The sequence below is a fragment of the Jeotgalibaca dankookensis genome (genome assembly GCF_002005405.1).
Classification (GTDB): Bacteria; Bacillota; Bacilli; order Lactobacillales; family Aerococcaceae; genus Jeotgalibaca; species Jeotgalibaca dankookensis.
On the sequence record NZ_CP019728.1, the window covers coordinates 1,153,428 to 1,211,098 of the forward strand.

At 37.3% G+C, this 57,671-nt stretch carries 54 protein-coding genes and 1 pseudogene (2 of these 55 cut by a window edge); 13 read left to right on the top strand and 42 right to left on the bottom strand.

Annotated features, from left to right (window positions below; genetic code table 11):
• The 13 genes from BW727_RS05710 to BW727_RS05770 form a co-directional block, all read right to left on the bottom strand.
• Window positions 1-670, bottom strand: partial view of a response regulator transcription factor gene (locus tag BW727_RS05710; protein ID WP_062468992.1) — the 5' portion only. Its footprint begins 11 nt before the window's first position; 670 of the gene's 681 nt are visible here — the first part of the coding sequence; its start codon is at window positions 668-670; its stop codon lies beyond the left edge, outside the window.
• The gene (locus BW727_RS05715; protein WP_062468989.1) at window positions 667-1,608 is read right to left on the bottom strand and encodes an alpha/beta hydrolase; all 942 of its coding nucleotides are present in this window, start codon (window positions 1,606-1,608) and stop codon (window positions 667-669) included. The genes BW727_RS05710 and BW727_RS05715 overlap by 4 nt, the downstream gene beginning before the upstream one ends.
• A 121-nt stretch (window positions 1,609-1,729) precedes the next feature.
• Window positions 1,730-2,485 carry a MurR/RpiR family transcriptional regulator gene (locus BW727_RS05720; RefSeq protein WP_062468986.1) on the bottom strand — a complete coding sequence of 252 codons (756 nt, stop codon included), beginning with the start codon at window positions 2,483-2,485 and terminating at the stop codon, window positions 1,730-1,732.
• Window positions 2,486-2,541: 56 nt separating this feature from the next.
• The gene (locus tag BW727_RS05725) at window positions 2,542-3,906 is read right to left on the bottom strand and encodes a class II fumarate hydratase (protein WP_062468983.1); all 1,365 of its coding nucleotides are present in this window, start codon (window positions 3,904-3,906) and stop codon (window positions 2,542-2,544) included.
• Window positions 3,906-5,081 carry an NAD(P)-dependent malic enzyme gene (locus BW727_RS05730; RefSeq protein ID WP_062468980.1) on the bottom strand — a complete coding sequence of 392 codons (1,176 nt, stop codon included), beginning with the start codon at window positions 5,079-5,081 and terminating at the stop codon, window positions 3,906-3,908. The genes BW727_RS05725 and BW727_RS05730 overlap by 1 nt, the downstream gene beginning before the upstream one ends.
• Window positions 5,082-5,167: 86 nt before the next feature.
• The gene (locus BW727_RS05735; protein WP_062468977.1) at window positions 5,168-6,538 is read right to left on the bottom strand and encodes a class-II fumarase/aspartase family protein; all 1,371 of its coding nucleotides are present in this window, start codon (window positions 6,536-6,538) and stop codon (window positions 5,168-5,170) included.
• 36 nt (window positions 6,539-6,574) lie between these two features.
• Window positions 6,575-8,131 carry a PTS transporter subunit EIIC gene (locus tag BW727_RS05740; RefSeq protein WP_062468975.1) on the bottom strand — a complete coding sequence of 519 codons (1,557 nt, stop codon included), beginning with the start codon at window positions 8,129-8,131 and terminating at the stop codon, window positions 6,575-6,577.
• A gap of 187 nt (window positions 8,132-8,318) precedes the next feature.
• A complete protein-coding gene (locus BW727_RS05745) occupies window positions 8,319-9,251 on the bottom strand; it encodes a D-ribose ABC transporter substrate-binding protein (protein WP_062468972.1) in 933 nt (310 codons plus the stop codon).
• A gap of 21 nt (window positions 9,252-9,272) precedes the next feature.
• Window positions 9,273-10,229 (bottom strand): ABC transporter permease, encoded by a 957-nt coding sequence (locus BW727_RS05750; RefSeq protein ID WP_062468969.1) that lies wholly within the window; start codon window positions 10,227-10,229, stop codon window positions 9,273-9,275.
• A 1-nt stretch (window position 10,230) separates the two neighbouring features.
• A complete protein-coding gene (locus tag BW727_RS05755; RefSeq protein WP_062468966.1) occupies window positions 10,231-11,712 on the bottom strand; it encodes a sugar ABC transporter ATP-binding protein in 1,482 nt (493 codons plus the stop codon).
• A 12-nt stretch (window positions 11,713-11,724) separates the two neighbouring features.
• On the bottom strand, window positions 11,725-12,123 hold the full coding sequence (gene rbsD, locus BW727_RS05760) for a D-ribose pyranase (protein ID WP_062468962.1): 399 nt from the start codon (window positions 12,121-12,123) through the stop codon (window positions 11,725-11,727).
• The gene (gene rbsK, locus BW727_RS05765; RefSeq protein ID WP_062468958.1) at window positions 12,098-13,003 is read right to left on the bottom strand and encodes a ribokinase; all 906 of its coding nucleotides are present in this window, start codon (window positions 13,001-13,003) and stop codon (window positions 12,098-12,100) included. The genes rbsD and rbsK overlap by 26 nt, the downstream gene beginning before the upstream one ends.
• Entirely contained in the window at window positions 13,000-13,980 is a 981-nt protein-coding gene (locus BW727_RS05770) for a LacI family DNA-binding transcriptional regulator (RefSeq protein ID WP_062468956.1), read from the bottom strand. The genes rbsK and BW727_RS05770 overlap by 4 nt, the downstream gene beginning before the upstream one ends.
• Before the next feature lie 170 nt (window positions 13,981-14,150).
• On the opposite strand from BW727_RS05770, the gene sppA reads away from it, so the two are divergent.
• From sppA to BW727_RS05795, 5 genes are all read left to right on the top strand, one after another.
• Window positions 14,151-15,161 carry a signal peptide peptidase SppA gene (gene sppA / locus BW727_RS05775; RefSeq protein ID WP_062468953.1) on the top strand — a complete coding sequence of 337 codons (1,011 nt, stop codon included), beginning with the start codon at window positions 14,151-14,153 and terminating at the stop codon, window positions 15,159-15,161.
• Window positions 15,162-15,165: 4 nt separating this feature from the next.
• A complete protein-coding gene (locus BW727_RS05780) occupies window positions 15,166-15,600 on the top strand; it encodes an RDD family protein (protein WP_062468949.1) in 435 nt (144 codons plus the stop codon).
• Window positions 15,601-15,722: 122 nt separating this feature from the next.
• Entirely contained in the window at window positions 15,723-15,956 is a 234-nt protein-coding gene (locus BW727_RS05785) for a heavy-metal-associated domain-containing protein (RefSeq protein ID WP_062468947.1), read from the top strand.
• Between the two features lie 23 nt (window positions 15,957-15,979).
• On the top strand, window positions 15,980-16,273 hold the full coding sequence (locus BW727_RS05790) for a hypothetical protein (RefSeq protein ID WP_062468944.1): 294 nt from the start codon (window positions 15,980-15,982) through the stop codon (window positions 16,271-16,273).
• 169 nt (window positions 16,274-16,442) lie between these two features.
• Entirely contained in the window at window positions 16,443-18,305 is a 1,863-nt protein-coding gene (locus tag BW727_RS05795) for a heavy metal translocating P-type ATPase (RefSeq protein ID WP_062468942.1), read from the top strand.
• A gap of 53 nt (window positions 18,306-18,358) precedes the next feature.
• Here BW727_RS05795 and BW727_RS05800 read toward each other — a convergent pair whose 3' ends face one another.
• The 3 genes from BW727_RS05800 to BW727_RS05810 all read right to left on the bottom strand — a co-directional run bounded on the left by BW727_RS05800 (window position 18,359) and on the right by BW727_RS05810 (window position 21,732).
• Complete coding sequence (locus BW727_RS05800; RefSeq protein ID WP_062468939.1) at window positions 18,359-19,063, bottom strand: Crp/Fnr family transcriptional regulator; 705 nt, start codon at window positions 19,061-19,063, stop codon at window positions 18,359-18,361.
• Window positions 19,064-19,179: 116 nt separating this feature from the next.
• The gene (locus tag BW727_RS05805; RefSeq protein ID WP_062468937.1) at window positions 19,180-20,451 is read right to left on the bottom strand and encodes a RidA family protein; all 1,272 of its coding nucleotides are present in this window, start codon (window positions 20,449-20,451) and stop codon (window positions 19,180-19,182) included.
• Window positions 20,452-20,604: 153 nt separating this feature from the next.
• Window positions 20,605-21,732, bottom strand: coding sequence for an Mbeg1-like protein (locus tag BW727_RS05810; RefSeq protein ID WP_062468934.1), 1,128 nt, complete (start codon window positions 21,730-21,732; stop codon window positions 20,605-20,607).
• A gap of 135 nt (window positions 21,733-21,867) precedes the next feature.
• On the opposite strand from BW727_RS05810, the gene BW727_RS05815 reads away from it, so the two are divergent.
• The gene (locus BW727_RS05815; RefSeq protein WP_062468930.1) at window positions 21,868-22,194 is read left to right on the top strand and encodes a hypothetical protein; all 327 of its coding nucleotides are present in this window, start codon (window positions 21,868-21,870) and stop codon (window positions 22,192-22,194) included.
• Between the two features lie 54 nt (window positions 22,195-22,248).
• Here the strand turns inward: BW727_RS05815 and BW727_RS05820 are convergent, their stop codons facing one another.
• The 3 genes and pseudogenes from BW727_RS05820 to BW727_RS05830 form a co-directional block, all read right to left on the bottom strand.
• A complete protein-coding gene (locus BW727_RS05820) occupies window positions 22,249-24,333 on the bottom strand; it encodes an ABC transporter ATP-binding protein/permease (protein ID WP_062468926.1) in 2,085 nt (694 codons plus the stop codon).
• A 142-nt stretch (window positions 24,334-24,475) separates the two neighbouring features.
• A pseudogene (gene fghA, locus BW727_RS05825) lies at window positions 24,476-25,308 on the bottom strand (S-formylglutathione hydrolase).
• Window positions 25,309-25,312: 4 nt separating this feature from the next.
• Window positions 25,313-26,428, bottom strand: a complete 1,116-nt coding sequence (locus BW727_RS05830; RefSeq protein ID WP_062468920.1) for an S-(hydroxymethyl)glutathione dehydrogenase/class III alcohol dehydrogenase — start codon at window positions 26,426-26,428, stop codon at window positions 25,313-25,315.
• Between the two features lie 107 nt (window positions 26,429-26,535).
• Between BW727_RS05830 and BW727_RS05835 the strand changes: the two genes are divergently transcribed.
• On the top strand, window positions 26,536-26,877 hold the full coding sequence (locus BW727_RS05835) for a winged helix-turn-helix transcriptional regulator (RefSeq protein WP_439644572.1): 342 nt from the start codon (window positions 26,536-26,538) through the stop codon (window positions 26,875-26,877).
• A gap of 56 nt (window positions 26,878-26,933) precedes the next feature.
• On the opposite strand, the gene BW727_RS05840 is transcribed toward BW727_RS05835, so the two are convergent.
• Genes BW727_RS05840 through BW727_RS05855 form a run of 4 tightly spaced genes read right to left on the bottom strand, consistent with a single transcriptional unit; the run spans window position 26,934 to window position 31,154 of the window.
• The gene (locus BW727_RS05840; protein WP_062468913.1) at window positions 26,934-27,974 is read right to left on the bottom strand and encodes a MupG family TIM beta-alpha barrel fold protein; all 1,041 of its coding nucleotides are present in this window, start codon (window positions 27,972-27,974) and stop codon (window positions 26,934-26,936) included.
• Entirely contained in the window at window positions 27,967-29,391 is a 1,425-nt protein-coding gene (locus tag BW727_RS05845; RefSeq protein ID WP_062468909.1) for a PTS transporter subunit EIIC, read from the bottom strand. The genes BW727_RS05840 and BW727_RS05845 overlap by 8 nt, the downstream gene beginning before the upstream one ends.
• Window positions 29,392-29,418: 27 nt before the next feature.
• Window positions 29,419-30,309, bottom strand: a complete 891-nt coding sequence (gene murQ / locus BW727_RS05850) for an N-acetylmuramic acid 6-phosphate etherase (RefSeq protein ID WP_062468906.1) — start codon at window positions 30,307-30,309, stop codon at window positions 29,419-29,421.
• Window positions 30,309-31,154 (bottom strand): MurR/RpiR family transcriptional regulator, encoded by an 846-nt coding sequence (locus tag BW727_RS05855; RefSeq protein ID WP_062468901.1) that lies wholly within the window; start codon window positions 31,152-31,154, stop codon window positions 30,309-30,311. The genes murQ and BW727_RS05855 overlap by 1 nt, the downstream gene beginning before the upstream one ends.
• Before the next feature lie 179 nt (window positions 31,155-31,333).
• Between BW727_RS05855 and BW727_RS05860 the strand changes: the two genes are divergently transcribed.
• Together BW727_RS05860 and BW727_RS05865 are read left to right on the top strand one after the other, a co-directional pair.
• Window positions 31,334-32,443, top strand: a complete 1,110-nt coding sequence (locus BW727_RS05860; RefSeq protein ID WP_077795780.1) for a YibE/F family protein — start codon at window positions 31,334-31,336, stop codon at window positions 32,441-32,443.
• A complete protein-coding gene (locus BW727_RS05865) occupies window positions 32,440-33,213 on the top strand; it encodes a YibE/F family protein (protein WP_062468896.1) in 774 nt (257 codons plus the stop codon). The genes BW727_RS05860 and BW727_RS05865 overlap by 4 nt, the downstream gene beginning before the upstream one ends.
• 37 nt (window positions 33,214-33,250) lie before the next feature.
• Here the strand turns inward: BW727_RS05865 and BW727_RS05870 are convergent, their stop codons facing one another.
• Both BW727_RS05870 and BW727_RS05875 read right to left on the bottom strand, forming a co-directional pair.
• Entirely contained in the window at window positions 33,251-33,649 is a 399-nt protein-coding gene (locus tag BW727_RS05870; RefSeq protein ID WP_149025732.1) for a cupin domain-containing protein, read from the bottom strand.
• Between the two features lie 136 nt (window positions 33,650-33,785).
• Complete coding sequence (locus tag BW727_RS05875; protein WP_062468890.1) at window positions 33,786-34,742, bottom strand: 2-hydroxyacid dehydrogenase; 957 nt, start codon at window positions 34,740-34,742, stop codon at window positions 33,786-33,788.
• A gap of 399 nt (window positions 34,743-35,141) precedes the next feature.
• Between BW727_RS05875 and BW727_RS05880 the strand changes: the two genes are divergently transcribed.
• Entirely contained in the window at window positions 35,142-36,857 is a 1,716-nt protein-coding gene (locus BW727_RS05880; RefSeq protein WP_418268835.1) for an IS1182 family transposase, read from the top strand.
• On the opposite strand, the gene BW727_RS05885 is transcribed toward BW727_RS05880, so the two are convergent.
• From BW727_RS05885 to BW727_RS05895, 3 genes are read right to left on the bottom strand one after another with little or no spacing between them, the layout of a single operon-like run.
• Window positions 36,827-37,279: a SprT family protein gene (locus BW727_RS05885; RefSeq protein ID WP_062472359.1), complete on the bottom strand. Its 453-nt coding sequence runs from the start codon at window positions 37,277-37,279 to the stop codon at window positions 36,827-36,829. The two genes, BW727_RS05880 and BW727_RS05885, sit on opposite strands and share 31 nt — an antisense overlap.
• Before the next feature lie 4 nt (window positions 37,280-37,283).
• Window positions 37,284-39,446 carry a Tex family protein gene (locus BW727_RS05890; RefSeq protein WP_062472356.1) on the bottom strand — a complete coding sequence of 721 codons (2,163 nt, stop codon included), beginning with the start codon at window positions 39,444-39,446 and terminating at the stop codon, window positions 37,284-37,286.
• 13 nt (window positions 39,447-39,459) lie between these two features.
• Entirely contained in the window at window positions 39,460-40,200 is a 741-nt protein-coding gene (locus BW727_RS05895) for a metallophosphoesterase family protein (RefSeq protein ID WP_062472342.1), read from the bottom strand.
• A gap of 228 nt (window positions 40,201-40,428) precedes the next feature.
• Here BW727_RS05895 and BW727_RS05900 point away from each other — a divergent pair, with 228 nt between their 5' ends.
• Together BW727_RS05900 and BW727_RS05905 are read left to right on the top strand one after the other, a co-directional pair.
• Complete coding sequence (locus tag BW727_RS05900; RefSeq protein ID WP_062472339.1) at window positions 40,429-41,892, top strand: NCS2 family permease; 1,464 nt, start codon at window positions 40,429-40,431, stop codon at window positions 41,890-41,892.
• A 271-nt stretch (window positions 41,893-42,163) separates the two neighbouring features.
• Entirely contained in the window at window positions 42,164-44,827 is a 2,664-nt protein-coding gene (locus BW727_RS05905; protein ID WP_062472335.1) for a cation-translocating P-type ATPase, read from the top strand.
• A 50-nt stretch (window positions 44,828-44,877) separates the two neighbouring features.
• On the opposite strand, the gene gorA is transcribed toward BW727_RS05905, so the two are convergent.
• The 5 genes from gorA to BW727_RS05930 all read right to left on the bottom strand — a co-directional run bounded on the left by gorA (window position 44,878) and on the right by BW727_RS05930 (window position 48,811).
• On the bottom strand, window positions 44,878-46,227 hold the full coding sequence (gene gorA / locus BW727_RS05910; RefSeq protein ID WP_062472332.1) for a glutathione-disulfide reductase: 1,350 nt from the start codon (window positions 46,225-46,227) through the stop codon (window positions 44,878-44,880).
• Between the two features lie 14 nt (window positions 46,228-46,241).
• A complete protein-coding gene (locus BW727_RS05915) occupies window positions 46,242-46,772 on the bottom strand; it encodes a hypothetical protein (RefSeq protein ID WP_062472328.1) in 531 nt (176 codons plus the stop codon).
• A 10-nt stretch (window positions 46,773-46,782) separates the two neighbouring features.
• Window positions 46,783-47,352 carry a chromate transporter gene (locus BW727_RS05920; protein ID WP_062472325.1) on the bottom strand — a complete coding sequence of 190 codons (570 nt, stop codon included), beginning with the start codon at window positions 47,350-47,352 and terminating at the stop codon, window positions 46,783-46,785.
• Window position 47,353: 1 nt separating this feature from the next.
• Window positions 47,354-47,920: a chromate transporter gene (locus BW727_RS05925; RefSeq protein ID WP_062472322.1), complete on the bottom strand. Its 567-nt coding sequence runs from the start codon at window positions 47,918-47,920 to the stop codon at window positions 47,354-47,356.
• Between the two features lie 108 nt (window positions 47,921-48,028).
• Window positions 48,029-48,811 (bottom strand): sulfite exporter TauE/SafE family protein, encoded by a 783-nt coding sequence (locus BW727_RS05930; RefSeq protein ID WP_062472318.1) that lies wholly within the window; start codon window positions 48,809-48,811, stop codon window positions 48,029-48,031.
• Between the two features lie 206 nt (window positions 48,812-49,017).
• Between BW727_RS05930 and BW727_RS05935 the strand changes: the two genes are divergently transcribed.
• Window positions 49,018-50,322 (top strand): ISL3 family transposase, encoded by a 1,305-nt coding sequence (locus BW727_RS05935; RefSeq protein WP_077795782.1) that lies wholly within the window; start codon window positions 49,018-49,020, stop codon window positions 50,320-50,322.
• 144 nt (window positions 50,323-50,466) lie between these two features.
• On the opposite strand, the gene gloA2 is transcribed toward BW727_RS05935, so the two are convergent.
• From gloA2 to gcvH, 9 genes are all read right to left on the bottom strand, one after another.
• Entirely contained in the window at window positions 50,467-50,844 is a 378-nt protein-coding gene (gene gloA2 / locus BW727_RS05940; RefSeq protein ID WP_062472283.1) for an SMU1112c/YaeR family gloxylase I-like metalloprotein, read from the bottom strand.
• Window positions 50,845-50,859: 15 nt separating this feature from the next.
• Window positions 50,860-52,050, bottom strand: coding sequence for a hypothetical protein (locus BW727_RS05945; protein WP_062472279.1), 1,191 nt, complete (start codon window positions 52,048-52,050; stop codon window positions 50,860-50,862).
• Between the two features lie 12 nt (window positions 52,051-52,062).
• Window positions 52,063-52,887: a hypothetical protein gene (locus tag BW727_RS05950; protein ID WP_062472275.1), complete on the bottom strand. Its 825-nt coding sequence runs from the start codon at window positions 52,885-52,887 to the stop codon at window positions 52,063-52,065.
• The gene (locus tag BW727_RS05955) at window positions 52,884-53,573 is read right to left on the bottom strand and encodes an ATP-binding cassette domain-containing protein (RefSeq protein ID WP_062472272.1); all 690 of its coding nucleotides are present in this window, start codon (window positions 53,571-53,573) and stop codon (window positions 52,884-52,886) included. The genes BW727_RS05950 and BW727_RS05955 overlap by 4 nt, the downstream gene beginning before the upstream one ends.
• On the bottom strand, window positions 53,557-53,937 hold the full coding sequence (locus BW727_RS05960; protein ID WP_062472269.1) for a GntR family transcriptional regulator: 381 nt from the start codon (window positions 53,935-53,937) through the stop codon (window positions 53,557-53,559). Before BW727_RS05960 ends, BW727_RS05955 begins: the two co-directional genes overlap by 17 nt.
• A 133-nt stretch (window positions 53,938-54,070) precedes the next feature.
• Window positions 54,071-54,754: a beta/alpha barrel domain-containing protein gene (locus BW727_RS05965; protein WP_062472265.1), complete on the bottom strand. Its 684-nt coding sequence runs from the start codon at window positions 54,752-54,754 to the stop codon at window positions 54,071-54,073.
• 24 nt (window positions 54,755-54,778) lie between these two features.
• Window positions 54,779-56,224: an aminomethyl-transferring glycine dehydrogenase subunit GcvPB gene (gene gcvPB, locus BW727_RS05970; RefSeq protein WP_062472262.1), complete on the bottom strand. Its 1,446-nt coding sequence runs from the start codon at window positions 56,222-56,224 to the stop codon at window positions 54,779-54,781.
• On the bottom strand, window positions 56,221-57,573 hold the full coding sequence (gene gcvPA, locus BW727_RS05975; protein WP_062472259.1) for an aminomethyl-transferring glycine dehydrogenase subunit GcvPA: 1,353 nt from the start codon (window positions 57,571-57,573) through the stop codon (window positions 56,221-56,223). The genes gcvPB and gcvPA overlap by 4 nt, the downstream gene beginning before the upstream one ends.
• Window positions 57,573-57,671: the 3' end of a glycine cleavage system protein GcvH gene (gene gcvH, locus BW727_RS05980; protein ID WP_062472257.1), read on the bottom strand. 291 nt of this gene lie beyond the right edge of the window; 99 of the gene's 390 nt are visible here — the last part of the coding sequence; the start codon falls outside the window, past its right edge; the stop codon is at window positions 57,573-57,575. Before gcvH ends, gcvPA begins: the two co-directional genes overlap by 1 nt.

The following is a 57,671-nucleotide window of genomic DNA, read 5'->3' on the forward strand; positions in this document are numbered from 1 at the left end:
TTAACAAAACCGCCTTATATCCCAACCCTCTTACCGTTATAATTTCAAAATCATGGTTGTTCTGTAGCTTACTTCTTAACCTCTTGATATGCACATCAACCGTCCGCTCATCGGAATCTGATTGGTATCCCCAGATATCATCCATTAACTGTTGTCTCGTAAATATTTTATTGGGATAGGATAAAAGCTTATAAAGTAATTGGAATTCTTTTTGAGGCATTTCAATGGCTTCCCCATCTTCGTTCATAATTAGTGTTTCTTCATATAAGGTCGTATTGCCTACCGTTAGTTCATTCTCATGAGATATTTTTGCTCGTCGCAACAAAGCATTTATTCTCAAAATCATTTCATTCATATCAATTGGCTTAACCATATAATCGTCAATACCGATTCGAAAACCTTTTTTCTTGTCTTCAAACGTATCTTTTACTGTAATCATAAGTATGGGCGTTTGATCACCTGTTTCCCTCAATAATCGTGAAAATTGATACCCATCTAAGTCAGGCATCATCACATCGGTAATAATCAGATCAATCGTATATTTTTCCATTTTTTTCAAAGCTTGTTTGCCATTCTCAGCTGTTAAAACGTTAAAATTATGCTTCTGCAAAAACGATTGATAGACACGCAATAGATTTTTATCGTCTTCTATAACCAATAATTTATTCATTTGTTCTCCTTTAACAACCACTCAACGATATCCGCTGTTACTTCGTCTCTATTGATTTCATTTAACAATTCATGTCGAGCTCCTTCATAAAGTTTTGTTGAAAGGTCTTTTACGCCAACTTCTTCGTATCTCTTATACAATTTTTTAACACCTTTACCAAAATCTCCAACTGGGTCTTGGTCTCCCGATATAATCAAGATTGGCAATTGCTTGGGTATTTTTTTAAAATTATTTTCGTCTTCAATATACTGCAATGTATCTATAAAATAATAAAAGAAACTTGCTGGAAATACGCCCCCACAATAGGGATTTTCTATATATTTATCCAGCTCATCCTTGTCTCTTGTTAGCCATTCTGATCCCGTTCGTTTTGGTTCAAACTTTTTATTATAGGTACCAAAGATAAGCTTATCTAACAGTTTTGATTTGGCTTTTTTCCCTCGAACACTGGATTCTAGCTTTGCTAAACCTTTTCCTACTCCTAATAATGCTCCTTGTCGGCCATTCGACCCGCTTAGAATGAGACCTTCGATTTTATTAGGGTAATCCATGATAAACCTCTGCGCAGCAAAGGACCCCATGCTGTGGCTAAACATATAGACAGGAAGGTCAGGATAGGTTTCTTTAATCAGGTCTGAGAGTCGCGCAATATCTTCTACGAGTAACCGAAACCCATCTTCTGCGCCTAAATAGCCTAAATTTTTAATACTTTCCGCTGACTGACCATGTCCTCTATGATCATTAGCATAAACGATAAAGCCATTTGCGTTTAATTCCTTTGCAAAGCGGTGATACCTTCTTGCTGTTTCAGCCATACCATGAGAAATCTGCACAATCCCTTTCACTTTAATATCTTTTTTTGGTAACCACTTGTAAACAACAATCTCTGTTCCATCCCTGGATATAAATGTAAAAGTATTACTGTTCGTTTGATCCATTCTTTTCGCTCCAGTTTCCTTTTTTTATAATACTCATTAAGTTAAGATTAACACGAATGAAAGTCAAAAAATAGCACTGACAAATTGAATTGTCAGTGCTATTTTTTGACTTATTATTCTCTTAATTCTCTGGCAATCTTACTTTTGTTTTTATTGTTTCGATGATTAAGTCTACTAATAAGAAAAAACCTAATCTTGAGATTAAATCATTCTGTTTTGTATCAATTTCATCAGAATGACAAAATAAATTCAGGTCTGAGTAGGTAGATAAAACATTCGTTTGAAAAGAAGTTAAACTAATAATTCTAGCTTTTTTTAAGCTAACCTTTTTTGCAGTGTCAATAATCTTTTTAGTATTCCCAGACAAAGAGATTAATATGATTATATCTTCTTCTGTTACTAAATTAGTAAAGGTTTCAGACAAGTTATAATCTTTTATGAAAAAACAGTGAATACCCATAGAAAAAAATAGATGCTCCATATAATAACCTACTGGCTTACTTGCACCTCTAGCCATAATAAAAATATTTCTAGCGTTTAAAATCTCTTCCGCACAAATTTCTAAATCATCATCTGAGACAAGAGAAAATGTTTTTTCAATACTATTCTTTCTGGTTTCACGAACTGATTGGTAATCACTACCAGATTTTGAAACTTTTTCTCTTATTTTCTGGTTAATGTGGAACTTTATCTCTTTATAGCCACTAAAGCCCATTTTTTGAGAAAGATTAATAATTACAGTTTTAGATACAAATGATAACTCAGCAAGTTGATTAATGGTTAGATAAGGTATTTCTTCTAAATGGTTAACTATGTAGACTAAAACTTTCTTTTCACTCTCAGTTAGGTCATCATATATATCCATAAAATCTAGCATTCTTAACACCCTCTTATTAGTTATAAATTAGTATAACATAAGAAAAATGAAAGGGCTTAATTATGAATCATATTTTTAAAATCTAGCCATATTTCTAGCTCTTCTTGTGTAGCATATCCTAATAAAATTGCTGATTCTTTTAGACTTAGTTTTTCAGAATAAGCTTTCTGTGCTACTTTAGTTGCTTTATCGTAACCTATATAAGGAGCTAATGACGTTACTAACATTAGTGAATTATTTGCATATGTGAGCATTTTTTCTTCATTTACAATTAGTCCGTTTAAACATTTCTTCCTAAATGATTCCATTCCATCCGCCAACAAATTTGCTGATTGAATAAAATTATAAATAATAACAGGTTTATAAACATTTAGTTCGAAATTTCCCTGACTTGCTGAGAATTGAATTGTTGTATCATTTCCCATTACTTGAGCTACAATCATCGTCAACGCTTCTGCTTGAGTGGGATTTACTTTTCCAGGCATAATCGAGCTCCCAGGCTCGTTAGTAGGCAGTGTAAGTTCTCCAAGTCCATTACGCGGACCACTTGCTAACCAACGAATGTCATTCGCAATTTTCATTAAATCACCAGCTAGCGCTCGCAGAGACCCATGAACAAAGGATAGTGGTTGATGGCTCGTCAGAGCAAAAAACTTATTGGGTTCACTCACAAATGGTACTCCCAACGATTTCTTCAGCTCTTTCGCTACCTTCCTTCCAAACTGTTCAGGAGCAAGTAGGCCTGTGCCTACTGCGGTTCCTCCGATTGCTAATTTTAAAAGAGTTTTACTACTGGATTGAATCGCATTCCGACTGTTTTCAATCATCGCTTTCCACCCACCTACTTCTTGTCCAAACGTAATAGGGATAGCATCTTGTAAATGAGTACGACCTATTTTGATTACATGGGCATAGGTATTTTCCATCTCTTCCAGTATTTCTAACCATTTTTCTATCTCAGGGAGAAGTTTATTTTCTATTTGTCCAAAAGCAGCCATATGCATTGCTGTAGGAAAGACATCGTTCGAACTTTGTGATAGGTTAACATGATCATTAGGATGGATTGACTGACTGGAAGAAGCCAGGTGGGCAAGAACTTCATTCACGTTCATGTTGGTTTGAGTACCGCTACCCGTTTGCCATAAGGACAAAGGGAAGTGAGTCTTATTCCGATTCAAGTCATTTAGTAACAAAGTGCAAGCATCTTGAATCGCTGTAGACTTCTCAACCGATAACTTTCCTTCTCTTAAATTTACTAGCGCACAAGCTTTTTTTATATGTACCAACGCTTCTATCAAAGGCAGGGGCATTTTTTCAGTTCCGATACGAAAATTCTCTAAGCTTCGTTGTGTTTGTGCTCCCCAAAAGGCTTCCGAGGAAACTTTTATCTCACCCATTGAATCTTGCTCTATTCTACTCATTAGATTCCATCCACCCCGGTCTCTTTTGCGGCACGTGCCACATACTCAGCAACTTGCTCTGCTACCGCTTTATTCAAAGCATCGGGAATAATATATTCTTCTGATAATTCATTTTCTGAAATCATATCCGCAATGGCATATGCTGCAGCCATTTTCATTTCATGATTAATTGTGGATGCTCGTACTGAAAGAGCTCCCTTAAATACTCCCGGAAAAGCCAACACATTATTAATTTGGTTAGGAAAATCTGATCGACCTGTTCCCATCACTTTTACACCGGCTTTCTTTGCATCTTCGTACAACATTTCTGGAATAGGATTGGCCATAGCAAATACGATTGGATCAGTTGCCATAGATTTAATCATTTCCTTAGTAAGAATATTTCCTACCGACACCCCTATCATCACATCCGCTCCTTTCAAAGCTTCTTTTAACTCCCCTTGTATATTCCGTGGATTTGTTTTTTCTGCTATCATTTTTTTATGTTTTTCTAAGGGAGTCAATCTGCTTTCGGCCAAGATGCCGTTTTCATCACAGACTATGATATCTTCTACGCCCATTTCCATTAATAAATAGATAATAGCTGTACCAGCTGCACCAGGACCGTTTAAAACAACTTTTAACTCTTCTATCTTTTTCCCGATTAATCGTAAACTATTGAGAATTCCTGCTGCTACAACGATAGCAGTTCCGTGTTGATCATCATGAAAGACAGGAATGGGTAATAATTCATTCAACTGTTTCTCAATTTCAAAACATCGTGGCGAAGAGATATCCTCTAGGTTAATTCCTCCAAAAGTTGGCGCAATATTTTTTACTAGTTTAATGATTTCTTCTGAATTTTTTGTATCTAGACATATCGGAAAAGCGTCTACTCCACCAAATTCTTTAAATAGAATAGCTTTTCCTTCCATAACCGGTAAGGCTGCTTCGGGGCCAATATCTCCTAGGCCTAAAACAGCGGTCCCATCTGTAATAACTGCTACTAAATTTCCTTTAGAGGTATATTGATAAACATCCAAAGGATTCTCAGCAATTCTTCGGCAAGGTTCCGCCACTCCTGGTGTATACGCTAATCCTAAGTCTTCCCGCGTATTTATTTTTACTTTGCTTTCAACTGAAATTTTCCCTTTATTTGCTTCATGTAAAAGTAAACTAGCTTTATTATAATCCATGATTTCCCCTTCCTTAACAACTTTTTTCGTGAGTAATAAAGAGACCTCTTATCTATTTTGGATAGAGGCCTCTTTTGAACAATTACTTATTGATACTTTTCAGAAATTTCTCTAGCAATTTCATTACCACGCTTTGCCTCTTTTTCTGCGATTTCGACAGATAAACCAATATAGTTACTTGGATCAATCATATCTCGTACTTCTTCTTCCGTGAATTCTTCAGAAATCAAGTCATTAGCTATAAGATTCGTATAAAAATCTTCTCCTTCATTTGCAGTTTTCATTGCAATTTCATACATCAAGGAGTGGGACTTATCTTTTCCTAACTTATTCGCCAATTCCATCATCACATTTTCAGTATTATCAAGACCTTTATTCCTCCACACATTATGCAACATGCGTTCTCTATGTGGCACCATAGTTCGAGTCAATTCTTCCGTTCTCAGTAATACCTCCGTGGTCAGTTCCAAAGCTTCTTCCAATATTCCATCAAACAACATATAACTACTACTATCTCCTTCATAAGGTCGTACTGATGAATACATGCCCACTCCAGGTAAAGAGTAAAGTTTTTGTGAATTTGCTATAATTCCTTTCGCAAGCTTTGGATTGATTTTATGAGGCATGGTGCTACTCCCAACTGTCCCCTCACTAAAACCTTCCGAAACTTCTGCAATTTCTTCTAGGGTTGTACTATATACTTCTTCCCCTATCTTATGGCAAATATTGACCATCAAAGCTAGATTCATCATATATTCAATTTTATGAGTACTAATGTTTCGGGAAGGAACTTCCATAGGGTACATACCCGTTAATTCAGCTACACGTTTTTGAACTGTCGGACCTACTTCAGGCATTGAACTGAAAGTACCAACCGCTCCCCCCATCATAATCTTGAAGACTCGTTTTTCTACTTCTTGCATTCTTTGGTAGCACTCAATAAACTCGCTAATCCAAACGGAAACCTTATACCCATATGTAATCGGAATAGCATGGCGACCATGAGTTCGACCAGCCATCACTGCATCTTTATGCTCTTCAGCTAAAGTACTCAAGTTTCTTAAAATTTCTCCAATCAATTGCATATATTTATGATGGACCTGTTTTACCATATATAATTGCGAACTTTGTTGGATATTTTGTGTAGTAATTCCATAATGAATATATTTTCCACTTTCTTCGGGGCAAGCTTGAACTAGCACTTTTAAGAAGGGGACAAACCCATGCCCTATCTTCCGATAGATGCGATCCATCTCTTCAAAATCAATATTTTCAATTTTAGCAGCTTCTTTTATGTGTTTTGCTGCTTCTTCTGGGATAAAGCCTTCTTCTGCTTGTGCTTGTGCCAAAGCAACTTCAAACATCAACCATGTTTTATATTTTTCTTCGTCAGATAATAAATGTTTAATTCCTCGATTGTTTATCGTTTTACTTTTCGAATCGTATAATGCCCTCATTTTTTAATTCCTCCTAAAACCGCCTTAGATTTTTGTTTAAATCATTGCTTGGTCTACCGCATTCCGAACAAATTCTACTTGTGGTCCATAGACAATATGAATGTGTTTCTCAGACGGGAAGAAAAATCCTGTTGATCCAGACTTTTCTAGTAATCCTTTGTCAACAACACTAACATCCTTCAAATCAATTCTTAAACGTGTAATACAGTTTTCAACATTTGCTATATTATCTCTTCCTCCAAGTGCTTCTACAACAATGGTAGCAATTTCATCGTATCTTTTTTCTCGAATTAAAGTGTTATCTAAGTTTTGAGATTCTTCCCGTCCTGGTGTCTTGATATCAAACTTTAAGATTGCCCATTTAAATATGAAGTAAGTTAATGTACCTAACGCTGTTCCAATTAACACTAAGAACAACCAATTAGTTCGCTCATATAATAATCCAAAAATAGCAAAGTCAAAAATCGTTCCACGGATGTAACCAATACCAACGTTAGCTAAGGAAAGCAATACAGCTCCAATCCCTACTATTCCGGCGTAAGCTACGAACAATAATGGTGCAATAAAAACAAAAGTAAATTCCAATGGTTCTGTGACATTTCCAAGCATGGCAGTTAGTACCATGGTAATCAGCATTGAACGTACTTCTACTTTATTTTCTTCACGAGTTGTTCTATACATCGCTAAAGCGATTCCTGGAAATAGAAACAGAGTGACTAGCATTTGCTGTTGAGCCATGAAACGAGTTAATTCTGGCATCAAGGACCAATATTCTGTATTTGGTCCTTGATTGAATAATACTTCGTTCATTGCTGGTACAACACCAACGAAAGTTTGTCCATCGATAATATAAGTTCCTCCAGCTTCAGTAAATCTAAATAAAGCATTCCATACATGGTGTAATCCAAATGGGATAAATAGACGTTCTCCTGCAGCGGTAAAAAAAGGTCCCATGGTGCTTAGGAATACAACAGATAGCTTCATTAGTGCACCTACGAATATTTCCCATATGAAGGGTAATAAAATACCAATAACAATCATGACTCCAATAGTGATAATGGGAACTGACTTTTTACCGGAGAAAAAAGCAAAAGCTGTAGGGAGTTCCAAATTATAAAATTTGTCAGTTGCCCAAGCTGCAATTAGACCAGTAATAATACCACCTGCAGCACTAATATTCATTGTTTGAATACCTAGTACATTAATTTGTCCAACTTGAGTCATAATCTCTGGATCTGCCATTTTTCCAGTTAACGTCAACCATACATTCATCGTAATTATTAAAGTCAAGTACCCTGTAACAGCAGCAAAAACAGAAATTCCTTTATCTTTCTTACTCATTCCATATGCGACTCCCATAGCGAATAGTAAAGGAATATTATCGAAAATCACACTAGCTATAGTTCTAATACTAATTAATATTGCATTAATATTCTCATTCCCTAAAAAAGAAAATCTTTCAATCATATAAGGCTGTACGAACGCCCCACTAATCCCTAAAATCATTCCCACCGGCGCTAGAACGCCAATAGGGAGTAGTAGAGTTCGTCCAAATTTTTGAATTGATTCTCCATATCTTTTATTTTTAGCCATGTATTACACTCCTTTATAATTAAGTTATTAAAATTCTACCATTATAGTAATTTTATAAAAAGCGTTTTCAATAAACTCATAGTGACTTAAGTCACCTATTATGACTGAGGTCATTATATTTTTATTGCTTTAAAAAAATAGCACTGACAAATTGAATTGTCAGTGCTATAGCGTCATTTAATCTCTTTTATTTTTTTACCAGTTCTAGTGGTGAAGCAATATAATCTTCAATTGTTTCGCCAGCAAAGTAGTCATAAGCAGCTTGCATAGCAAGTCTACCCATTTCTCCTGGTTGTTGTGCTACAGTTGCGCTCAATTTTCCTTCTTCAACTGCTTTGATTCCGTCTTCTGTTCCGTCAAATCCAACGACTTGAATCGAGTCGGTTAGTCCTGCCGATTGAATCGCTTCAATCGCTCCTAATGCCATTTCGTCATTTTGTGCAAAGACTGCTTTGATTTCGGGATTAGCTTGTAACATGTTTTCCATAACGGTTAAACCTTCAGCACGATCAAAATTTGCAGTTTGGCTATCGACAACGTCAAGTGAATCTTCCGCAATGTTCATAAAGCCTTTTCCGCGTTCGCGGGTTGCAGATGCCCCTGGTACACCTTCTAATTGAACAGTTACAACGTCCTTTCCGGAAATTTCCATGATGTATTCTGCGGCCATTTCGCCACCTTCAGTGTTATCGGAAGCAACTAATGTCACAACTTCTCCGCCATCACTTGAACGGTCAATGGTAATAACAGGAATTCCTGCTGCATTGGCAGATTCAACGGCAGGCGTAATTGCAGAAGAGTCAACTGGATTAATTAAAAGGATATCTACTCCCTGTTGAATTAAATCATCCACATCGTTAGTTTGCTTCGCGGTATCGTTTTGAGCATCGACACTCTTAACTTCTGTACCATTTTCACTTGCTAAGTCGGAAATACCTTCGTCTAATGACACGAAAAACGGATTATTTAAAGTTGAGATTGAAACACCAACTACTAATTCAGATGCTTCTCTTTCTTCTACTGGTCCAGATTCAGCTGTATTTTCACCTTCTAAGGTTGCTGCGCCACATCCTGCTAGAAATAACGTTGCTGCTGCTGCTAAACTAAAAATCTTTTTCATATTAATCATTCCTCCATTTTTTTATTTTTTATTTTTTCTATCTAGTAAAACTGCAATAATAATAACAATCCCTTTGACAACTTGTTGGTAAAAACTAGAGATACCTAAGAGGTTCATCCCATTATTCAGCGTTCCAATAATTAAAGCACCAATCAAGGTTCCAACAATTCTACCACGTCCGCCCGATAAACTTGTTCCACCCAACACAACAGAAGCAATCGCATCCATTTCATAAGAACCTCCTGCTGTTGGTTGCGCCGAGTTTAATCGAGATGTGATGATAATTCCTGATAAGGAAGCCATTAAACCAGATATGGCATAAATCCCAATTTTAATGCGATCATTTTTAATACCTGCGATAAAAGACGCTTTTTCGTTCCCACCAATTGCAAATGTCTTTCTACCGAATGTTGTTTTGTGTAAAACAATAAACAATATTAAGAAACTGATTAACATCAAAATAACTGGAAAAGGAATACCAAACAAGTAACCACGACCCACGTACTTAAAGATAAAGCTATCACCAATACCGGTAATCGGGTTACCATCAGTATACACTAAGGTAAGACCGCGGTAAATCGTCATTGTTGCTAGTGTAGCAATAAAGGGAGCCATTTTCCCTTTCGTAATTAGTAACCCGTTTATGCCTCCTAGTACCGTTCCTAAAATCAGACTCATCAGCATAGCTAGTAAGGGGTCTAGCCCGCCAGCAATTGCGCCTGCCATAAGCGCACTACTTAAAGCTAAAGTAGAACCAACAGATAAATCAATCCCTCCGGTAATAATAACAAAGGTCATCCCAAAGGCAATCAGCGCATTGGTGGAAACTTGTCGCAATAGATTTAGTAAGTTTGTCGGTGCGATAAAGCCGGGATTCATAACGGTTACTAATACGATTAAGACAATTAATGCTAATAGTGGTCCTAATTTACCGAGAGATATCTTTGAGTGGCCTTTACTCTCTTTTATATCATTCATCTTAATAGCCTCCTGTTGCTAATTTCATTATTTTTTCTTCAGTTGCTTCACTCTTAGACAACTCTCCTGCAATATTTCCTTCATGAACGACGATGACACGATCACTAACCCCTAATATTTCAGGTAAGTCACTGGAGACCATAATAATTGCCACGCCTCGGTCTGCTAACTCGTTCATCAATTGGTAGATTTCACGCTTGGCTCCTACATCGACACCTCGAGTGGGTTCATCTAATATAAGGACTTTCGATCCAATCCCAATCCATTTGGCCAGGACAACTTTTTGTTGGTTCCCACCAGATAAACTAGATGCGGCATCGAATTCACTTTCAGCTTTAACCTTTAAACGTTTCATCAGCATAGTAGCAAATTCTGATTCTGCTTTTGTATCAATAATTCCCTTTTTAATAAACCCATCAATAGAAGGGAGACTAATGTTGTCGCGTAGCGAGTAATCAAGAATTAATCCTTCTTCTTTTCGATTTTCAGTTAGAAAACCAATTCCTTCCTTAATAGCACTACTCGGATTATTAATCGTTATCTTTTTACCTTCTAAAAATATTTCACCTTTATCTAACGGATCAACTCCGAAGATACTTCGCATAATTTCAGTACGGCCTGCTCCCATTAATCCTGAGAAACCGACAATTTCTCCTGATTTCACTTGAAAAGAAATATTTTGAAACCGGTCTTTTTGCGTTAAATCTCTAACTTCAAAAACAACATCTTTTATTTCTGAATGTTTCTCTGGATAATAATCTTCTAAATCACGCCCCACCATCTTCCGAACAACTTCGTCATTATTGGTAGCCGCGGTAAGGGAGGTGTCAATTGAAACTCCGTCTCGCATGACCGTTATCCGATCACTGATTTTAAAAATTTCTTCCATTCGGTGAGAAATATAAATAATAGATACATTTTTATCCGTTAAAGTTCGGATAATTTTAAATAAAATATCAATCTCCCTTTCCGTTAAAGCAGCAGTTGGCTCATCCATAATAATTACTTGAGCATTTGTCATCAGTGATTTTGCAATTTCAATCATTTGTTGTTGACCAACGGAAAGATTTTTTACATCTTCGTCTAAATCGAGTGTGACACCCAATTCGTTGAATGTTTTTTCTGCCAATGCGCGCATTTTCTTTGTTTGAACGATACCAAGTTTATTTTTAAATTCTTTTCCTATAAACAAATTTTCTAAAACAGTCATTTCTGGCCAGGTATTCATTTCTTGATGAATAAAACTAATACCGTAGTCTTCTGCTTCCTTGGGATTTTCGAAACGCTTTTCTTCTCCATCAATTCGTATTTCTCCCGCATCTGATTTATGCAAGCCCGTCAATATATTCATCAGTGTCGATTTACCAGCCCCATTTTCACCCATTAAGGCATGGACTTCGCCTACTTGAATATCAAAATCGACGCCTCTTAAAACAGAGTTACTCCCAAAACTTTTCTTAATCCCTGTCATCTTTACTTCCATTGGATCCACCTCCTAAAATAAAACCCCTGATTGTAAAATAATATTTGAATATGGCGTTGCTTCTCCTGTACGAATAACTGCTTTAACATTTTTTAATTCGCGTTTAAATGCTTCATGACTGATAAAGACAAGGCGTTCTTCTTCTATAAGTGCCGATTCTACTGCTTTTAATTGTGAAGGATTATGCGTTTTGATTTCTTCAGCTAAGATTGCTTCTTCTACCTTCATATCTTCTAATACTACTTTCAATATCTTTATGAAAGAAGGATCTGAAAGCGAGATTGCTAAATCAATTTTTTTTACACCCTCCGGGATTGGTAAACCAGCGTCTCCAATAGCAATTTTATCAGTATGCCCTAAATCGGTTAGAACTTTAGCAATGTCACTATTTAATATTCCATGTTTTTTCAAAGTGTTTACTCTCCTTCATCTCTTCTAGCGAAGGCATTCCGCCTTGCGCACCAAACTTTTGAATGGACAAGGAAGCTGCCAAGTTTCCAAAGCGGATACTCTCAGCCATATCTAAACCAGATGAAATGGCTACTGCAAATGCACCATTAAAAGTATCGCCAGCCCCAGTTGTATCAGTTGGTACTACTTTATAAGCTGGAATTTGTTGTTCACTTGTCCCATCATGATAATAAACACCTTTAGAACCCATTGTTAGAATCAATTTATTAGGATATTTAGCTAGCCCTTCTGAGATGGACAGGTTTTCAAATAGTTGATGAAATTCATTTTCATTTGGCGTAAAGTAAGTGGTTTTTTCAAAAATACTTTGATCTACTTTACGTGCTGGTGCTGGGTTATAAATAACTTTGACACCATTCTCATAGCACAAATTAATAACAGCTGTTACAGTCTCTTGAGGTAATTCGTTTTGTACGACTACGATATCTGCATCTTGAATGACTTCTGTTAACGCTGTAATACGAGCGGGATTGATTTCATTGTTAGCACCTGGAATGAACACAATGTTGTTATCACCATCTACTATTGTAATATGAGCAGATCCAGACGGTTTATGTGTAACCCGTTCCACAAAATCGGTATGAATGTGATTTTTTTCTAAGTTACCCACTAACTCATTACCAAAAATATCCACTCCTACTGTTCCTATCATGTATACATTAGCCCCTAAGCGTGCGCTTGCAACGGCTTGATTAGCTCCTTTACCTCCAAAGGTCGTTTTAAAATCTAACCCTGTTACTGTTTCGCCTATTTCTGGTCGCTTACTTGCTGTTACAACAAAATCGGTTGAGATACTTCCTACTACAACTATTTTTTTCATAACGAACCCTTCTCTCTTAATGATTCTCTTAACTTTAATGTTACTGGTAATTGAATATGTTTTTTCTTAATTGGTTTTTTTTCTAGAATATCACATAATAACTCTGCACCTTGATAACCAATCTCATAAGCAGGTTGAGAGATGGTTGTTAAACCCGGATACATCATACGGCTAAAAGACATATCGTCGTAGCCGATAATTTGAAAGTCCTCTGGAATTTTTAACCCTCTTTTACTCGCTTCTTTCATTACTGCCAAGGCATAAACGTCGTTTGAAGCAATAACTGTGTCGGCGTCTTGATGCTGTTTAAAAAAATCTTGTGCCGTCTCTTCGGCTAAATCTGATTGGAAGCTAGGTGTTTGAAAGCGTTCATAAGATAGCTTATACTCTTTTAAAACCTGTTCACTACCCGCCAACCGAACCAGTGAACTCGCTACATTTTGAGGTCCTACCATAATGACAATTTTTTTTGGACGGCGGTGGATAACCGCTTGGGCAGCTAAGGTTCCACCTAAAAAATCATCAGAATGAACGGCATACTTTTGATTGTTTGTGACACGGTCTAATAGCACAAAAGGCATGTCTTTCATTTTAGCGGTATTCCCTTGTACAGCTGAGACTACACCTGCTACATTATTTTGTGCAAATATTTTGAGGTAGTCATTTTCCTTTTCTGGATTTTCTTCGACATTTCCTAATAATAAACTATACCCACGTTTATTAACACTGTCTTCCACACCTTTGGCAATCGCTGGAAAAAAGGGATTGGTTATGTCAGGTAACAATAATCCAATTAACTTAGATTTTTTTTGATATAAGGATCTGGCAACTTCGTTGGGATGGAAATTTAACGTTTTAGCGGCTTCCTCAACTTTTTTTTGAGTTGATTCACGTACATAACCACTGTGGTTTAACGCTCTTGAAACAGTAGCAACTGAAACTTGTGCTAACTTAGCTACATCACGAATGGTTGTCATACAAGCAACTCCTTTCTAATTGTGGAACCGGTTACAGTTAATAATTTATCATGTTTAATTTTTTTTTGCAAGTACTTTTTAAAATTTATTTTCGCATCTCTTATATTTTTTTGGTAAACTCACTATCAGAAGCAGTTCTGCCTCTAAATTTTATGAATGGAGAGAAAAAAATGACAAAAAAACGTTGGGTAGCAATTGGACTTTCAATTGTTGTCTTTGTAATATCACTCGTTATCCCGGCAATAGGCAATAGTTTAAAAGCAGAAGATCCAGAAGAAAATAAAGGCAACATGGTCCGAGATTTTTATAATGATGCCCGAAGTGTCACTGTTATAGAAAATGGTGACCCCACTAGTCGTATTGCTGTGCTTGATATAGAAGGAACGATTGTTGATCAAGAAGTTTCCCCTTTAGCCACAGTTGGCTATAACCACCAAAAATTACTTGGAGATTTAGAGGCAATGAAAACAGACGATACCATTAAAGCAATTATTCTGCGTATCAATTCTCCTGGTGGTGGTGTTTATGAAAGTGCTGAATTGACAGATAAAATTGAAGAAGTTAAAGAAGCGCGTGATATTCCCGTTTATACAGTTATGGAAAATATGGCTGCGAGCGGCGGCTATTACATTGCCGCTCATTCCGAAAAAATTTTCGCCCAAACTGAAACAATTACCGGTTCAATCGGTGTGATTATGCAAGGGTTTAACGTTAGTGAGCTCCTTGATAAGTTAGGTATTGAAGATATGACAATTAAAAGTGGTGATTTAAAGGATTTAGGTTCTATCACACGTGAAAGTACTTCTGAAGAGTTATCTGTTTTACAAGAACTCGTTGATAATATGTACGAACGTTTTGTTGACACCGTAGAATCTGGACGTGATTTGAGTCGCGAAGAGATTTATGCACTAGCAGACGGCCGCATTTACGATGGCGAGCAAGCTCTGGAAAATGGTCTGGTTGATGAACTTGGATACTTTGATGATGCGCTTTTGGATTTACGAAATACTCATTCTCTAGAAAATGCCCAAGTTATTTCTTTCCAAAGAAATGATCTCGATTGGTTTAATAATTTTTTTGTTAATTTCAAAGGGCTCATGCCAAAACAAAATTTAGCATTACCAGATATTAGTACCCATGAAGAAGCACCTCAGTTTATGTACGTATATAGGGGGTTATAAGCGAATGATTGATTCATTTGAAGAATATTCTGATTACATCTACACCGGTTTTTTAATTCGCTTCTTTGCTTTCTTGATTGATTTGATGGTAATTGGCTCCATTCAGAGGCTAACCTTATTTCTTCTAGATGCCAGCCTTCTAAAGACGCTACTGGCTTTGTTTATTTATTTGCTATATTTTGTTTTAATGACTAAATTAAATGATGGACAAACGCTAGGAAAGATGGTCTTTGGTATTAAAGTAGTGGCCCTACACGAGAAAAACTTATCTTGGAAAACCGTTCTAGTTCGTGAAGGCTTTGGCCGGTACCTACAAAAAACCATTTTTATTCTCTATACCATCGCAATTTTTACCCCTCATAAACAACATTTTGTTGATTTATTAACGGATACTTCAGTTGTTACCATTAACTTTTTACGATTACTTGAAAGAAACTAAAAATACTGCACCGCTAGTCCTAACTAGTTGTGCAGTATTTTTTTAAACTTGATCTGCATCAATTTTTATTCTTTTATCCCGGGGTATACTGTAATTAGAAAAAGAAAAGAGGAGAATGATTTATGAAAAAAGCAGTTATTACTTTAGAAACTTTGGCATGTCCAAGTTGTTTACAAAAAATAGAGAATGCAACCAAAAACTTAGCTGGTGTAGAAGAAAATAGTGTGAAAGTTTTATTTAATTCCAGCAAAGCGAAACTTGATTTTGACGCTGAAAAAATTAGTATCGAAGAAATTGAGAAAGCCATTCAAGATTTAGGCTACCCGGTTATTAAATCAAAAGTAAAAGATGCTTAAAGATAAAAGAAAGAGGTTTTAATATGACAACCTATAACGAGCTCGCAGATAAACAATTCGAAAAATTAGATTTATTCTCAAAGGCAATTACCCGTGCCCACGGAAAAAATCATCCAGAAGCATTCCAAGTACGTGAACTATTTGAAACAATCGCTCAAAAAACAGAACAAGCAAAGCCCGAAAAGCCAAATTTAGATGTGGAATTTGATGAACTACGTGACGTAACCGATCATTATTCTATTCCCAACGATGTATGTGAAACTTACGCTGCTGTTTACGAAATGTTCTCTCAGCTTGATGAAGCCTACACTAAATAAAGAACGGCCCTTGGAAAGAATGTACTATTTCTTTCCAAGGGCTATTTTATAGGGTAAATAAGGGAACTTGATGAGCATCAATTTTTTATTATAACCAACATTGTATAGTTTAAATATAGAGAGGCCAGTTGAGACTTGCCACTACTAAACAGACAAAGGGGATACAATCATGCAACTATATATATTAAGTAAAAAAAATCAAATCACTATTATCAGTGGACTTTTGATTCTATTCGGCTTCTTTAGCCATTTTATTTTGAATAATTTATTTTTATCAGAATGGTCATTAATCATTGCTTCTATTTTTGGGGTTGCGCCTATCGCGATCCAAGCTTTCCAAGCATTAAAAGTAAGAGTAATCAGTATCGATATTTTAGTTACCATTGCCGTTATTGGGGCATTTTTAATCCAAAACTATGAAGAATCCGCAATTGTAACTTTTTTATTCTTATTTGGACACTTTTTAGAACAACGAACCTTAAATCAAACTCGGTCTGCTATAAAAGAGCTAACGGATATGGCGCCGGAAAGCGCACTCAGACAAGTCTCAGATGGTGAATTTGAAGAAGTTGAAGTCGATGATGTCGATGAAGGCGACATTCTACTCGTTAAAACAGGTGCAAAGGTCCCAGTGGATGGCACTGTTCTTGTAGGTGAAGGTCATATTAATGAAGCCAGTATTACTGGTGAATCTGTTCCAACAAATAAGGGAGTCGATTCTGAAGTTTTTGCTGGAACTATACTCGAAAATGGAACCCTTCAAATTCGTGCCGACCGGGTTGGAGAAGATACGACCTTTGGAAAAATTATTGAGTTAGTTGAAGAAGCACAGGATTCGAAATCTGAAGCGGAACGCTTTATTGACCGTTTTTCTAAATATTATACGCCCGCTGTTCTGGTTATTTCTATCCTAGTTTGGGTAATTAGTCGCGATGTGGAACTTGCAATCACAGTCCTTGTTCTCGGTTGTCCGGGTGCTTTAGTTATTGGGGTTCCTGTTTCTAACGTAGCTGGAATTGGTAATGGCGCACGAAATGGTGTTTTGCTAAAGGGGAGCGAAGTGATTCATGACTTCAGCCGTGTAGATACAGTGGTTTTCGATAAAACCGGAACACTGACAATCGGTAATCCCGAAGTAGCAGAAATAGCAAATTATTCGGATAATCAAAAAGCTGTATTTGGGTATTTAGCGAGTGTGGAACGTGAATCTGATCACCCTCTCGGAAAAGCAATTTTGGATTACATTGGTAATACAACTTATTCTCCTGTTGAAGAAACGCAAGTTGTTAAAGGTGGCGGTATTATTGCAAAAGTAAACGGTCATCGCATTGTAATCGGGAATGTTGCTTTGATGGAGCAAGAAAATATTATTCTCAACAAGGAAGCACAAAAAGACATTAAAGAGTTCGAAAAAAATGGGAACTCACTTGTTTTAACAGCTGTCGATGGTTCATTAGAGATTTTAATAGGTATCCGTGACCAAATTCGTCCAGGCGTTAAAAAAGATCTCCAAGCTTTAAAGAAATTAGGCGTAAAAAATCTTGTCGTTCTCTCTGGAGATAATCAGGGTACCGTTAATTTAGTAGCAAAAGAATTAGGATTAACAGAAGCTCATGGTCATATGCTCCCAGAAGATAAGTCCTCTTATATCGCAAAATTACAAAAAGAAGGCCAAATTGTTGCATTTGTTGGTGATGGTGTCAATGATAGCCCTTCTCTTGCACTGAGTGATATTGGAATTGCTATGGGTAGCGGAACGGACGTTGCAATCGAAACTTCAGATGTCGTATTGATGAATTCAGATTTTAGTCGTTTACCTCATGCCTTAGGTTTAACAAAAGCAACAGCCCGTAATATGAAACAAAATATTTTGATTGCTGTTGGTGTTGTGCTAATTTTGTTGTTCAGTGTCTTTTTCAGCGATTGGATGAATATGTCGATTGGTATGCTCGTCCATGAAGGAAGTATTCTCGTTGTTATTTTTAATGGTATGCGGTTATTAAAATATCAACTGCAAGGAGTTAAAAACTAACTAAATTTATAAAAACACACTTAATCCTTATAGGACTAGGTGTGTTTTTTCGATTAAACTAATAATAACCCATCGATGTCAATAATTTTTATTTTCTTATGGCTTAATTGCTTAATATAGCCCCGTTCTTCTAACTCATTAAATTTACGACTAATGGTTTCAGGCGTCGTCCCTAAGTAGGATGCCATATTTTTTTTAGTCATCGGAAGGGTTAATTCAAGTGATTCAGAATCTGCTTCATCTAAACTTTCAACTAAAAATAAAGCAATACGTGTGTCTACTTGTTCAGTTGAGAACCGTGTCGTTTGTTTTTCCGACTCTTCAAGTCGGTTAGAAAATTCAGAAAGGAACTTCAGCGATATAGAAGGATACTTTAATAATAAATCTTGTATATCGGAACGTTTAATCATACAAATTTTAGTGTCTTTCATTGCTTCGGCGTAGGATTCATGAATACCTTCAGAAAACAAAGCCATTTCACCCGTAAAATCCCCTACATTTAGTATCCGAACCAGTTGCTCTTTACCGGATGCCGATAGGCGGTAGATACGCACTCTTCCGCTACTAATGATGTAAAGAGAATCCGACTTATCTCCCGCATGATAAATGATTTCGTTTTTTTGATAAGATACCGATTGCGTTGTTTTCATTATTTCATTCAGCTGTTCTTCTTCTAAGTGATTAAAAATCGGAACCAAAGAGACACACGACTTGTGCAACCCTTCATTTTTATCTAGATGTACATCGCAGTGACTCATACGATTGTTCCCTCCTTTTTATAAGAAAAATTTCTCCTTATCATTATTGTAACAAATTTACTTGATGAAATCAGATAAAAAAAAGACGTTACTCAGTGAGTAACGTCCCAATAAGATTAAACGATTGGTGGTGTTCCTTCAGTATTACCAACTACTGCGTCAACTTGAAGCAATGCGCCTTCAGGTAAAGCTGCTACTTCAGCAACCGTACGAGCAGGTGTGCCTTCTGGGAAGAATGATTGATAAGCTTCGTCAATAGCTTCCAAGTCTGCTAAGTCTTTAACAAATACATTTACCTTTACAATATCTTCCATTGCATGGTCGATACTTTCTACAATCGCTTGGATGTTTGTTAGAATTTGTTTTGTTTGTTCTTTTACATCACCAGCTACCATTTGACCGCTTTTTGGATCAATTCCTAGTTGTGCAGAAAGGTGGTTGTAGTGAGAAAATGCAACAGTTTGTGTAGACAATGAATCAATTGGTGCATTTTCTGTATTATTAGCTTCAACAATTAAACCATGGCGATCTTCAATTGCTTGTGGAGGTGTCCCATCACCATGGGATACAACTGCATCCATTTGTACCAAAGCACCCATTGGTAAATTAGAAGCTGCTACAATTGTACGCGCTGGTAAATAGTTGACTGCCCTTGCAATACCAGAATCAGGGAAAAAGGCTGCATAAACTTCGTTAACAGCTTCTAGATCTGAATAGTTTTTTAAATAAACGTTTACTTTAACAATGTCATCAAATGGAACGTCAATACTTTCTAGAATTGCCTTCATATTTTTAAGACACTGACGCGCTTGTTCTTTCACGTCTTCTGCAACAATTCTTCCTGATTTAGGTTCGATTGGCAGTTGAGCAGAAAGATTATTATAATGAGAAAAAGCGACTGATTGTGTTGATAGATGACTGATTGGTGCGTGTGCTGTATTGTTGGTAAGTTTTATTAAATCACCGGCTTGTGGTTCATTAGGAATTGTTCCTTCACCGTAGGACAAAAGTGCTTCTACTTGTACGGACGCATCCATTGGTAAAGCTTTTACTGCTACCACTGTACGTGCTGGTACATAACTTGGAAATGCTGCATGGTATGCTTCTTCAACAGCATCCATGTCCATCATGTTGGTAACAAAAATATTAACACGAACAACATCTGTCATTACATGGTCAATACCTTCTACAACTGTTTTAATATTTTTAAAACATTGTTCCGCCTGTTCTTTCGCGCCCCCTGCTACCAGTGAACCTGTTTGAGGATCGATCGGTAATTGTGCAGAAAGATTGTTGTAATGAGAAAAAGCTACGGTTTGAGAATAAGGACCAATATTCTTTGGAGCACCTTCGATATTCCTTGATAATACTGCGTTAAAACCAGTCATTGTATGAGTCTCCTTTATTGTATACGTATTTTATATAACAACCAAACGTGAAAGCGTTTGTGTCAACTTTTATTATAACAAAGATTTGTTCTCTTTGATATATGCGTTTTTATTATTTCAAACTATTTTTTTAGTGAATATGTTCATATACTTCTAGCCTAATCTTCTAATAAAGCTTAACTTTCTATAAAATGACTTGTTTTCTTCTTTTTCTCGATCAAATAAAAAGAGTCGTAAAAGTTCTTTTGAAATCTCTATAACATAACTTCTTATTTCTGGATCCACACTGTTATAAATAATACTGATATCTTTGATGCTTTGAATTGAAAGAAAATTTCTAAGATCATCAATTGTGCAAATATTTAACCTTTTAAACCCTTGAAAAAGTTCATCGGTGGCCCGTTCTCTCTGTTCCTTCGAAACAGTTTTTAACCAAGTAGAGATGGAATTAGATAATTGCCGTGAGATCGGACTGATTTCGTTCACTCTTATCAGTTCCCCTTCTTTAATCAACCAGGAATAAGGATCATGTTGATATAAACTAACACTGGAACTTTTAATAACAAATATAGGCTCAGATGAATTCATTAACGTACCAAAAAAAGAAAATTGCGGAACATATTTTTCTGTTATTTTAAGAATATTGTTGTATCTTTCTGAGTTAGCAAATTCAATGGGAAAACCTGGACCATCAAAATTATATACTTTTTTAATACGGTTTACGTATTCTTCTTTGCATGTTGTAGCAGCATAAACTGCGATATTCCCCCCTTTTGAATGTCCACTAACCGTCACTTCATAAGGATATTGGGAAGCCGTTTGTTCTAAATAAGCTTTTGCAGAAAGCTGAGACGGTACGTACTCTGAATACATCATATTAAAGTCTTCCTTCCAACCAATCATTGTAGAATCGGTACCACGAAAGGCAATAAATAATTTATTACCATTGACTAAATAAGTTATAGCTGCAAATTGCTTATCAATTTCTTCTACTAATTGATTTTGGAAATCGACAATTTGAACATTTTGGAAGACAGGATTTTGAATAAGTGCATTTATAAAATGAACGTGATTTTTTTTAAATACACTCTTTTCTCCTAAACGAAATGCTTCACTCGCCTTTTCTTTTTCTAAATCTGCTATTTTTAAAGGAAGTTTTTCGTTAAAGAAAGGTATTTTTTCAAATTCAAAATAAATTGACTGTGCTAGTATTAATGCATCTAAATGCCTGTTTGTATCTATTTCTTTACTTGTAGTGTTTACATACTCAATAATATTCATTTCTATCACCCACATTTCTAAAAAATGGCTTGTCTTTCTATTTTAGCTACTTTGACAAAGTATACCGAAGTAATCGCTTAACTACCACCATTCCAGTATAATAGAAATAGAATTCACTAAATGAGGGGTGACACAATGAACGAGAGAATGAAAAAAGCAATCATTGGCGGTGCTGTCTTAGGTATCCTCTGTGTAATTGGAGCATTCATAAGGTCGGGGTTTTCAGCTTCACCTATTTTCGTTTTTTCCCTTTGGTATAATCGTGTTTTACTTGGATTAATTGTAGGAGCACCATGGCGCCATACAGACCGGTTACGTGCTTTGTTTCGTAGTGCCTTACTGGGTTTATTCGTTTCTTTTGCTTTTTATAGTACGACTGGTTTCCAAGATCCCATTAGTTTTGTAGCCGGTATTATCTATGGGGTTTTATTAGAAGAGTGGTTAATTCGAACGAGTCATTAAAAAAGTAAACCGTTCCCCTAAAAGAGAAGCGGTTTGTTTTTATTGTTTTTTTTATTAATCTCCTCTTCTTAAAGCCTCAACAGGGTCTAATTTGGCTGCTTTATTGGCTGGTAGTAATCCAGCAAGTACACTTATGATGGTACTAATTAAAATTCCTGCCCCTGCATATAAAGGCGTAATGTGGAGAACCGTTGCATCAAATGTTCTTTCAACAATAATATTTCCGACTATCGTTAAACCATATGCAATGGCGACCCCCAATACGCCACTAAAAAGTCCAATTAAGAAAGATTCAGAAACAAAAATGCGTCTAATATCTTTCTTCCGGCCGCCTATAGCTTTAATCACGCCGATTTCTCGGGTTCGCTCAACAACACTAATATAAAGAACGGTCAAAATCATAATGGCCGATACAAGTAAGGAAATTGCTGCAACACCAGTTAAGATGTAGGTGAAAATATCAAGCAATTGACCAAAGACATCAATTAAAATATCAGCTGAAGACCCGCCATACCCCAGTTCCTTCACTTGATTTTTAATGTCAATAGTAAATGCTTCTGATTCTGAAGTAAGGTAAATAACATTTGCATCTATGCTTTGATCACTTTCTTCAGCCAAAGCTTCAAACGTTTCCATAGTCATAAAAACAGAATCAAAAAAGCCAGTAGGTCCAACTGCATCTCCGGGGTTATAAATACCACTTACAACATAAGCCCCTTCTAGTGTTTCTCCTTCTACTTCAACTTTTACAAGAACTTCTTGACCAATCATTTCAGAAGCTTCATCCACGATACTAGTTGCTAGGCCTTCGGTTATTAAAATTTCATTTTCTTGGGGCATTTCACCAAACATTAAATTGGCAGGTGTCATATCTGGCGATATTGTTCCAAAGTTCATATAAGTGTAAGATTCATCTTCATATTCGATTGCATTGCTTGTGAAGGAAAAAGCTGTAAAGCCCTCGGTAATCTCCTCTACGTGATCAATCGCTTCAAGCTCTTCGATGTTTTCTTCTTCAAAATATAAATCGTTTTGTGTACCAGGTGGCCCTTGAAAATCAGGTCCTAAATTTTCGTCAGCAGTTGCATCTCCTCCGGGAAATGCCGGAACATCAGCATTCATTTCATCCTCTTGGGCTGCTTCTTCTTCTTCACGTTCTTTTTTAGCTGCTTCGGTTTCAGTTTCTTCAGTCATTTTAACTTGCACGACAAGCGGATTGACATTTTCATTCATGATATCGGTTAGATAGTCATTAACGCCTTTACCTAGAGATAACATCAACACAATACTCATAATTCCAATACTACCACCCAAAGCAATCAAGAGATTTCTACCTAATTTTTCTTTCATGTTTAAAAAGGCCATGCGAATAGCAGAGAAGAAAGATAAATTTTTATTTGTCTGTTTATTGTCAAGTTCACGCATTTTAAAATCACTATCAACTTCTTTTATTGGTCCGGTATATTTATTGTCAATAATTTCACCGTCAGCAATCGTTACAACCCGACTCGATCTGCCCGCTACCAATTCCGAGTGCGTAACAAGAATAACCAATTTCCCATTTTCTGCAATTTTTTGAATAATATCAAGCACCTGGTTACTCGTTTCTGAATCTAAAGCGCCCGTTGGTTCGTCTGCGATAATAATATCAGGGTCGTTTACCAACGCACGCGCAATTGCCACACGTTGTTTTTGACCTCCTGAAAGCTGATTAGGTTTTTTATTCAGTTGATCTTTCAAACCCAATTGCTGTAAGATTTCTTTTGCACGGTTAATACGTGTTTCTTTATCAACATTGGATAAAGTCATAGCTAACGTTACATTATCTAGAATTGATAAATGCGAAACAAGGTTAAAACTTTGAAATACAAAACCTACTCTTTCTTTATGGTATTGCACCATTTCTTGTTCTGAATATTTACCGATATTTTCTCCATTTACAACGATATCGCCAGTAAACTGCGAGTCTAATCCACCAAAAAGGTTCATCAATGTCGATTTACCACTCCCAGACTCGCCAATAATGGATACAAGTTCTCCTTTTTCAAATGACAGATCAATGTCTTTCAGGGCGTGAAATTTTTCATCATCACCTATAGGATAATACTTATTTAATTTATTTACTTCTAAAAAAGCCATTCATAGTCATTCCCTTCTTCAAACTTAGACTTCTACCTTTACTTCATCTTAACAGAAAAAGCGTCTACAAAAATACAAATTGCTTTGACCCAATAAAAAAGAAGCCACTAAAAATTAGTTGCTTCTCTTCTTGTTCCACTAGCTATTTATTTAATTGCTCGACGTGAAAGGCAATATGCTGACCTATAAAAGTCGAAATAGTAAAGTAACTATGATCATAGCCATCTTTTTTATCATACTGTACCGGTTTATTCTGGGCTGCTTTCATAAAAGCGTCTTCCTGTAATTGAACATCATAAAAAGTATCCGCTGTTCCTTGCGTAATCAGAATGGGAGGAATTTGATCCATTTGCTTGATTAAGGAAGTTGCATCCCATTCATGCCAGGTACTTTCTTCAGAACCGAGATAAGCGTTAAATGCCTTAATCCCCCAAGGAACCTGAATGGGGTTAAGAATGGGAGCAAAAGCAGATATGGAACTGAAACGATTAGAATTTTTTAAACCAATCATTAAAGCGCCATGTCCTCCCATTGAATGTCCTATGATACTTTCCTTACCCGAGTACCCTGGCACTAAGTCATGCATAATTTGAGTTAATTCTTGCGTTATATAAGTATACATGTGATAGTTTTCAGCCCATGGTTCTTGAGTCGCATCTACATAAAAACTAGCACCTTGGCCCAAATCCCAATCATTACTGTCGGGAATATTATCCCCTCGGGGTGAGGTATCTGGTATCGCGATTGCTACTTTATGCTTTGCTGCATATTCTTGGAAGCCGCCCTTTTGACTAAAATTATCATCGGTGCAAGTTAAGCCAGATAGCCACCAAATTAATGGGATAGCATCCTCTATTTCTGCTGGTGGTAAATAAAGGCTAAATATCATTTCACAGTTTAAAACCTGGGAAAAATGCTTATACTTACGCATTTCTCCCCAAAGGTTAGATGCATTTCGATTATTTCTACCATCATATTTTTACCCTCCATATGTTAAAATCGTTCGAATTGACTCTCCTTTATGTAAGAGATCAAAGGCTTCATTGATATCTTTAAAGTCAAGTTCATGGGTAATAAAAGAGTCCAAGTCAATGTCACCATTCATATAGTCTAAAACCATCCCTGGCAACTCAGTTCTTCCTTTGACGCCACCAAAAGCTGAACCACGCCAAACACGTCCGGTTACTAGTTGGAAAGGACGGGTTTGAATTTCTTTCCCAGCTCCGGCAACCCCTAGGATTACGCTCTCGCCCCACCCTTTATGACAACATTCTAGAGCTGATCGCATGATATCCACATTTCCAATACATTCAAAGCTGTAATCAACGCCACCATCTGTCATTTCTACAATAACATCTTGAATAGGACGGTCGTATTCAGTGGGGTTAACAAAGTCAGTCGCACCCATTTTTTTAGCTAATTCCCATTTACCTGGGTTAATATCAATCGCAATAATCCGTTTAGCATTGGCTTTCTTTAATCCTTGAACCGCTGCTAGTCCAATTGCGCCTAAACCAAATACAGCCGCTACTGCACCTTCTTCGACTTTTGCTGTATTTTTGACTGCACCTAGGCCGGTTGTAACCCCGCAACCAAGTAGACAAACTTTATCTAGGGGAGCATCATCGTCAATTTTTACTAAGTTTACTTCATTGACGACGGTATACTCACTGAAGGTACTGGTTCCCATATAATGATAAATTGGTTCTCCTTGGTAAGAAAAACGACTGGTTCCATCTGGCATAAGTCCCTTACCTTGTGACTCACGAACCGAGCTACACAGATTCGTTTTTCCGGAAAGACAAAATTTACACTTCCCGCACTCTGCTGTATACAAAGGAATCACATGGTCCCCTGGTTTAACCGATGTTACCCCTTTACCAATTGACTCTACAATTCCGCCACCTTCATGACCTAATATAGCGGGGAAAACGCCTTCTGGGTCTTCTCCAGACAAGGTAAACGCATCTGTATGACAAACAGATGTATATAATATTTTAACCCGTACTTCATTCTCCTTTGGATCCTCTACGTCAATCTCCACGATTTCAAGTGGTTGATTTGGTCCGAAAGCTACTGCTGCTCTACTCTTCATATACATACCCTCTTTCTTATAGAGTCATTGTATCGTATACTAAGATAAATAGTAATACTGACAAATTTGTCACTGTATTTTCGCAAAAACGAAAGAAGGTTTATGTGTTGATTGTTTACAAAGGGAAAGAGTTTCATCAAGAAAAAGATTTAGCTATGTCAGTTATTGGAGGGCGTTGGAAGATTGCAATCGTATGGGCTTTACTTCACCAACCTACTTTACGTCTAAGTGAGTTAGGCCGGCTGTTCCCAGATATTAACCAAAGAATGCTCATCAGACAATTAAGAGAGCTTGAAGAGGATGAAATTATCCACCGCACTGTTTATCCGGTTGTTCCACCTAAAGTAGACTACCAACTAACTGATGTTGGCTTACAATTAGAACCTGTCGTCACTGCGATTTGTAATTGGGGCGAAACCTTTCATCACTATATCCGTTCGACTGATTAATTATTTATAGTCATAAAAAAAGCCTTAAGGATAAAAAACTTCCTTAAGGCTTTTTCTTATTGCGCTGCTGGTACAAACATAAACTTTTCACCATTATAGAGACTGTTAAGGAGTAAATGATACTTCTGATTCAATTTACCTATCGTGTTTACACGTTCATCTTGCGGGTAATCAGCTTTAGTAATTTGAATTTCCCCAGAATAGCGTTTATAGTTTTTATTATCCATTGTAACAGATCCTCGTACCCGTTTAACCATATGATGTGGTTCTACCTCTTGACCTTGTTGAGCATACTGTCTAGATTCTTGGACGCGGATCAAATTACTCGGTGAATCAACTCGAACGGTATAGAGTTGGTTGTAAAGATTTTTATTTATTTCAGAAAACATAATCGGAAGGCGAATGATTTGGTCATTTAAATAATCCATAATCAGGTCTAACTCGTAATCAGACAGTGTCACATCACCTAAAAATACTGTATCGATTTTATATTTTTTTATTAAATCTACAAACTGTGCGTAAGGTGCTAGAGAACGATGTGACTCCAAAGTCGGCAGCCCTTCATGTAAGGGGCCACGCTTTTGTTTATCACCAGCAATAAATGCCATCGTTTTAGCTGATAATACCTGAATACGTTCATTAAGTGACAGGAAGAATCCTTCATCTAACCCTGTTTCCGGTCTGGGATAAAAATTGTGCATATAGAAAGCATCTGAATTGAGTGGCCCTTCTTTTAAAATAGTCGAAGCATTATAGGTAACTCCATAAGGGATGCCATCTAATTTCACTTTACTTAAATCAAAACCAAAGTCTAGCCTTACATTATCTAAATTTAAGCGCGTTATGAGAGAGGATAAGTTCTCTTCATTAAATCGCGTAAGTGTTAGAGGAGATACATCTGCCATCACCCAAAATCCATTCTCGTCTAACCACTCACACATTTCTTCTACTTCTTGAACATAAGTTTCGTTTAACTCTTCTGAAATATGCAGGGACGTAAAGATTCGAATGTTTCTAAACTTTAATTTTTCAAGAAATTGACGTTGTTGTTGGAAAGTAGAGACATAAACTGCAAACCCCAATGAATGATTAGACATTTAAAACATCTTTTTCTTTAATAAAGGCACGTGTGATAATAAAACCACCAACATAAGAAATAAGGACACCAATTGCATAGTGCATCATTTTACCAGGTTGCATCAAAGGAAGTGCGACCCACCCAGAAGGACCCCAGGCATTCGCCATAACACCCATCATCATGACATAAGCACCACCGAATCCTGCTCCTAAACCTGCAGTAATAAAAGGTTTACCTAATGGAAGGGTCACACCATAAATTAACGGTTCCCCAATACCTAAAATACCTGCTGGCAAAGCACCTGCGATTACTTGTCTTAAACGATCGTTTCCGGCCTTTTTAGCAACAAAATAAATCGCAATAGCAGCTCCTACTTGGCCAGCGCCAGCCATAGCAAGTACTGGGAATAAAGAAACACCGCCTAATGCCTCTAGTTGAATGGCATAAATAGGAATAAGGCCATGATGCAAACCTAGTAATACCATTGGTAAAAATGCAGCTGCAAGGATATAACCTGATAGTATGCTGACAAATATATTATCTGAACCAATAATATAACCTAATCCTGTAACCAACCAATCAGATAAAAATCCGGAAACTGGCATAATAACGAAGGCCATTAAAATAGCAGTAATCAGCAAAGTAACAACGGGTGTTACAATTAAATCTAAAACATCAGGAACGACTTTACGAATCCATCTCTCAACACGGGCAAGGATAAACACTCCAAATATAACGCCAATAATGCCACCTTTTCCCGTTGTTAATATAGAGTTCAAAGGTTGTTCAGCATCGTAAAGGCCAACGTGTGTTGATAAATCAATCAAAGGTGCTGCAATTGACATCGCACCAACCATTCCACCAAGTGCCTCTGTTGCACCAAAACGCTTTGCAGCATTAACCCCTGTAAAAATAGCAAAATAACCTAAGAAAGAGTTTCCAATTAGAGCAAACGTAATTCTTGCTCCTTCAAAAAAACCACCGGTTAAAACACCATCCGTTAACATTTGACCCAGTAAACTACTGAACCCTTGGAAAATACCAGCAGCAATAATAGCGGGAATCATTGGAATAAAAATATTTGAAATAGTTGCAATTGCTTGTTTGAACTTTCCTTGGTTTTGTTGATCTTTAATAGCTTGCTTATTTTCCTCCCAGTTATTTTCTGAATCTGTGGAAGAACGGACATGATACTGTTCAATCAAAATATCATTTGCCTTTTTAGCAGTACCAGGTCCCACAATTACTTGATAAGTATCTGCGTCATTAATGCCCATGACTCCTTCAACTTTTTTTAATGCTTCTTCATCCACAATACTTTTATCTTTTAAATTTAAACGGACGCGCGTCATGCAGTTAGTTGAAGAATTAATATTTTCAGGGCCACCAATCGCGTCTACAATTTCCTTAACGAGTTTTTCGTTACTTTTAACCATTATTTTTCCTCCTTTTTTTAACAATATTTACAATGCTTTTCGAACATAACCTTGAGATTCCTCTAACTTTTTATTAGCTGTTTCTTTGTCGACAGATAATAAAATCATAATTATGGCAACCTTAACTTTCCCCTCACTTTCTGCCAAAGCTTTTTTGGCTATCTCTCTATCAACATCAGTGGCTTTCATAACTATGTTTTCAGCTCTAGAAATCAACTTTTTATTGGTTGGTTGTACGTCGACCATTAAATTTTTATAGACTTTCCCAATACCAACCATTGAGAGTGTTGATAGCATATTAAGAATCATTTTTTGAGTAGACCCTGCTTTAAGGCGTGTAGATCCGGTCAAAACTTCAGGACCTGGCACTGCGTCAATAGCAATCGTTGCTACTTTGCCGATTTCACTGTTTTCGTTACAAGCGACTGATATGGTTGGAACTCCGATTTCATTTGCGTAATTTAACGCACCGATAACATAAGGGGTTCGGCCACTAGCAGCTAATCCAACGACAACGTCATTTGTATTGAGATCAATTTTTATTAAATCTTCTTTTCCTAGTACGGGGTTGTCTTCTGCTCCTTCAATTGCTTCTGTAAAAGCACGCTCTCCCCCTGCAATTAAACCGACTACCTTTTCTTTAGGAGTACCAAAAGTTGGCGGACATTCAGCTGCATCTAGAACACCTAAGCGTCCACTTGTTCCCGCTCCAGTGTAAATAAGACGCCCACCTTTTTTTAGTTGCTCCGTAATTGTTTGGATAGCCTTTTCTATTTCTGGAAGTACTTTTTCTATTGCTTCTGCTACCTTTTTATCTTCATTGTTCATAACGATAAGAGCTTCTTTTATACTCATTTTATCGAGTTCTAGCGTATGAGGATTTTGTTTTTCAGTTTCCATTTTCCTTAAATTTAACATTAATAACGCTCCTTTTTTATTTGGGTTTTTTCTAAAATTTCCAATGACTCTTCATAAATTTTATTAATATAGCTGGTATAAAGAATATCAATTACATTTAGCTGTGACATCCGCGATGACATTGCACCACTTCTAAAGCTTACTTCATTTGATGGAACATAAATAGCATAATCAGATAAGCGGTTGATTGGTGATTCCTCTGCTTTGGTTATAGAAATAACGGTCGCGCCATTTTCTTTCGCTGTTTGTGTACACGTTATCATTTCTTTCGTTTGACCGGAGTAAGAAATGACTAACGCAACGTCTCGCTCACTCATATTTTTAGCCATTAATAACTGTGTATGCCAATCTTCACTGACATATGCCATCTTGTTTATACGCGTAAATTTTAATTGTGCATCTTTAGCAACTATAAGGGATGCGCCTATCCCAAAAAGTGTAATTCGATCACATTCGAATAGTTTATTAACACAAGCTTTTATCACCTCTGTATCGATCATTTTTTCTGTTTCTTCTAAAGTCTGTATATTTTTATGGGTCACCTTATAGATGATATCTTCCACTTCATCTGTCCGCTTCAGATCAGAAATTGTTTTGTTTTTATAATTGGTTTGCACTGCCTGTTCATAAATTAAATCCTTCATAAACTCTCTATAACCGGAATAACCATTTTTCTTACAGAGTCTAATAATAGTCGAAGGAGAAGAAAATGTTTTTTCAGCTAACTTATAAACCGTCATGCGACTGGTTTCTTGAGAATTTTTTAAAATGAAATCGATAATAGCAATTTCAGTTGGACTTGCGTCTTTTTTATATTCTTTTAATTTTAATGTTATAATTGCCATTCACTATCACCCTTTTCATCTATAGTTTAACAATCTAAAACATAGTGTCAACAGAACACTTACATTATGAAACAAAGTACCTAAAGTTGATTGTTGTTACTAACAAACTTCCGATTAGACACCTACAAGTATGCTAAAATAGAGGGGTGCGATATTTCGCTTTTAACGGAGGTATACCTTTGAATATAACAGATAATAAAAAACAACTCTTCTTAAGTGGTCTAACAATCCTTTTAGTATTATTTTCAGTAGTATTTGTTAAAAATAATCATTTCTTATACAAGCATGCAATTGTAGAGATAAACCAAGTCACTTTAAACGAACGCGAAGAAATTATGGATTTACCTGATATAAAAGATACCTTATTTCATCAAACACTCGTTGGGACATTAAAAAACGGTTCTCAAAAAGGAGGAACGGTTGTTTTAAACAACACCTACTCCTCTTCTGGTGCATTTGATCACCAATATCAGCTTGGCGATGAGGTTTTTATTACTATAGACAATGATTTAAAGCGGCCTTATGAAGGAAGAATTGACTACCCCAAACGAGACAGTACGCTTCTTCTTGTAGTCTGGCTTTTTATCATAACGGTCATATTAATTGGGAAGAAAAGTGGCCTTTATTCTTTACTCAGTTTGACTTTGAATATTTTTGTAGGGTTATTTATCTTATCGGCTGTTCCTAAAAAAACCAGTCTTTTACTGCTAATTAGTTGTTTGGTTTTATTCTTTACAGTAACTTCATTATTGCTCATTAGTGGTAAGAACAAAAAAACCTACTCTGCTATTCTAGCAACATTATTAGGTACATTTGCTGCATTTGTGATTGCTTTTTTCGTCATGGCAGCTACCTCGCAAAAGGGCTTGCGGTATGAAGAGATGGCATTTGCTACTCGGAATCCGCAAAGCGTATTTTTGGCGAGCCTACTCATTGGCTCATTGGGTGCAGCCATGGATATAGCTATTACGATTACTTCATCCCTTTATGAGCTTTACGACAAAAATAATCATATTAGAAAAAGTGATTTAAAAAAATCTGGTGTAGAAATAGGCAGAGATATTATGGGAAGTATGACAAATGTTATCTTTTTTGCCTATGTCAGTGGAAGTATACCGATGCTGTTATTATATTTAAAAAATGGTTCATCAATTGGGTTTACTTTCTCGATGAATTTATCACTTGAATTAGCGAGAGCTGCTGTTGGTGGGATTGCTATTGTTTTAACGATTCCGATTAGTGTTTATATAGCAACTGCTTTTATTAATAGAGGGAGGGAGGATAAATGACAACCTTATTTGGCTTATTAATCATTCTCTTTGTTGCTATGCACCTCGTTGGAGGCGAAAAAGGAACGCGTTCTTTTATAGCACTCTTTTTAAATTTCTTAATTATTTTTATGGCTATTTTTTTATTAGCCAATTCTTCAATTAACCCTATTTTGCTTACACTGATTGCCTGTCTGGTCATCGCTTGTGTTAATTTGTTTTACATAAACGGTTTGAATTTGAAATCCATCACTGCTTTTATCGGAACGATTTTGACACTCTTAGTCTTAATCGGGATTATTTTTATCATTGTTAAACAGTCTATGATTCAAGGCTTTGGTATAGAAGAAATTGAGGAATCGACTTACTTCATTCTTTATATAGGAATTGACTTCATTGAGCTTACCATTGCCACCATTATTATGGCTGTTATTGGTGCTATTACTGATACCGCTATTTCTATTTCCTCGGCTATGAATGAAATATACGCACATCATCCTGAAATGAATCGTCTCAGACTCTTCGAATCAGGCATGAATGTTGGGAAAGATATTTTGGGGACAACAACAAATACCCTGTTTTTTGCTTTTATTGGTGGTTATTTAGCATTGATTTTGTGGTTTGAGGATTTAAATTACTCTTTTGGAGAAATTATTAATTCTGAGGTATTTAGCTCCGAGATTATTTCCATCCTGGCGATTGGAACCGGAGCAATTCTAGTTATTCCTATTACAGCGTGGATTGCCACTCTCATCTTTATCCATTATCATGATAAAGCTGTAAGCATATAAAAAAGCATCTCAGAATTGAGATGCTTTTTTTGTATATTTATTTTTTTAGCGCGTCTTTATGGTCAGCTAGGATAAATCCAATCGGCGTTGGTCCAGCAATTCCTAACATCATAAATTTCTTATCGGAATTATTGGTCATTCCGTGTTTTTCACTAGCACGTGCCACAATGATGTCACCTGCTTTGATGGGCACCATTTGTCCACATTCTGGATAATAATCGGCAGTTCCTTCAATCACAATCCAAATATCATCTGCCACTTCATGAGAATGAATAGGCAAGGATTGACCAGGATTCATACACCAAACAGCACCTACTGTATTAGGCGTTTCATAGAATACTTTCTTCGTTGCTTCTTCGTCTCTAAATTCTTGAATATCTGGCCAGTGAAAAATACGATCTTTTAAGTCTGCTCTATCTACTTGTTTAAATTCCACTCTATTCTCCTCAACTTTCTTATGTTCAATCATTCACATTTTATTTTTAAGAAAAAACTGCACTATCTAGAGCAACTCTAAATAGTGTAGTTTTTTGTGCTCTTATTACACATCCTAGATTATTTGTTAGTTATTATTAACGTTTGATAATATTTTGTGGATTACCATTTAAAAATGCAAGTGTATTATCAAATGCAATCCCTGCACGGAGTTCCATTGCTTCATCAGTCAAGAATCCTACGTGTGGTGTTAAAATAGCATTTTTTGCATCTAGCAGCTTGTAGTCTCCTGGGATTGGTGGTTCCATATCGAATACATCAATTCCCGCTCCCGCAATCACACCTTCATTTAAAGCATCAGCTAAAGCATCGTTATCAACAATCGGGCCACGGGCACAGTTGATTAAAACTGCTGATTCTTTCATAAGTGCTAATTTTTCTTTAGAAATCATTCCTCTTGTACCTGGAACTAACGGTACGTGAAGCGAAACAATATCTGCTTGTTTTAGAAGATTGTCTAATTCCATGTACTCAATATCTAATTCTTTTGAGTCTGGGTTTTCATTATGATCAAGTGCAATTAAATTAGCTCCAAACGCTTTAAATAATTTAGCTGTTTCAATACCAATCTTACCGGTACCAATTAAACCAACTGTTTTCCCTTTAATTTCTCTACCTTGGATTGCTCCTGGGTACTCTTCAGCACGGACGTCTTTATTGCCTTGGGTAATTTTACGGAATAAGTCTAATACAAGACCAATAGTCAATTCAGCAACTGCTTGATTTGCATACCCTGCTGCATTAGAAATCAAAATTTCTTGATTTTTAGCTTCCGCTATACCAACGTGGTCTACTCCTGTAAACGCAACGTTGATTAATTTCAAGTTGTCATTTTGATCAATCACTTCGGCTGGGTATGGATTGTTCGCAATCATAATAATATCAGCATTTTTACTTCTTTCTGCTAATTCATCAGTATCTGTTGTTTTGGTATTGTAATAAACAAATTCGTGACCTGCTTCTTTGATGGGTTTAGCTAACTCCTCTATAAGTGCATCTGGAACATTTAATGGTTCTAGTAATTTAACTAACATTTTATCCATTCCTTTCAAAAATAGTTTAATGTGCTTATAAAGAGAAAATTAACAATTTGTTATTTTTTTCACTTTTTGATTTCACATTGTGTATATTAAACAAAAATAGTCTCTTTTTGTACATTTTATACATATCTATTTTAATAAACGCTCACACTATCCTCTCTATCATTTTCCTCCCATGCTTCTTTTATTAAATTCTACCATACCGACTCCTCATTTTGGTAGCGTTTCCTTTTAGTTTCAACGAGGGGCTGGGAAAAGACTGAGTCTCTGAATAAAGAAAATTCCCCACTCTTTCATTTTGAAAGAGTGGGGAATTTTTATCGTTTTAAAAGACACAGTGAGTCGAATACCTTATAATTTAAGTACGACCAAAAACCAAAGGAGTGACTCACCGTGTATCAAAATTATAACACAATGGAAACAGCCTTCACACTACAATTGGATTTTACAATCCCGAATGACCATGAAGCCCGCCTCATTAGCCGTTTTGTCGATTCGATTCCTTCGGAATTTCTTTTGGAAGAAACGTCTCATACAGGTCGTCCTGCTTTTCATCCCGCCATGCTTTTAAAAATGTGTTTGTTTGCCTATAGTCGCACAACCTTTTCTGGACGCAAAATAGAACGGATGAATGAAGAATCCATTCCTATGAAGTGGTTAACGGGCGATACTCCTATTAGCTACAAGACTATCAATAATTTCCGGTCAAGTGAGCACGCATCAAAACTCATCAAGTATGCCTTTATTCTTTTCACAACACTCTTGAGTGACAACGGCTTGATTCATGAAGATGCGCTCTATATCGATGGTACAAAGATACAAGCCGATGCCAATATTTATAGTTTCACTTGGAAGAAAGCAATTGCACGCTATGAAGCGAAACTCAATGACAACGTTTCACAATTGTATGAGGAGCTCATCCAAGCAAAAGTAAACCTCGCTCTATCGGAAGAGACCTTACAAACATCCGAAGGCATTGAAGAAATAATCGGTTCCCTAGACAAAGAACTTGTGGCCGTTGAAGCGGCGATTACAGAAGAAAAAGTGATTCCCAAAGGGGGTTCAAAACTGAAGCGACGTCGTCGCATCCTCAAGAAACATCGGAATAAATGTAAAAAAGATTTCTTGCCGCGTAAGCAACGCTATAAAGAAGCAAACGCCATATTTGATGGCCGCAACAGTTTCTCAAAAACAGATACAGACGCAACGTTCATGTGCATGAAAGAAGACCCGATGAAGAACAGTGAGTTAAAACCAGGTTATAATCTTCAAGTCGCATCGAGCAATCAGTTTGTCATTGCGTATGATATTTTTTCAAATCCGACGGATACACGCACGTTTATCCCTTTTTTAGAATCTATTCAAACGTTAGATTTATTTAAATATATCGCCGCAGACGCTGGCTATGGCAGTGAAGAAAATTACGAGGCGGTTCTGGATACCTTTCAGAAAGTACCGCTCATTCCATACGGCATGTATCATAAAGAGAACAGTAAAACCTATCGTTCTAATCCTAAACACCGCGCTAACTGGGACTATGATGAGATTAAAGATGCTTATACAGATTTAGACGGCGTCCATTTTAGTTTCTCACATTACAGTACGCGAAATGATAAGAACGGTTACCAAAGACAATTTAAAGTATACAAGGCTGATGAGGAACAACCGGACGAAACACGCAAGCAATTAGCCAAGACACCGAAAGGTGCCCAGCGCCAGACAGCGGTCAACTATAACTGGGAATACTTTAAGCAGCATGCAAAAGAAAATCTTGAAAGCGATCGTGGCAAAGAAATCTACGCACAACGAAAAATTGACGTAGAAACTGTTTTTGGTCGTTTGAAAGGTGTATTTGGCATGCGCAGAACCCATGTCAGAGGTAAGCAAGCCGTTCATAATGACATCGGCATCATGCTTATGAGCATGAATCTTACAAAACTAGCCCTTGAGGCTAGAAGGAAAGTGGGTTCTTTTTACAAAAAAGCAGTAAAAAATAAAAATCGTAATGAAACAATCAGAATTTTGATTCTTTCATTACGATTTTTTTATTGGAGGCTAGTTTTTTCCCAGTCCCGGTATTATTTTTCTATTTGTTTCAGCTTACCGTGACACTTTCCACATCGGTACTTAGTAATATTTATTTTTCTCTTACGAGAAAAAGCTTGGTTACAAGATTGGCACTTATAGTGGCAGTAGGTACCCATCTCGTCTTTTGTACGTAAGTCTGCCACGTAACGAGAACCACCCGTTTTAACAAGCAATGTCTTAAAAGCTTGATCTTGATGCCGATAACCAGATCCTTGAAGGTGTAAATGATAGTGACAAAGTTCATGTTTAATAACTCCTACCAACTCATCTCTTCCATATATTTCAAGAATACGTGGGTTAAAATCAAGATTGTGACTGCTCAGATGATACCTGCCTCCGGTAGTCTTGAGTCGACTATTGAAAGTAGCTTTATGAAGAAACGCCTGAGAGAAATAAGTAATTGACAGTTCTTCCACTAGCATTTGTAATTCTTGTTCGTTCATGAAATCATTTTCCTAACATGGTTAAGGCAATCCGCCCCTTTTTAACGTCTACTGACTCAATCCAAACTTTAACAATGTCGCCAACTGCCACAACATCAGTGGGATGTTTTACAAATTTATTAGTCAACTTAGAAATATGAACCAAGCCATCTTGTTTAACACCAATATCTACAAAGGCTCCAAAATCGACAACATTACGGACTGTGCCCTCAAGCTCCATTCCATCTTTTAAATCTTCCATTGATAGCACATCTTGACGTAAAAGCGGTTGGGCAACATCTTCACGCAAATCGCGCCCGGGCTTCGTCAACCCGTGTAGAATATCATTTAAGGTTTCCTTACCAAGACCTGTCTTTTCAATCGTCTGGGCTTTATCCAATTTGGCTAATTCTTCGCGGGCTTTGTCTGTTCCCACGTCTTCTAACTTTAGATTTGCTAGTTCTAATATTTTCTTTGCTTCTGAATAACTCTCAGGGTGAATATCCGTATTATCTAAAATGTTTTTACCCTCAATAATACGTAAGAATCCAGCAGACTGTTCAAAAGCTTTAGGCCCTAGACGAGGGATTTTCTTCAACTGAGTGCGACCTGTAAAAGCACCATTCTCCTCTCTAAAGGTCACGATATTCGTTGCAATGGTTTTGTTGAGACCGGAAACATGCTCTAAGAGCGGTGCACTAGCAGTGTTTAGATTTACGCCTACTTGGTTCACGGCAGTTTCAACTACAAAATCAAGACTTTCTGTTAGACGTTTTTGAGATACATCGTGTTGATACTGACCGACACCGACTGATTTCGGGTCTATTTTAACAAGTTCTGCTAAGGGATCTTGCAGTCGGCGTGCAATACTAATGGCACTTCTTTCTTCAACCTGAAAATCGGGAAATTCTTGACGTGCTAAGTCACTTGCCGAATAAACCGAAGCGCCAGCCTCATTAACAATCACGTAATAAACTGTTTGAGGGATTTGCTTAATTTGCTCGGAAACAAAAACTTCTGACTCCCGACTCGCTGTGCCATTACCGATTGCAACCATTTCAACTTGATAGTCTTGAATAAGCTGTCTGAAACGTGGACCTGCTTCTTTCATTTTATTAGCTGATACGCCTTGGTGGGGATAAATGACATCTTTAGCTAACACCTTTCCAGTATCATCCACAATAGCTAACTTACAACCCGTCCGGAAGGCTGGGTCGAAACCCATCACAACTTTTCCTTTCATTGGAGCTTGTAGCAAGAGGTTTCGTAAATTTTCGCCAAACACTGAAATAGCTTGTTCTTCTGCTGTCTCAGTTAGTTCATTCCTAATTTCACGCTCAATAGCAGGACCAATAAAGCGTTGGTAACTATCTTGACAGGCATTTTCAATGAACGGGACTACGAAACTTTGAGCATTCTTTATCATTTGTTTCGATAAGTAATCATAAATTTTTTCAACATCAATATGAAGAGAAACCTTCAAAATATTTTCTTTCTCACCACGGTTCATGGCTAGCACACGGTGCGGCTGAACGCTGTTAATTGCTTGTGAAAAATCATAATACATTTCGTAGACCCCTTTTTCATCGGCCTCTTCATCTTTAACTGTCGAAGCGATTTGACCAAACCTTCGGGTAAATTCACGAATGCGTTCTCGAAATAACGGCTCATCACCTACTATTTCGGCAATAATCTCATGTGCCCCTTGTAAAGCGTCTTCACTAGTTAAAACTTCATCATTAATAAAAGAATGAGCTTTCTCTTCTAATGATCCTTCAGTTGGAAAAGTTAAAATCCAATTTGCGAGTGGTTCAAGACCGTTTTCCCTCGCCACCGTTGCTTTGGTTCGACGCTTTTGTTTATAGGGACGATACAAATCTTCAACCCGTTGCATTTTTTCAGCAGCTTGAATTGAAAGGCGTAATTCTGGTGTCATTTTACCTTGTTCTTCAATCGTATGAATCACTTCGTCTTTACGCTTCTCAAGTCCGGTTAAGTAATTGTAACGCTCTTCTACTTCACGTATTTCTACCTCGTCTAGAGTCCCTGTCATTTCCTTTCGATAACGCGCAATAAAAGGAACGGTGTTTCCTTCAGCTAGTAACTTCAATACAGCATCAATTTGATTGCCTCTGTAAGAAGTGAGTTCTTTTTTTAATAATTGTACAACTTTATCCGTTTCTGCCATTTTTTATTTCCTCTCATAAGTAGTGATTCACTTGTAATAAGTTATTTTGTTTTTCAATTCCATAATGGTCCACAATTCCAGACTGCGCAAGCACGAGGCCATGTAAAACACCACCGTATACCGCACCCCCATCGATCCCAATCTTATGATCTTTCATCCAGATATTGGCATTTTTTGTTTGTCCATGGAGGTAGAAAGTAGGCGTATGTCCAAATACTATTGTTTTTCCTGTGTGATTGTGCCCATTATGGAAGGGGTCACGTATCCAATAAAACTCTTCAGGGTCTGTTTCCTTCCAATCTTTTTTTTCTAAATCGACTCCTGCATGAACAAAAAGATATTTTTCCCACTCATGATATAAAGGTAAGGACTGGATAAAGGGAAGCAATTTAGGATATTCTCTTCTTAATTTATCAGCTAATTGAAATGGATCTATACGTAAATCTGTTTCATTTCCAAGAAATGAACGGATGGTTACTCCACCGCCATTAAGAAAGTAGTTTCCAATATAGTCGCCCGGTTGATTTAAGAAATTTAACAACATTTGTTCGTGATTCCCTCTTAAACAAATAGCCCCTTCTTCTTCCACAAGTTGCATAACTTTTTCAAAACAAGCACGTGATTGGGGACCACGGTCAGCTAGATCGCCAATGAATAATAGTTTTTGTTTTTCAGGTTCCCAAAAAGACAAGAGTTTTTCTAGCATGGCAAACTCTCCATGTATGTCGCCAACAACAAAATATTCTTTAAACATATCCTTCCCTCCTGACTGGATTCCCCTATATTTTAACATAACTCATTGATTATGCTATTTTTACACCTAACTAAAAAACGAACATTTAATTATAAAACTTTACTATTATACATATTTTACGTTGTAATTAACTTTTTAATCTTATATAATACATTTATACCAACCAATATAGGAATATTCAGGCATTTATCCTTTGGTAAAAAAGTTTAAAAGGGGATTTTTATACTCATGGAAAAGTTTTTTAAGCTAAAAGAACATGGTACAACCGTATCAACTGAAATTTTGGCAGGTTTTACGACATTTTTTGCAATGGCCTATATTATTTTTGTTAATCCGAGCATTTTATCTTTATCCGGAATGCCCACCCAAGCAGTCTTTCTAGCTACGATTATTTCAGCTGCAATTTCAACTCTAGTAATGGGGCTTTTTGCAAACGTTCCTTATGCGCTTGCACCTGGTATGGGACTAAATGCTTTTTTTACTTATACGGTCGTTTTTGCTTTAGGTTTTACTTGGCAAGAAGCTTTAGCTATGGTATTCCTTTGTGGAATTGTCAATGTTTTAATTACCGTTACAAGAGTTAGAAAAATGATTATTAAATCCATTCCCGAGTCTTTACAGCATGCTATTAGTGCAGGGATTGGTGTTTTTATTTCCTATATTGGTTTAAAAAATGCTGGGTGGTTAGAATTTACTTCTGAAGCTAACAGCATTGTCTCAATTAATAGCTCTCCTTATAATGCTAATTTGACAACTTATGACGGAGGTATTGGGGCTGTCGTCACAAATGGTGGTATTGTTCCAGGACTTGTCAATTTCACCCAACCAGCGGCATTACTCGCCCTCTTTGGTGTTGTTTTAACCATCATTCTAATGGTTAAAAATGTACGTGGTGCAATTATGATTGGGATTATTGCGACAACGCTTCTAGGCATTCCAATGGGCATCGTTACAATAACTTCTGATGTTTTAGCGGCTAATTCACTTGGTTCAGCTATCAATGAACTGGGCATTACCTTTGGAGCAGCCTTTGGTAGCGAAGGATTAATTTCTTTATTTTCAGACACCTCTCGTTTCCCACTCGTTTTGATGACTATTTTTGCTTTTAGCTTATCAGATACCTTTGATACCATTGGAACTTTTATCGGAACTGGGCGTCGCTCTGGTATCTTCTCTGCAGAGGACGAAAAAGCTCTTGAAGAAGGATCTGGTTTTTCATCTAAAATGGATAAAGCTTTGTTTGCTGATTCGATTGGAACTATCTTTGGGTCTATTTTTGGAACTTCTAATACAACAACCTTTGTTGAAAGCGCAGCTGGAATCGGTGCAGGTGGACGCACCGGTTTGACTGCTGTAGTTGTTGCTGGTTTGTTCATTCTTAGCGCCTTCTTTGCTCCATTAATCGGTGTGGTACCACCTGCTGCTACCGCCCCTTCCTTGATTATTGTGGGTATACTCATGATGTCTTCTTTTAAAGATATCAACTGGTATGATTTTGAAGAAGCCATCCCTGCTTTCTTTGCATCTATTTTTATGGGCTTGACTTACAATATTTCCACCGGTATTGCTGCTGGATTCATTTTTTATGTCTTAGTTAAAACCGTTGTCGGTAAATCGAAAGACATCCACCCAATACTCTGGGGATCTGCGGCTTTATTTTTAATTAATTACGTTATTATGGCCTTCTTATAAAGTTTTATTTTTATTTGTTAATGGTTGCGAACTATTGGTGAAACCTATATAATAAGTTAAGTGTTAAATTCAAATATATCTCCATAGGGGAGTAACTAGCAGCTTTGTCTGTGATAGTGTCAACAATAAGTAGAATCTTAAAAAATTCTGCTGGTGCTATCTTAAATAGTGAGACTTATGCAAGATGACAATCTTCTAAGAGGAGCCTGTCTAGTTGCATAAGTCTTTTTGTTTTTTAACACAAAAAATTGAATATGAGAGGGGATAAATCGTGTCTGAAGAACAAATACGCGAAAACTTCTATGCGCAAGATGCTGAAACAGTCTTATCAAAACTTGATTCGACTAAAGAAGGCCTATCAAGCGCAGAAGTAAATGCACGAATGGAAAAATATGGTCCAAATACTCTAAATGAAGGGGAACAAAAATCACTCTTATCAAAGTTTGTCGATCAGTTTAAAGACTTTATGATTGTCGTTCTCCTGGCAGCTGCAGTTATTTCAGGTGTTTTAGGTGAGTTTTCTGATGCTATTATCATTTTACTCGTTGTCATTTTAAATGCTGTTTTAGGAGTTTATCAAGAAGCTAAGGCGGAAGAAGCAATTGCTGCCTTGAAACAAATGGCTTCCCCACAGGCTCATGTCAAACGGGATGGTCATGTCGTTACCGTTCGTAGTGATGAAATTGTTCCGGGAGACATTGTCCTTTTAGAAGCTGGTGACGTTGTTCCGGCTGACATCCGTCTATTTGAATCAAATTCATTAAAAGTTGAAGAAGCTGCCTTAACTGGTGAGTCTGTTCCTGTTAGTAAAGAACTGGTTGAAGTTGAGCCAGATGCTGGTATAGGCGACCGCCTCAATATGGTCTTCTCAAGTACGAACATCACTTACGGCCGTGCAACTGGTGTGGTTGTAGGTACGGGTATGAATACTGAAGTTGGTAACATTGCGAATATGTTAGCAAATGCTGAAGAGTCAAAAACACCACTGCAAGAAAACCAAGATCAACTTGGTAAATCATTAACCATACTAATTCTTGTTATTGCTGTGGTCATGTTTGTAGTGGGTATTTTAAATAACCGTGATTGGCTCGAGATGCTATTAACCTCTATCTCTGTTGCTGTTGCAGCGATTCCAGAAGGTTTGCCTGCTATTACCACCATTATTTTAGCACTTGGAACACAAAAAATGGCTAAAAGAAATGCCTTGGTGCGTAAATTACCGGCTGTAGAAACACTAGGTGGTACTGAAGTTATCTGTTCAGATAAGACCGGAACATTAACCATGAACCAAATGACCGTTGAAAAAGTTTACTATAACGGCCAAATCCATGATGCTTCTGAAGCAATTGAGCTGGATTTACCAGTTATGAAAATCATGAATTATGCTAACGATACGAAAATCAGTAACGATGGCAGCCTTATTGGTGACCCAACTGAAACTGCTATGATTCAATATGGGTTAGATAAAGGCATGAACTTAAAGGAAGATCTCGCGAAAGAACCCCGTGTGGGAGAAGTTCCTTTTGAATCGGATCGTAAATTAATGTCCACTATCCATGAATTATCAGATGGACGTTACCTTGTTGCAACAAAAGGTGCCCCAGACGAACTACTCAAACGAACAAATACAATTGATTTAAATGGTGACGTTCAACCTCTTACAGAGGCCATTCGGGAAGAAATTCTTGCTTCTAATACTGGTTTAGCTGTACAAGCTTTACGTGTTTTAGCGATGGCTTACAAGATTGTTGATAGTATTCCAGAAGAAATGACTTCTAAAGCAGTTGAATATGATCTAACTTATGCCGGTATGATCGGGATGATTGACCCTGAACGCCCTGAAGCTGCAGCTGCTATTGCTACTGCTAAAGGAGCTGGTATTCGCACCATCATGATTACAGGTGACCATAGAGATACAGCGCAAGCAATTGCAACGCGCCTTGGGATTATTGAAGAAGGCCAGCATGATGCTGTTTTAACAGGTGCTGAGCTTAATAAACAATCAGATGAAGAGTTTGCACGAAATGTTGAACAATACTCCGTTTATGCGCGTGTATCTCCTGAACATAAGGTTCGTATTGTAAAAGCATGGCAAAATCACGGTAAAGTTGTTTCTATGACAGGTGATGGCGTAAACGATGCCCCTTCACTTAAAACAGCTGATATCGGTGTTGGTATGGGTATTACTGGTACTGAAGTTTCTAAGGGAGCTTCTGATATGGTCCTTGCGGATGATAACTTCCAAACAATTGTTGTAGCTGTTGAGGAAGGTCGTAAGGTCTTTGCTAATATTCAAAAAGCGGTTCAATTCTTACTTTCTGCTAACTTAGGAGAAGTACTAACACTCTTTATTGCTACTTTCCTAGGCTGGACGATTCTTGAACCAGTACATATTCTCTGGATTAACTTAGTTACCGATACCTTCCCTGCTATTGCACTTGGTCTTGAAAAAGCGGAATCGGATATTATGAAACAAAAACCACGTGGACGTAGCTCAAACTTCTTCTCGAACGGTGTGGGCGGTGCCATCATCTACCAAGGTATTATTGAAGGTGGGATTACCTTATTCGTTTATTGGTGGGCAATTTCAAATCCAGTAATTGGACATGGAGAACAATTAGCACATATGGATGCTGAAACAATGGCTTTTATTACTTTAGGATTGATTCAACTATTCCATGCTTATAATACAAAATCTGTTTATAAATCCATTTTCCAAGTTGGTCTATTCAGTAATAAAACGCTTATCTATGCAACTATGCTATCTGCTGTTTTATTACTTGGTGTTATTTTGACGCCCGGCTTGAATGCATTCTTTGGAGTTTCTGTTTTAACAGGAACACAATGGACTGTTTCCGTTCTTTCTGCGCTAGCGATTGTGCCTATTGTAGAAATTATCAAATTTATCCAACGTCAATTTTTCGGTAAACATTAATACAGACAAATAAAAAAACTGGTTGCGCTTATGCGCAGCCAGTTTTTTTATTATCTCATTGTGACAAATTCTTCTGCTCCAGTCGGATGAATGGCAACGGTATTATCAAAATCTGCTTTGGTTGCGCCTATTTTAATCGCTACAGCAAATCCTTGAATCATCTCGTCTACTCCAAAACCAATACCATGAAGACCGACGACTTGTTCATCTGGTCCTTGACAAATTAACATCATTTTCACACTTTGGCGATGTTCAGTGACTGCTGTATACATAGAGCCAAAGGTAGAGCTATAAGTCTTAACTTGTGCTTGTCCATATTGTTCGATTGCCTGTTCTTCTGTTAGCCCGATTGTTCCAATAGGTGGATGACTAAAGATGACCGTTGGAATGTTGTGATAATCAAGTTTTTCATTAGGCTTGTTGTTGAATAAACGTTCGGACAACCTTCTGCCCGCCGCAATTGCAACAGGTGTCAGCATATGCTTACCGGCAACATCTCCAACTGCATATACATGATCAGTACTGGTATTTTGATAGTCATCAACTTCGATAAATCCATACAAGTCTGTTTGGACACCTGCGGCTTCTAGGTTAAGCGAATCGACATTGGCTTCTCTTCCAATCGCCCAAATAACTTTATCAAAATTATCTGAGTAGCCATCTTCAAATAAAAGATTGAAGGTACCGTCAGAATTTTCCTTTACTTCTTGTGGAGTCGAATATCCTCTAAAAGTTGGACCGTCTTTTTCCATTTCATCTAGTAAAACTTGAACGATTTCTGATTGATAGCTTCTTAAAGGTCGGTCGTAACGAGTAAAGAGATGAACGTCCGTTCCTAACGTATGCATGACACCAGCTAATTCAACAGCAATATAACCTGCTCCTACGACTGCTACTTTTTTTGGAAGTTCTTCCCAAGCGAAGAAATCATCGGATGTTTCTCCTAGCTCTTTACCTGGAATATCAGGATAAGATGGTTTTGCTCCTGTGGCAATTAAAATATGTTTCGCACGAATTTCTTCTCCATTGACTTCTAATGTGTGCGCATCAATGAAGCGTGCATGCCCTTCTATCACTTCAACATTTCGTCTTTCAAAACCAGCTTGGTAGCTATTACGCGAGCGGTCAATATAAGCTTCACGATTTTTTAAAAGGGTTTGGAAGTCAAATTCAGTCTCTTTACTTGTGAAACCATAGTCAGGACCATATTTGCTAATGGCATCTTTTACAGATGCCGCATACCACATAATTTTTTTAGGAACACAGCCAATGTTGACACAGGTCCCTCCTAGTAAATTACTTTCTATAACGGCTGTTTTAGCACCGTATTCAGATGCACGGTTCATTGTTGCAATTCCACCACTACCGCCACCTATTGAAACAAAATCAAATTCTCTCATCTTATATCCTCCTCTTATCTTTCTTCTAACCAAACACAAGCAAGTGTTTGTGAAGCTGGGACGACTGCTTTGCAGCGTCCATGATTATCATATGCCCTAAAAAATAATTTACCTGATTCGTTATAACCGTAAGCGTAGACTACCAACCAGTGGTTTTTATATTTACTATTTAAGTACTTCGTCGTTCCGACTATAACGGGTTGTGGATGATCACTACTCAACTGTTTTACGACTATTGTTTCAGGTAATAAACCAGTTCGGATACGCCATATCTTTGATTGATTTAATAACCTTCTTAACCCGTTTGCGATGTCCCAAAAGAAAGTACCGCGATAAGGCAAAGCGCCATCGACAACAGGCTTCAGCCCATTTAACAATTTTTCTTTTGATAGGGAATGATTCGTCTTTTGGTAAATAGCGTCGTGTAAAAGAACCGCTGCACAATAGGTACCACAAATTCCTGGTTTCTGTTTGTTAATCCAACTGCGGTATTTCAAAAAACGAGATGGTTGGAGCCCCGTCCATTTATTTGGTAGATCAGCCATTTCTAACCTCCTATAAGATTCCTATAAAAGACAATACGACCGCAACTAAGCCTGATAAAAAAATAACAAGGATCGAATCAACCTTATATTTACGTAGAGCAGTAAATGCTATAATAACTAACACAATTGCAACTAGATTAACCGTTACACCAGCGACTTGAACGCCATCCGTTTGGAAAAGGGCTGCTACGAAAAGAGAAGCTCCAGCAGCACCAATCAAGGCAACAACGGCTGGACGCAGTCCTGCTAAAACACCTTGTAGTGTATCAACATTTCGATATTTATAGTACATTCTTGCTAATAGCAAAGCAATAATGATGGAAGGCGTCACAACTCCGATTGTTGCAGAAACGGCTCCGGCGAACCCAGCTACTTTCGTTCCTACAAAAGTAGCTGAATTAATGGCAATTGGACCGGGGGTAATTTGAGATATGGTTACGACATCTGTGTACTCTTGTAAGGTAATCCAAGCTTGGACATCCACAATCTCATTTTCAATCAAGGGGAGTGAAGCATAACCCCCGCCAATTGTAAAAAGGCCGATTTTAAAAAAGGCCCAAAACAATTCAATTAAAATCATCTTAAGCGCCTCCCTTTCGGCGATTATTAATAAATCCAAGCATACCCGCTACTAGAATAATCACAATAACATTAACGTCAAATATGAACCCTGCTACAAAAGCACCAATTAAAATAATGACTACAACCGGATCTTTTCGTTTCAATAAATCTTTCACCATATTGAATATAACATTTAAAATAACAGCTACAACCCCTACTTGCATCCCCAGCATCAATGCATCGACAATGGGATTGTCTCGAAAAGACATATAGAAATAAGAAATAATTGTAATAAAGATTAAAGGTGGTGTGATGGTACCAAGCAAGGTAATCAAAGCACCCGCAACCCCTGCAACTCGGTAACCAATTAATATGGATGTATTAACAGCAAGAGCACCTGGCATGGATTGGCCCAAGGCAACTAAATCAAGCATTTCTTCCGAATCAATCCAACCTAATTCTTCGACAAACTTCTTTTGCATAAGCGGTACAATTACATAGCCGCCACCGATAGTAAATGCACTGAGCACGAATGTTGACTTAATTAAGGTTAGACACGTCGCTAGTTTTTTATCTTCTTCCTTCATTTACCCATCCTCCAAAATCACAAATTGACTTCTCCATTCTAACAGAGTCGTCTCCTCTTTGTAAAAAAAGAAGATCTAAAAAAACTTAGACCTTCCACTTTCAGTTCATTAAAATAATAAAAGAACGCCATTTACGATATTTAAAAGAATAACTCCGAACGTCCCAAGACTATAATACAACATGATATGCGCCTCAGACATTTTTTGGTTTAACTTGGCTCCCCACAAACCACCAATAATAGAAGCCAGAATAATCACCCACAAAATATTCAGTTCGTAACCGCCAAACCCTTCTACTAAAGCAATTGTTGTTAGTTTAGATAACTGAGAAAAGAAGATTGTAACAATTGAATATACAGATGCTTCCTTCATCGTCATACTAAAACAGTACATAAACATAATGACGTTAATCGGCCCGCCACCTATTCCTAGTAAGGTTGATAAAAAAGCAAGAAATAGACCGACGAGAAAAATTAAACTTAAGTTTTTAATGTGTAACGATTGGATTGGTAGCTTTAAATATAAAAGAACTAGAGCCAAGGAAATAACTGTTAAAATAATTTGGACAAGCAAAACAATTTCTTGATTAGGAAAAATTGTGAGTAGGCCTTGAAAAACATAATTTCCCAAAATCCCCCCAACAACCGATCCTAAAGCAATGGCTAAAGTAGGTGGAACCTTCACTTTGAAGCCACTTTTAAACTGATCAAATAATGAAACAACAGCCATTACAAATACTGCTACATCAGAAAAGAAGCTGATATTGGTCAGGTCATGCGCGCCAACAGCATCTAAAGCTGGTTTTATAATCACACCACCACCTATCCCCGATAAAGCTCCAATGGTGTTAGATAATAAAACCACAACAAAGTATAACACGACAATTCCCATAGTTTCCTCCAAATAATTCTTTATGATTAACATCTAGTTTATCATATTAGAAGGGCAAATGCGTCCCGTAAATAAAAGGAAGAAAAAGGGCTCTAGAATATTAAGTGTTGATGGGCCTTTGGCCCTTTTGTGAAAAACACAAAGAGACAAATGAATTTTTCCGTTAAAATGAAGGTATCGAGTCTTTATTTTAGGAGGAAATTCATTTGTCTCATAATCATTTTATAGGAAAACTACTGGGAATAAAAGATAAAAATATCAAGGTGGATGAAGATAATTGGTTGAAGGAAGACGTACGGAACGGCTTGCGCTGTAAAATCATCTCCGCCACGCTCACCTACATACCGAAAGCGTGTAAATGCTGTGGCTGCGTGAACGCTGGTTCAATCGTAAAGAACGGGACGAAGCTGACCCACCCGCTGCTCCTGGATATGGCGGGATGTCCAACCTACTTAGAATTGAAGAAACAGCGGTTCCTGTGCAGGGAATGCGGACAAACCTTTGTTGCGGAAACAACGATGGTCAAAAAACGGTGCCACATCTCGAATGATGTCAAACATTCCATCGCAGTCCAGGGGACGTGTAACATATCTGAAAAGGATATTGCTCGGGAGCACCGTGTATCAAACAACACCGTCAAACGGGTTTTCGGAGCCTTTTATAACACATTCCGTCAAACCTACACCTATCTGCCCGAGAACTTGGCCATCGACGAGTTTAAAAGCGTCAAAAGTGCTGATGGAGCCATGAGTCTAATTATTTGCGATTCCGATAGCCATCGGATTTTCGATGTCCTTGAAGACCGTCGAAACAAGTCAATCACTGATTACTTCCTGCGTTTTTCACAAGAACAACGCGCCAAGGTCAAGACCGTGGTTGTGGACCTGTATGGTCCTTATCAAAAGCTGTTCCAGGCGCTCTTTCCTCAGGCTGAATTGATTATTGACCGTTTCCATATCGTCACGCAGGTAAACCGGGCGCTCAATATGGCACGTATTGGCTTTATGAATACCTTGAAGAAAGCGAATGACTTGAAAGCAAAACGAGATTATAGAAAACTAAAAAAATATTGGAAATTGATTCTGAAAAAAGAAGAACTGTTGAATGGCACAGAATACCGTTATCATAGACTTTTCAAGGGCATGATGACGGAACGGGGGATCATCGATTATATTCTTTCTTTGGACGAGGGTCTCCGCCTGAATTATAATGCCTACCAAACAATCGTCTTTACCGTTACGCACCGGAAACCGGATTTGTTTCGGTCCTTCATTCATGAGAAACAATGGGGGCTTTCTGCCAAGATGGACCAAGCTTTGAAGACATTCCGCCAATCCGAAAGAGCTATTGTAAACGCACTGAGCTATGACTATTCAAACGGATTAGTGGAAGGGATTAATAATAAAATCAAGGTCATCAAGCGGACAGCCTATGGCTATCGCAACTTTTCTAATTTCCGAAACCGCATCTTCATTGAATATAAATTACTAGAAATAAAAACAGCAGCTTAGGAACCTTTTGGTTCCCAGCTACTGCTTTATAGATTGTGAAATTTAACCTGCATGCAACTGGAAAAATACACTATCAACACTTCTTGACAAAGAGCCAGAAAAAGAGCAGGCTTTTTCGCCTACTCTTTTCGATTTAATTCTGTACTATTCATGTATTTCTAGTGGCAAACCATCTGGATCTTGAAAAAAAGTAAATTTTTTATTGGTATACGCATCGATTCGGATAGGTTCGCATATAACGCCCTTTCCCTCTAGTTTTTGAACTGTTTCGAACACATCGGGCACATAAAAACAGAGATGGCGCAGTCCTACAGCCTCAGGAGTGGTGCTGCGAGCTGGTGGATTGGGAAAAGAAAATAATTCAATTTCACTATTGCCAACTTGTAAATCGAGCTTATAGGATTTTCTCTCCGCACGATAGTTTTCGCGAATAATGGGAAGTTCCAGAATCTCGGTGTAAAAATGTTTAGATACCTTATAGTTGGATGCAATAATTGCTACATGGTGAATGTCATCAAACAAGCGTGCACTTCCTTTCTATTTTTCGAAGTAAATATCATTAAAGTAGGCAATTGTTTCTTCTTGATCAGTCTCCATTTGTAATTGTCCTTTTAAATCTACCGTAAACGCATCTAATGCTATCATTAAGAAGTTCTGTTTATTTGCGTAAGAATTAAGTTCTTTTTCCACAAATAATAATCCATCTTGATGAGGAATTAAACTTATATAGTTCCACTCCTCTTCTGTAAATAGCTCACCAACAGAAAGAACACCCTTTTCTATTTGGTCTGGATTCGTAATAGTTATCACTTCATAATAAATCGTACCATTTTGATAGTTAAACCCATACAACCGATTATTTTGTGAATGAATTTTAGTTGTTTCTTGATAAAAGAACTCGTTCAGCTTCAGTTTCTTTTGCTGCGCGTTTAAGACATTCAAAACGGTATACGCTCTATTGAACACTGTCTCTAGACTCTCACTCTCATTTGTCCAAGATTCTACTGATAGTATATTTCCCTTTTGCTCATCAATTAAAAAGTTTTGAAATTCTGAATAGTTTCTTGCTTGGCTATTTACTTGCTTGTCAAATTCAGATCCAAGGGTTTGCTCAACCAAATCATAAACGTAGACTTTTCGACTATTTGTTTGAATCGTATCTACCTCAAAAATCATAGTGACTTGATCTCCTAGAAACAAAAGGTCTTCAATGGTCACATAATTAATGGGACTCTCCGAGCTAATCGAAATTTCTTTATCTATTGTCTCTTTGGAAGTTTTATTGTAGTGAGAAATAGTAATTGTTGCCGTTTGGAGCGTATCTGATGAATCATTATAATCAGGATAAAAATTACTAACGTATACGAGGTAGTCGTTTGATTCATAATAATTTTCTGAATAGAGTTCTTTTCCCCGAACAAAAGAAGGATAGCGATCAATAAGGAGGTTCATTTTCTTATCTAAGTTTCTTTGACTTAAACTAAAGAAGTTGTTGTGTAAGTTGATTCCATCATTTGCATTTATTTCAATCGTTTGAGAACTGTAACTATCGGTTTGGACAAGACCAGCGAATGTCAGCTGATTAAAAATATCTTTATCTCCTTCTGCTAGCTCTAGAGAAAATGTAACTTGGTCTTCTTTTGCAAAAATAGGAATTAAATAATAACTAGTCAATACTAACATAAAGAGAAGAGACACTATTAAAATACTTGTTTTATTTTTTTTCATTTTTTATCCTCCTTAGACACTTATTTTTCGCTCGATGAGCCATTTACTCATACCAATAGCAAGGATTGTTATAAACAAACTTGAAAACACGATTAGTAAGAGTAATTCTTTTGGAAATAAATAAGCGAAGAAATTGGATCTGAAAAGTATAACAAGTATGCTATTCCCTACTAGAAATAGCAGCACATCAATAGTAATTCCTATCCATTTATAACTTAATTCAATCAGTATTAACATGTTAACGGCTATTAGAGCCGTGATGCCTACCAAATAGTTAATGAAAAAATCTCCTAAGGCAGATGGCAAAACAATTAGTAAAATAGAGCTATCGTAAACCGATTCAGTAGGCGATAAGGACTGAAAAAGCTCGTTTGGAACTAATAATTGAAGCAATTCATTTCCAATAAAATTGAGCAGTACTTGGAGACTTAATAGGCCAGCAATTAGAAAAAGAATCGTTAATAATTTAGACCAATAGATACTCATTCTTGAGCCGGGTAACGCTAACAGGCGGTAGGAGAAATTATTTTTACCAATCCAATCTCGATACCAAATGGCGAATACATAGAACCCTATTGCAATTATTCCTAAAATAACTGAAAAAGTTGTTAATAAACTCCCTTGTACATTGGAATAACTAATTGGTCCCCACTGAGATAAATAATTAATAGCATTTCCATTTGTTTCTCGCTGAAAAATTTCTAGACGCATCAAATACTGATTAGCCGTTTGAACGACGGCTCCTATTTGCATAGTCGCAATAATGGCTAGCAACACAAAGTAGGCTTTTCTGATACGATATAATTCGAATGTTAATAAATCAATTGTTTTTTTCATCCTTGGTACACCTCGCGCATCATATCAATCACGGACTTGCCTCGTCTCTCTCGCATTTCTTCCGCGTAAAAATCTTGGACAATCATCCCTTCATTTAGCATTACAACGCGATCAACCAGGGTTTCAACTTCATCTAAATGATGCGTTGCTAGTAAGACACCTTTATTTTCCACTAACTTACTGGTAAAAACTTCCATAATTTGTTCTCGTGCAAATAAATCAATTCCCGAAAAAGGTTCATCCATTAAATAATAATCAGCTTCTTGTGCTAATCCTAATAAAAAATTTGCTTTTGCTTGATTTCCTTTTGATAAGTCCTTTAGGCGATCATTTGGGTTGAGGTTAAAAAAAGTTAACAAGTCTTGTGCTTTTTTTTGATTCCAATTTTGGTAGTAAACCTGCATAAAAACAATGCACTCTTGTATACTCATAGAATGCGGCATGGTAACTGTATCTGCAATATAAGAAATCTTTTCAAGTTTTTCCTTTGTTAATCTTTCTCCATCAATTAAGAGGCTTCCCTGTTTCAAAGGAGTTAGCTGCATGATGGTATTCATAAGAGTCGTTTTACCACTGCCATTCAAACCCGTGATACAAGTTATTTCGTTGGACTTAATTGAGAATGAAACACCTTCTAATATTTTTTTACGTCCAAATTGTTTATGGACATCACAAATTTCTATCATGCTGTATTTCCTCCTCGTACCTCTTATTTATGAGTTCCTTTACCTCTTCATAAGATAATCCTAATTTTTTTGAAACAGCAATAAATTGATCCAAGGCCTCTGAGATTAAAGCCAGCCGTAGCTCCCTAATCCGTTGTTGATCATTTGTAATTTTACTTGGCGAATTTCCATCGGTATAAATCAATTTCTGTTCTTCCATTTCTTTATAAGCACGCTGAGCTGTATTAGGATTTATTTTAAATGTATTGGCTATTTCTCTACGAGAGGGTAATGCCATTCCTGGTTGGAACTCGCCATTAGCAATTTGTTCCTTAAAATGGTGAACCAACTGCTCATAGACGGGGCTGCGACGATCAAATTCCATTTTTTGCCCTGCCTTTCTGTTTATACTGTACTATTCAGATAATACACGTGAGTTAAAAAAATATCTTTACGTGTGTATTATATGCTTAATACACCCTTTCTGTCAATATAAAAAGAGCTGAAAGAATTTCAGCTCACTTTTGCTCAATAGCGTTTCGATAATGATCCATTTTAACTTTAAAAAGTTCAGTTATACTTGGGGGTGTGTAAGAAATCGCGTTCGCACCTGCTTCAATCGTATCTAAAATATCTTGATCTGTTTTCCCACCAGTTGCAATAATCGGAATTGTTGGAAATGATTGGCGGATTTTTTTGACAAGTGCTACGGTTTGAGGTCCGCCACTTACATTTAAAATATCAGCGCCTGCATCTAACCGTGGCTGAATATCATTCGCTTCTGAAACAATGGTGGCGATAACAGGCACATCTACCGTGTCATTTATTAAAGAAATCGTTTTAATGGGTGTCGGGGCATTTACAACAACTGCAATGGAACCCAAGGATTCTGCAAACAAACTAATATTAGCAGAACGACTTCCGTGTGTCAGACCACCTCCTACACCCGCTACAACAGGAACGGGGGATGCTGAAGCGATGGCGTTAATAATACCAGGATGAGGAGTAAAAGAATAAACTGCTAAGATAGCATCCGCGTTATTATTACAAATAATGGCTACATCCGTAGTAAAGAGAAAAGATTTTAATTTTCGACCATTGATGATAATGCCACTGCATTGCTTAATGACAGGTGGTACCTCAATAATGTCACGACGGAGATCGGAAACAACACGAGGAGCCTCTTTCTTTTTCCTAGTCATAACACGCCCTCCTTCCTGTTATCTTTAAGATTGGAAATAGTTGACTTTAATTTGTCTTGCAGCTTTAACTTCATCAAGGCGGCGAACCGATTTTTGATGAGGTGCTTCCAAAACAAGCTCAGGATTTTCCACAACTTCTTCAGCGATTTTTAGCATGGCTGTAACAAATTCATCTAAGGTTTCTTTCGATTCTGTTTCAGTCGGTTCAATCATCATGGCTTCCTCTACAATGAGTGGAAAATAAACAGTCGGCGCATAAAAATCATAATCTAGCAAACGTTTCGCAATGTCTAAGGTACGTACACCTTGTTTTTTCTGTATTTTCCCGGAGAGAACAAATTCATGTTTACAAATTTGATCGTACGGGAGAACATAAGCAGACGACAAACGTTTGGCTAAATAATTAGCATGTAAAACAGCGCTCTCAGATACTTTTCGCAAGCCAACTGGCCCCATGGTACGAATATAGGTATACGCACGGACTAAGACACCAAAGTTTCCGTAATAGCCTTTGACTCGACCAATTGAATCAGGATAGTGGTCATTTAGAGTATAACCGCTGTCCGTTTTTTCAACGCGAGGAATCGGTAAATAGGGCTGAATGTGTTCTTTCACACCAACCGGTCCTGCTCCTGGACCACCACCACCATGTGGGGTTGAAAATGTCTTATGAATATTCAAATGAACAATATCAAAGCCCATAAAGCCTGGTGACGTTTTGGCCATAATAGCATTTAAATTGGCCCCATCATAATAGAGTAACCCTCCGGCATCGTGGATAATTTCAGCAATCTCAACAATATCCTTTTCGAATAAGCCCAGCGTATTAGGATTAGTTAGCATAAGTGCTGCCGTATCATCCCCAACTTTTTGACGTAAATCTTCTACATCTACAAACCCTTCATCTGTAGTTGGAATACTCACAACATCAAAACCAGCAATATAGGCACTGGCAGGGTTAGTCCCATGTGCACTATCTGGAACAAATACTTTGGTTCGCTTTGTATCCCCATTTTTTTCATGAAAAGCTCGAACCATCATCAAGCCGGTCCATTCCCCATGCGCACCAGCTGCTGGTTGCAAGGAAATAGCATCCATACCAGTAATCACTTTCAAATCTTCTTGTAATTCGTACATCAGTTGTAATGCGCCTTGGACATGCTCAAGCGGTTGGAAAGGGTGAATATTAGCAAAACCATCTAGACGCGCTGTTACTTCGTTTATTTTAGGGTTATATTTCATCGTACAAGAACCCAAAGGATAAAAGCCATTTTCGATGCCAAAATTATCATGTGATAAACGGGTATAATGCCGCATTAATTGCAATTCACTGACTTCGGGTAAACGTGCCGCTTCTTGACGCAACAAGCTTTCTGGTAGTTTCCGTTCCGGTACGTCAGATTTTGGTAAGCTGTACCCCACTCGGTCTTTTCGACTTAATTCAAAAATGCTTGGATTTACGCTATTCATGCTAAGACACCTCCTAAAACTTCCACAAATTGATCAAGTTCAGCTTTTGTTCGTTTTTCAGTTACACAAAGCAAGAGATGGTTAGGTAAGTCATAGTCTTTAGCTAGCGAATACCCTCCAATAATTCCTGCTTCCAGTAGAACTTGGTTCGCCTCATCAGCAGAAAGAGGAAGTTCAATTATAAACTCATTGAAAAAGACTCCTTCATTAAAAAGTTTAAACCCTTTAGACACTAACTGATTGGCTAAATAACCAGCTTTATCAAGGTTTAGTTGAGCCATCTGACGGGTTCCTTCTTTACCAAACGAAGCCATTGCGACAGCTGAAGCTAAAGCGTTTAGGGCTTGATTGGAGCTCATATAAGAAGTTGCTTTTTCTCGGCGGATATGTTGCTCTCGACTCTGTAAAGTTAAAACAAAACCGCGTTTGCCATCTTGATCAACAGTTTCTCCAACAATCCGACCGGGTACTTTACGAATATCCGTTTTATTAACTGAGAAATAGCCACAATGCGGACCACCGTAAGACATGGGTATTCCAAATGGTTGGGTGTCTCCTACAACGATATCCGCACCCAATTGACCAGGTGTTTCAAGAAGAGCTAAAGCCAGTGGATTAGCCATCACAATAAATTTAATTTTAGTATCTGCTAAAAGTGCCTTTACTGCTCTTAAGTCTTCAATGGTCCCTAAAAAATTCGGATATTGAATGACAACAGCAGCCGTATCAGTGTCGATTGCTTCTTTTAAACGTTCTAAATCAGTTTGGTCAACTTTTAACGGAATCTCGACAATTTCACTTCCGCGTCCGGGAGCAGCGGTCTTTACAACTTGCCGTGCATGAGGATGAACCCCGTTTGACAGCAAAACTTTCTTTTTCCGGGTTTGAACTTGTGCCAAAGCGACTGCCTCACCCAGGGAAGCGGGACCGTCATACAATGACGAATTGGTTGCATCCATACCGGTTAGTTCACTTATCATAGTCTGAAACTCAAAAATGGCTTGTAATTCACCTTGACTAGCTTCAGGTTGATAAGGTGTGTATGCAGTTAAAAACTCAGAGCGTGAGATAACCGCATCCACAGCACTTGGAATTTCATGATCATACGTACCTGCTCCAAGAAAGATGGGCATATCCTGACTAGTCGTATTCTGAGCTGCCATTTTTTTCATATGTCTCAGCACTTCTCCTTCTGATAAAGGATCAGGCAGTGCGAGTTCTTCGGTCATTAAAATTTCTTTGGGGATATCCGAAAATAAATCATCTATTTTTTCTACACCAATTTCAGCAAGCATTTCTGAGACATCCTTGGAAGTATCGGGCAAATAACGGAAGTCTTCTTCAGTCATTATGCTTCCTCCTCCGCTAGAAATGCTTGATACGCTTCTTCATCCATCAAATGCTTGAGCTCAGAAGGATCAGAAATTTCCATTTCAATCATCCACCC

Excerpts from the sequence above, each read along its gene's own strand:
- BW727_RS05715 (WP_062468989.1), bottom strand. The coding sequence starts at position 1,608 with ATGGATCAAACGAACAGTAATACTTTTACATTTATATCCAGGGATGGA.
- BW727_RS05720 (WP_062468986.1), bottom strand. The coding sequence starts at position 2,485 with ATGCTAGATTTTATGGATATATATGATGACCTAACTGAGAGTGAAAAG.
- BW727_RS05725 (WP_062468983.1), bottom strand. The coding sequence starts at position 3,906 with ATGAGTAGAATAGAGCAAGATTCAATGGGTGAGATAAAAGTTTCCTCG.
- BW727_RS05730 (WP_062468980.1), bottom strand. The coding sequence starts at position 5,081 with ATGGATTATAATAAAGCTAGTTTACTTTTACATGAAGCAAATAAAGGG.
- BW727_RS05735 (WP_062468977.1), bottom strand. The coding sequence starts at position 6,538 with ATGAGGGCATTATACGATTCGAAAAGTAAAACGATAAACAATCGAGGA.
- BW727_RS05740 (WP_062468975.1), bottom strand. The coding sequence starts at position 8,131 with ATGGCTAAAAATAAAAGATATGGAGAATCAATTCAAAAATTTGGACGA.
- BW727_RS05745 (WP_062468972.1), bottom strand. The coding sequence starts at position 9,251 with ATGAAAAAGATTTTTAGTTTAGCAGCAGCAGCAACGTTATTTCTAGCA.
- BW727_RS05750 (WP_062468969.1), bottom strand. The coding sequence starts at position 10,229 with ATGAATGATATAAAAGAGAGTAAAGGCCACTCAAAGATATCTCTCGGT.
- BW727_RS05755 (WP_062468966.1), bottom strand. The coding sequence starts at position 11,712 with ATGGAAGTAAAGATGACAGGGATTAAGAAAAGTTTTGGGAGTAACTCT.
- rbsK (WP_062468958.1), bottom strand. The coding sequence starts at position 13,003 with ATGAAAAAAATAGTTGTAGTAGGAAGTATCTCAACCGATTTTGTTGTA.
- BW727_RS05770 (WP_062468956.1), bottom strand. The coding sequence starts at position 13,980 with ATGACAACCATTCGTGATGTAGCTAAGTTAGCACAAGTTTCAGTTGCT.
- sppA (WP_062468953.1), top strand. The coding sequence starts at position 14,151 with ATGACAAAAAAACGTTGGGTAGCAATTGGACTTTCAATTGTTGTCTTT.
- BW727_RS05780 (WP_062468949.1), top strand. The coding sequence starts at position 15,166 with ATGATTGATTCATTTGAAGAATATTCTGATTACATCTACACCGGTTTT.
- BW727_RS05785 (WP_062468947.1), top strand. The coding sequence starts at position 15,723 with ATGAAAAAAGCAGTTATTACTTTAGAAACTTTGGCATGTCCAAGTTGT.
- BW727_RS05790 (WP_062468944.1), top strand. The coding sequence starts at position 15,980 with ATGACAACCTATAACGAGCTCGCAGATAAACAATTCGAAAAATTAGAT.
- BW727_RS05795 (WP_062468942.1), top strand. The coding sequence starts at position 16,443 with ATGCAACTATATATATTAAGTAAAAAAAATCAAATCACTATTATCAGT.
- BW727_RS05800 (WP_062468939.1), bottom strand. The coding sequence starts at position 19,063 with ATGAGTCACTGCGATGTACATCTAGATAAAAATGAAGGGTTGCACAAG.
- BW727_RS05805 (WP_062468937.1), bottom strand. The coding sequence starts at position 20,451 with ATGACTGGTTTTAACGCAGTATTATCAAGGAATATCGAAGGTGCTCCA.
- BW727_RS05810 (WP_062468934.1), bottom strand. The coding sequence starts at position 21,732 with ATGAATATTATTGAGTATGTAAACACTACAAGTAAAGAAATAGATACA.
- BW727_RS05815 (WP_062468930.1), top strand. The coding sequence starts at position 21,868 with ATGAACGAGAGAATGAAAAAAGCAATCATTGGCGGTGCTGTCTTAGGT.
- BW727_RS05820 (WP_062468926.1), bottom strand. The coding sequence starts at position 24,333 with ATGGCTTTTTTAGAAGTAAATAAATTAAATAAGTATTATCCTATAGGT.
- BW727_RS05830 (WP_062468920.1), bottom strand. The coding sequence starts at position 26,428 with ATGAAGAGTAGAGCAGCAGTAGCTTTCGGACCAAATCAACCACTTGAA.
- BW727_RS05840 (WP_062468913.1), bottom strand. The coding sequence starts at position 27,974 with ATGTCTAATCATTCATTGGGGTTTGCAGTTTATGTCTCTACTTTCCAA.
- BW727_RS05845 (WP_062468909.1), bottom strand. The coding sequence starts at position 29,391 with ATGGTTAAAAGTAACGAAAAACTCGTTAAGGAAATTGTAGACGCGATT.
- murQ (WP_062468906.1), bottom strand. The coding sequence starts at position 30,309 with ATGTTAAATTTAAGGAAAATGGAAACTGAAAAACAAAATCCTCATACG.
- BW727_RS05855 (WP_062468901.1), bottom strand. The coding sequence starts at position 31,154 with ATGGCAATTATAACATTAAAATTAAAAGAATATAAAAAAGACGCAAGT.
- BW727_RS05865 (WP_062468896.1), top strand. The coding sequence starts at position 32,440 with ATGACAACCTTATTTGGCTTATTAATCATTCTCTTTGTTGCTATGCAC.
- BW727_RS05875 (WP_062468890.1), bottom strand. The coding sequence starts at position 34,742 with ATGTTAGTTAAATTACTAGAACCATTAAATGTTCCAGATGCACTTATA.
- BW727_RS05885 (WP_062472359.1), bottom strand. The coding sequence starts at position 37,279 with ATGAACGAACAAGAATTACAAATGCTAGTGGAAGAACTGTCAATTACT.
- BW727_RS05890 (WP_062472356.1), bottom strand. The coding sequence starts at position 39,446 with ATGGCAGAAACGGATAAAGTTGTACAATTATTAAAAAAAGAACTCACT.
- BW727_RS05895 (WP_062472342.1), bottom strand. The coding sequence starts at position 40,200 with ATGTTTAAAGAATATTTTGTTGTTGGCGACATACATGGAGAGTTTGCC.
- BW727_RS05900 (WP_062472339.1), top strand. The coding sequence starts at position 40,429 with ATGGAAAAGTTTTTTAAGCTAAAAGAACATGGTACAACCGTATCAACT.
- gorA (WP_062472332.1), bottom strand. The coding sequence starts at position 46,227 with ATGAGAGAATTTGATTTTGTTTCAATAGGTGGCGGTAGTGGTGGAATT.
- BW727_RS05915 (WP_062472328.1), bottom strand. The coding sequence starts at position 46,772 with ATGGCTGATCTACCAAATAAATGGACGGGGCTCCAACCATCTCGTTTT.
- BW727_RS05920 (WP_062472325.1), bottom strand. The coding sequence starts at position 47,352 with ATGATTTTAATTGAATTGTTTTGGGCCTTTTTTAAAATCGGCCTTTTT.
- BW727_RS05925 (WP_062472322.1), bottom strand. The coding sequence starts at position 47,920 with ATGAAGGAAGAAGATAAAAAACTAGCGACGTGTCTAACCTTAATTAAG.
- BW727_RS05930 (WP_062472318.1), bottom strand. The coding sequence starts at position 48,811 with ATGGGAATTGTCGTGTTATACTTTGTTGTGGTTTTATTATCTAACACC.
- BW727_RS05945 (WP_062472279.1), bottom strand. The coding sequence starts at position 52,050 with ATGAAAAAAAATAAAACAAGTATTTTAATAGTGTCTCTTCTCTTTATG.
- BW727_RS05950 (WP_062472275.1), bottom strand. The coding sequence starts at position 52,887 with ATGAAAAAAACAATTGATTTATTAACATTCGAATTATATCGTATCAGA.
- BW727_RS05955 (WP_062472272.1), bottom strand. The coding sequence starts at position 53,573 with ATGATAGAAATTTGTGATGTCCATAAACAATTTGGACGTAAAAAAATA.
- BW727_RS05960 (WP_062472269.1), bottom strand. The coding sequence starts at position 53,937 with ATGGAATTTGATCGTCGCAGCCCCGTCTATGAGCAGTTGGTTCACCAT.
- BW727_RS05965 (WP_062472265.1), bottom strand. The coding sequence starts at position 54,754 with ATGACTAGGAAAAAGAAAGAGGCTCCTCGTGTTGTTTCCGATCTCCGT.
- gcvPB (WP_062472262.1), bottom strand. The coding sequence starts at position 56,224 with ATGAATAGCGTAAATCCAAGCATTTTTGAATTAAGTCGAAAAGACCGA.
- gcvPA (WP_062472259.1), bottom strand. The coding sequence starts at position 57,573 with ATGACTGAAGAAGACTTCCGTTATTTGCCCGATACTTCCAAGGATGTC.